The organism is Streptomyces sp. NPDC005195 (assembly GCF_040608315.1).
GTDB classification, from domain to species: Bacteria; Actinomycetota; Actinomycetes; order Streptomycetales; family Streptomycetaceae; genus Streptomyces; species Streptomyces kaempferi.
The window spans coordinates 114,631-170,667 of sequence record NZ_JBEXHZ010000008.1; the positions used below are offsets into that span (position 1 = coordinate 114,631).

Consider the following 56,037-nt stretch of genomic DNA (forward strand, 5'->3'; position numbering starts at 1 on the left):
CCGCGTCCGTCAGGGCGAAGCCGGTGTCCTAGCGCAGCAGCCCGCGCCGGGTGAGGGCGTCGGTGAGGGCGATGCCGAGGCGTCCGGCGAGATGGTCGTAGCAGGTGCGTCCGCGGGCCATCGCGGAACCCGCGCCGGCCTCCCGCAGGGAGCGGGGACGCCCGGCGGGCGGCACCGGGCGCGACCTGGGCGGCGAGGTCCTCCACCAGCTGTGCGACACGGCTGTCGGCCAGCCGTACGTACCGGTGGCGGCCCTGCCGCTCCTCGTGGAGCAGTCCGCCCGCGACCAGTCTGCCGAGGTGTTCGCTGGCCGTCGACGGCGCGACCCCGGCGTGCCGGGCCAGCTCACCGGCGGTCCAGGCGCGGCCGTCGAGCAGCGCGAGCAGGAAGACGGCGCGGGTCTCGTCGGCGATCATCCCGGCCAGCGCCGCGAGACCGGGCGCGACCGGATCGTTCCGTCTGGTCATACGCCCAGGATGCGGCAGGAATATTTCGGCGTCGGCCGAAGCATGGGGGAGGGCCACCCTGCGGGGCCGGTTCCGGTCACCCGCGGGGCCGGCTCCGGTCACTCCGTCCCGGTCACCCGCTGGAACTGCTGCACCAGCCCGTCGAGCAGCGCCGTGAGCCCCACCTCGAAGGCCCGCTCGTCGATCTTCTCCTGCTGTTCGGCGAGCAGATGGGCCTGCCCCAGGTGGGGGTAGTCGGCGGGGTCGTACGCGGTCTCGTCGTCGACGAAGCCGCCGGCGAACGAGCCGAGGGCGGAGCCCATGATGAAGTACCGCATCAGGGCGCCGATGGAGGTGGCCTGCGCGGGCGGCCAGCCGGCACCCACCATCGCGCCGAAGACCGCGTCGGCCAGGCGCAGACCGGCGGGCCGGCGGCCGGGGCCGCGCGCGAGGACCGGGACGATGTTCGGGTGGTCGCGCAGGGCGGTCCGGTAGGAGACGGCCCAGTCGTGCAGCGCCGTGCGCCAGTCCCGTCCGTCCTCGAACATGGAGAGATCGACCTGCGCGCTCACGGAGTCCGCGACCGCCTCCAGGATCTGGTCCTTGGTGCGGAAGTGGTTGTAGAGGGAGGGCCCGCTCACTCCCAGTTCGGCGGCGAGCCGGCGCGTGGAGAGGGTCGGAAGGCCCTCCGCGTCCACCAGGGCCCGTGCCGTCTCGACGATCCGGTCGGTGCTGAGGAGGGGCTTGCGCGGTCGGGCCATGGCGCACATAGTAGGGCTGCACACTTAAACTAGCAGTGCTAATTTACATTTTCGGATGTACGGCTTTCACGTGGGGTGTTCGTCATGAACCTGGAGCTCAGCGAGGAGCAGACCGCCGTCCGGCAGCTCGCCAAGGACTTCGTGGACCGTGAGATCGCCCCTCACGCGGTCGAGTGGGACCGGGCGGAGGAAGTCGACCGGTCCCTCGTCAAGAAGCTCGGCGAGGTCGGTTTCCTCGGCCTCACGGTCGACGAGGAGTACGGCGGCAGCGGCGGCGACCATCTCGCGTACTGCCTGGTGACGGAGGAGCTGGGGCGCGGGGACTCGTCCGTGCGCGGCATCGTCTCGGTCTCGCTCGGCCTGGTCGCCAAGACGATCGCGCACTGGGGGAGCGAGGAGCAGAAGCGGCAGTGGCTGCCGGGACTGACCTCCGGCACCCAGGTGGGCTGCTTCGGCCTCACCGAGCCCGGCACCGGCTCGGACGCCGGCCATCTGACGACCAGGGCCGTGCGTGACGGCGACGACTACGTCATCAACGGCACCAAGATGTTCATCACCAACGGGACGTGGGCCGATGTGGTGCTGCTGTTCGCCCGGTCGACCGACGCCCCCGGACACCGCGGTGTCTCCGCCTTCCTGGTGCCGACGGACACGCCGGGACTGACCCGTCACACCGTCCACGGCAAGCTCGGTCTGCGCGGCCAGGCCACCGCCGAACTCGTCCTCGAGGACGTCCGCGTCCCCGCGAGCGCCATGCTGGCGCCGGAGGGCAAGGGGTTCTCCGTGGCCATGGCCGCCCTGGCCAAGGGGCGGATGTCGGTGGCCGCCGGCTGTGTCGGCATCGCCCAGGCCGCGCTGGACGCCGCCGTGACGTACGCGACCCAGCGGGAGCAGTTCGGCAAGACCATCGCCCACCACCAGCTCGTCCAGGAGCTGATCAGCGACATCGCCGTGGACGTGGACGCGGCGCGCCTGCTGACCTGGCGGGTCGCCGACCTCGTCGACCGCGGGCTGCCGTTCGCCACCGAGTCCTCCAAGGCCAAGCTCTTCGCCTCGGAGGCCGCCGTGCGCGCCGCGAACAACGCGCTCCAGGTCTTCGGCGGCTATGGCTACATCGACGAGTACCCGGCGGGCAAACTGCTGCGCGACGCACGGGTGATGACCCTCTACGAGGGCACCAGCCAGATACAGAAGCTGGTCATCGGGCGCGCGCTGACCGGGGTTTCGGCCTTCTGAGTACGCGGGTGAGTACGGGAGCGGATGCGGCCGGGACCGAATCGGCCGAGTCTGGTCCGCATGACTGACACATCCGTCAAGCAGCAGTCCACCGCCGCCTTCTACGGCCAGGCGGTCGCCTCCTTCGCCGTCGCCATGGTCGCGACCGCCGTCGGCATCTTCAAGCTGGAGGCCGACACCTGGGTGCGTGCCTTCCTGGGCGTCGCCGTCCTCTATCTGGTGACCTCGTGCTTCACGCTGGCCAAGGTGATCAGGGACCGGCAGGAGGCGCAGCTCGCGCAGCGTTCGTACAGTCCGTTCGAAAAGCTCTGAGGGAGAGGCGGGCCGTCCTGAGCGGGCACGCTAAGCGCTCGCTCAGTATCAGAGGTATGGTGTTCGTCCTGTGAGTGGAAGGGGCGAACCAGCGATGAGCACGGCGCAGGAGACGGCCGACGGCGAGATGCAGCCGTGGGCCGAGGTCACCCCGGACGCGGCCCGGCGGCTGCTCGTCGCCGCTGTGGAGGCCTTCGCCGAGCGCGGGTACCACGCGACGACGACCCGGGACATCGCCGGGCGGGCCGGCATGAGCCCGGCCGCGCTATACATCCACTACAAGACCAAGGAAGAGCTGCTCCACCGGATCAGCCGGATCGGGCACGACAAGGCCCTCGCCATCGTGCGCGCCGCGGCGGACGGCGAGGGCGACGCCGCCGAGCGGCTCACCGACGCCGTGCGGTCCTTCGTACGGTGGCACGCCGGGCAGCACACCACCGCCCGGGTCGTGCAGTACGAACTCGACGCGCTCGGCCCCGAGGCCCGTGCCGAGATCATCGCGCTGCGCAGGCGGACCGACGCCGCCGTGCGCGGGATCATCGAGGACGGCGTCGCGGCCGGCGACTTCGACGTGCCGGACGTCCCGGGCACCACGCTCGCGGTGCTCTCGCTCTGCATCGACGTGGCCCGCTGGTTCAACGTCGACGGCCCCCGCACACCCGACGAGGTCGGCGGACTCTACGCCGACCTCGTGCTGCGCATGGTGGGTTCCAGGGAGTAGGGCCGGGAAGCGGGTCGGAGGCGCGGGTCGGAGGCGCGGTCCCGGTGTGGGCGGTGCGGCCTGCGCCGTTCAGACGTAGTAGCGCGACACCGACTCCGCGACGCACACCGGCTTGTCGCCGCCCTCACGCTCCACGACGAAGGCCATGGACAGCTGGACACCGCCGGGCACGTCGTCGACACCGGTGATCGTCGCGGTGGCGCGCAGCCGTGAGCCGACCGGTACGGGGGCGGGGAAACGGACCTTGTTCGTGCCGTAGTTGACGCCCATCCGCACGCCCTCGACGCTGATCAGCTGCGGGCCGAAGAGCGGGAGCAGGGACAGGGTGAGGTAGCCGTGCGCGATCGTCGCGCCGAAGGGGCCCGACGCGGACCGCTCGGGGTCGACGTGGATCCACTGGTGGTCACCGGTCGCCTCCGCGAAGAGGTCGATCCGCTTCTGCTCGATCTCGACCCAGTCGCTGTGTCCCAGCTGCTCGCCCACGGCGGCACGCAGTTCGTCGACCGTCGCGAACGTCCTCGGCTCTGCCATCTCGCTGACCTCCCATATCTCCATGTCTAAGCGACTGCTTAGCATGGTCGGGTGCGGGGCGCATGTCAACGGACCGGGCGGGTGACGGAGTCGGTAGGGTTGGAGGGGTGCCCCAGATCCCTGAGAAGATCCACGAGCTGACCGTCGGACAGTTGTCGGCCCGCAGCGGCGCCGCCGTCTCCGCCCTGCACTTCTACGAGTCCAAGGGACTGATCAGCAGTCGGCGGACCACCGGGAACCAGCGCCGCTACCACCGGGACGCGCTGCGCCGTGTCGCCTTCGTCCGGGCCGCCCAGCGGGTCGGCATCCCGCTGGCCACCATCCGGGAGGCGCTCGCCGAACTCCCCGAGGAGCGCACCCCGACACGCGCGGACTGGGCCCGGCTCTCGGAGGCGTGGCGTTCCGAACTCGACGAACGCATCAAGCAGTTGAGCAGACTGAGGGACCACCTGACCGACTGCATCGGATGTGGGTGTCTGTCCCTGGACAACTGCGTGCTCTCCAACCCGGACGACGTCTTCGGCGAGCGCCGGACCGGTTCCCGGCTCATGGTCGAGCAGGGTGCCACGCCACGGCCGGCGCCGGAGCGGCCCAGGGAGTCCGAGGACTGCCGCTGACCCCGGCGCTCCCCGGGCCGCGTCGGCGCCGTCCGGCTCACTCGTACTCCGTGCCGCCCCTGCGCGTCAGATACGCCGGACTGACCGCCTTCGCGATGGCCCGGCCGCCCGTCACCGGGCTGTGGCGCTCGGTCGCGGGCCGGATGACCACGCCTTCGCGCAGATGCAGTCCGCGCCCCGAGACGGTCTCCCGGCCCGAGGCGGCCTCCAGTACGCGCTCGACGGCGTACGGGCCCTCGTACAGCCGTGGCACCAGGGGAAGTTCGCCCTCCAGCAGCGCCGCCGCGTCCAGCCAGCGGACCTCGCCGTCGATCTCGGCGGACACGTCGAACACGGCGAAGCCGAGGGACTCGCGACGGCCGTCGGCGCCGTAGGCGAGGTCCTGCACGCCCGCCCCGTACACCTCGCCGAAGATGCCGACCCGGCGCGCGCCGAGCCGCTCGGCGAGCCGGGCCGCGGTCCGCCCGACCCCGTGGCCGTGTACGGCGCGCCAGTACAGATTGCGCGGATCCTCCTTGAGCGCCAGCGACTTGGCCCCGAAGCCCTTGGAGGAGACGTACGCGCGCCCCTCGTCCGCGAGGTGGGTCACCAGGCAGGCCGAGCCGTGCAGCTTCTCCGTCAGGACGACGGGCTCGCCCGGCGCGAAGATGTCCGGGTACCGCTGGATGTTCTCGATGTCGACCCAGGGCAGCAGTCCGGGCGCGGACTCGATCTCGCCGCTCATGGTGGGCGGGATCGGGGGCACCCATGTGACGATGCCGAGCGTCCCGGCGAAGTCGGTGCCGTCGGCGGCGGCGCGCTCCAGGTCGACGTCCGCCAGCGCCCTGGGGCGGCAGACGATCCCCTGCGACAGCTCTCCGCGCAGTCGTACGGCCCTGACCCGGTCCGACGAGCTGCCGGCGAGCCGTCCGGTCAGACCCAGCTCCTCGATCAGCCCCGGTGGGAGCACGGACTGCTCCGGGATGTAGAGCGCGGTCTCGCCTGTGCGGTAGGCGCCCTTGGCGACGACGGCCCGGTACAGGCCCACCTGCGCCAGTTCGAGCGCGTCGGCGTTCGGATGCTCGTGGACGGTCAGCACTTCGGCGGTGGCGCGCAGCGTCGACATCGGCCTCTCCTCGGGTTCCGCGGGTTTCTCAGGCGGGTTTCATCGTCCCCAACTGTCCGGACCGCAAAGGAGTGGAGCGAGCGGATTCACGGCTGTTACCGTCGGCTTCCGCGGCCCACGCCGGCCCACGGCGCCGCGCGGCCTGCCGGCTTGCCGCCCGCCCCGCCTTCCGGCCCGCGCTACGACGGACGCCGGGCGGCCCCGTACTGGACGAGTCCCTCGGCCACCAATCGCGCGTTGGACACCGCCCGCTCGCCGTCCGGCAGGACGAGGGTGTCCTCCAGCCCGATCCGGGTCGCCAGCCCCAGTCGGCCCGCGAGCCGCAGCACCGGCCAGGTGCCGCCCTCCTCGCCGTGCAGCAGGACGGGGACGCCGTGCGCGGTGCCGAGGCCGGCGAGGAGGTCCAGGGCCGACCGTTCGGCCGTCCGCGGGGAGGGGTCGGTGACCTCGGCCAGCACCCGCAGTACGCGCGGCCCGAGCGGTGACGCCGCGAAGCGGGCGGCGCCGTCGGTGCCGGACCAGATGCCCGCCTCCACGCCCACGCCGCGGTCGAGAAGTGCCGCCGCCAACTCCTCGGCGCCCGGCTCGTGCCAGTTGACCGAGGCGTGGTCGGGCAGCACCGTCCAGGACCGGACCCGCTCCACGCGGGCGGCGGGACCGGGCGCGGCCCACGCGCCGGTCGTCACACCGACCGGGACGTCGACCCGGGCCCGGATCGCGCCGAGGACCGCCGCGACCGCCTTCTCCGACAGGGTGTCCTGTCCGCAGGGGGTCTTGGGGTGAACGTGGACGTCCGAGGCCCCGGCCCCGACGGCCCCGGCCGCGGACTCGGCCAACGCCCCGGGCGACAACGGCACCGCGGCCCCGTCACCGGCTCCCCGCGCCCCATTCAGACAGACCTGCACCACACCCCCGATGCTGCCACCCGGACACATTGCCGCGGGGCGGCGCGCCGCCTCGGGGCCGCGGGGAACCGCGCGCCCGGCCATGAACGGCCCGCGGCGGCCATCGGACCCGCAGTCCTCGTAGCGGGGTCGATCGGCGGACGGCGGGGCAGCGCCCTGTCCTGAGGGGCGCGGGGAACTGCGCGCCCGGCCGCGAACCGCCCGCGGCGGACAACCGACCCGCAGCCCCCACACCGGGTCACTCACCCCGGCGCACCCAACCCGGTCACCCCGGCCCACCCGCACCCAACCGCTCCACCGGCTCCACCCGGCGGAGCGCCTACGCCGAGACGAGCAGCCGTCCGCGCCGCGCCACCGCCACCGCCGCGGGCGTCAGGACGGGCCGCGGCACGACGATCCCGCAGCCCCTGCAGACCGGACCCGACGACGGCTCGTGGGCCAGGTCGTACTTCCACGCGAGGCGCTTCCCGGTGCACACCGGGCAGACCGCCCCGGGCTCCCGCTCCAGCGCGGCGATCAGCCGGCGCAACACCTCGGCCATGGGCTCGCGGGGATGGATCCTGGGGTCGTCGCACCACGCGACACCGAAGCCGCCCCAGGTCAGCCGGTGCCAGTCGTCCACGCTGCCCGGCCGGCGCAGCCCGTCGTGCTTCTCCTTCTTGCGACGCTCGGCGAACCCGACCTCGTAGGCGAGCCAGACGGAGCGGGCCTCCTCCAGTTCCTCCAGTGCGGCCACGAGCCGCGCCGGGTCGGGAGACCGGTCCTCCGGGCCGAAACCGGCCCGGGAACACAGATGGTCCCAGGTCGCCCGATGCCCATAGGGGGCGAACCGCTCAAGGCACTTGCGCAGTGAATAGCGTCGCAGTGCCAGATCGCTCCTCGGATCTCGCACCTGTCTCGCCAAACTCCGGAAACCGGCCATCGCCCTGCACCTCCGTCACACCTGCACCTGTACTTCGGTCACTTCGGCGTCGTCGTAAGGACGTCGCCGAGTAGACGTATCGACACGCGATTCGGCTCCCTCGGATTTCCGACGAGGGCCACAAGTCACCGGCCGAACTCCCCCGGCCTACCCCCGTTCACTGTTCTCACCTGTGGAAACGGCTGCGAGCCGGGACGCCGGGGCACCGGAGGATTTCCGCGGCCCGGTGATCCCCGAGGGCGGCCGACCGGGGGTTCCCGTGCGGTCCCTCGCCCCTCAACCACCCTGTGATCGTTAAAAGTTGACGCATGTTCATCTTCCAACTCGGGGATACCGGCGGTAACGTCCGGCCCACCCCGTCGGGAGGAGCTGCCATGCCACGGTGCACCCCACGTACCACCCTCGACAGACCGAGAACTCCCCGCAGATTCCCCAAGTTCCTGAAGGCCGCGTCCATCTGCGTCCTGGTCGCCGGCCTGCTGTCCCCGCTGACCCAGGCCGCCGCCTCGGGCGGCACGGCCGAGATCGCCGCGAACGACTACTGCGGCGGTCAGTGTTCCGACATCCTGCCGCCCGGCGAGAACGGCAACGCGACCCTCGCCCAGATCCTTCTCAACCAGGTCTTCGGTACCCAGCCGGATCACGCGGAGGACCAGCTCGGCCCCTACAGCAACCTCGCCGCGGGCTACTCCACGCTCACCGACGACAAGATCAACACCTTCTTCAACGACGCGTCCTTCGGCGTCGCCTCCGACCAGGTCGCCTCGACCACCAAGCCGGGCGGCCGCACGGACGTGACGATCGTGCGCGACAAGAAGTCCGGTGTGCCCCACATCACAGGTACTACCCGCTATGGCACCGAGTACGGCGCCGGATTCGCGGCGGCCCAGGACCGGCTCTGGCTGATGGACGTCTTCCGGCACGTCGGCCGCGGCCAGCTGACCTCCTTCGCGGGCGGCGCCCCCTCCAACCAGGGCCTCGAGCAGGAGTTCTGGCGCAACGCGCCCTACACCGAGGCCGATCTGCAGGCGCAGATCGACAGCGCCACCGCCAACGCCGGTGCCCGCGGCGCCCAGGCCCTCACGGACGCCAACGCCTACCTCGACGGCATCAACGCCTACATCGACGCCTCGGACAGCGGCCGCTACTTCCCCGGCGAGTACGTCCTGACCGGCCACAAGGACGCCATCACCAACGCCGGCACGATCGACCACTTCAAACTCACCGACCTGGTCGCGCTGGCCTCGGTGATCGGCGCGCTGTTCGGTTCCGGAGGCGGCGGCGAGGTCAACAACGCGCTCTCGCTGCTCGCCGCCCAGTCCCAGTACGGCGTGACCGAGGGCACCAAGGTCTGGGAGTCCTTCCGCGAACGCAACGACCCCGAGGCCGCGCTCACCGTCCACAACGGCGAGAGCTTCCCGTACGCCACCAAGCCCGACACGGCGCAGGGCGAGGCGCTGCCCGACGCGGGCTCGGTGGCCCAGGAGCCGCTGGTCTACGACCGCACCGGCAGCGCCGGCACCGCCAAGGCCACCGGCGCCTCGGCCACGGCGGCCGCGACGAGCCTCACCTCCGCCAAGCGCGGGATGTCCAACGCCCTGGTGGTGAGCGGCAAGGCCACCGCCAGCGGCCACCCGATCGCCGTCTTCGGCCCGCAGACCGGCTACTTCGCGCCACAGCTCCTCATGCTCCAGGAGATCCAGGGCCCGGGCCTCAGCGCACGCGGCGCCTCCTTCGCGGGGCTGAGCATGTACGTGGAACTCGGCCGCGGCCAGGACTACTCGTGGAGCGCGACGACGTCCGGCCAGGACATCATCGACACCTACGCCGTCGAGCTGTGCCAGGACGACACCCACTACCTCTACCACGGCACCTGCACCGCCATGGACAAGGTCGAGCGGACCAACTCCTGGAAGCCGACGACGGCCGACGGCACCGCCGCGGGTTCGTACCGCATGCAGGTCTACCGGACCAAGTACGGCCCCGTGGAGTACCGCGCGACGGTCGGCGGCAAGAAGGTCGCCTACACCACCCTGCGCTCCTCCTACATGCACGAGGCCGACTCGATCATCGGCTTCCAGATGCTCAACGACCCGGACTACGTGAAGAGCGCGGCGACCTTCCAGAGCGCGGTGCAGCACATCAACTACACCTTCAACTGGTTCTACGCCGACTCCGCGCACACGGCGTACTACAACAGCGGCGACAACCCGGTGCGGGCCGCCGGGGTCGACGCCGAGTTCCCGGTCTGGGCGCAGGCCGCGTACGAGTGGCAGAACTGGGATCCGGCGACGAACACCGCCGCCTACACCCCGGCGTCCGCCCACCCCAACTCCACCGACCAGGACTACTACATCTCCTGGAACAACAAGCAGGCCAAGGACTACACCACGGCGCCCTGGGGCAACGGCTCCGTGCACCGCGGCAACCTCCTGGAGGACCGGGTGAGGAAACTGGTCGCCGCGGGCGGGGTGACCAGGTCCGCGCTGACCAGGGCGATGGCCGACGCGGCGCTGGCCGACCTGCGCGCCGAGGACGTACTGCCGAAACTGCTCCAGGTCGTCAGGAGCTCGCCGGTCACCGACACCACGGCCGCGGCGGCGGTGACCAAGCTGTCCGACTGGGTGACGGCCGGAGCCAGGCGCAAGGAGACCTCGGCCGGTTCGAAGACCTACGCCAACGCCGACGCGATCCGCATCCTGGACGCCTGGTGGCCGCTGATGGTCAAGGCCGAGTTCGCGCCGGGCCTCGGCACCGGCCTGTACACCGCCTTCACCGCCAACCTGCCCGTCGACGAGTCACCGTCCGCGGCGCACGGCCCGACCGGCGCGCACGCCGGCAGCTCCTTCCAGTACGGCTGGTGGAGCTATGTCGACAAGGACATCAGGGCGGTGCTGGGTCAGCCGGTGCAGGGCGCACTGGCGCAGAAGTACTGCGGCGGCGGCAGCCTGAGCACCTGCCGGGACATCCTGATCAGTACGCTCAAGACGGCCGCGGGCCTGACCGCCGCCCAGGTCTACCCCGGCGACGACCAGTGCTCGGCGGGTGACCAGTGGTGCGCCGACTCGATCGTCCAGCGGGCGCTGGGCGGCATCAAGCACGGCAGGATCACCTGGCAGAACCGGCCGACGTACCAGCAGGTCGTGGAGTACACGTCGCACCGCTGACCCCGGTCGCGCCGTCCACTCCCGCCCGGCGGCGGATCGGAGTCCCCGACCCGCCGCCGGGCACCGGCCGTATGCCACCGGTCAGCCGTAGAGGAGGTGCTCCTTCCGTGTCCGCCGGAAGGCCGCCAGTTCGTCCCGCCACGACGCCACGACCTCGTCGGCCGTCGCCCCCGCGTCGATCATCGTGCGCACGCCGGTGGAGCCGGTCAGCTTGTCGATCCAGTGGTCGGAGCGCCAGGCGAAGCCGCTCCAGACCTTCTTGGCGGTCACCAGGAGCGCGATGCCGGTCCGGACGGGGTCGAACGCGGCCCGGTCGTTCACATGGATCTGCACGCCGCCGATGGTCGTGCCCTCGAACTTGGAGAAGGTGGGGGCGAAATAGGCCTCCCTGAAGTGCACGCCGGGCAGCCCGAGGCCGCCGACCGCCCCGGCCCACCGGCCGTCCAGACCGTCCGCGCCGAGCAGTTCGAACGGCCGTGTGGTGCCGCGTCCCTCCGACAGGTTCGTCCCCTCGAAGAGACAGGTGCCCGAGTACACCAGGGCCGTGTCGGCCGTCGGCATGTTCGGACTCGGCGGCACCCAGGGGAGTCCGGAGGCGTCGTAGAAGTCCGACCGTTTCCAGCCCGACATCAGGACGGTCTCCAGCGCCACCGGCTTCGTCAGGTACTCCTTGTTGAACAGCCGTGCCAGCTCCGCCACCGTCATCCCGTGCGCCTGCGCGATCGGCTGCCGGCCGACGAAGCTCGCGAACTCCTTGTGGAGCACCGGCCCCAGGGCGGCCCGCCCGGTCACCGGATTCGGCCGGTCCAGCACCACGAAACGCCTGCCCGCGAGCCGGGCCGCCTCCATGCAGTCGTACAGCGTCCAGATGTACGTGTAGAAGCGCGCGCCCACGTCCTGGATGTCGAAGACCACGGTGTCCACGCCGGACGCGGTGAAGACGTCGGCGAGCGCCTGCCCGCTCTTGAGATACGTGTCGTAGACGGGCAGCCCGGTCGCCGGGTCGTCGTAGCGGCCCTCCGAGCCGCCCGCCTGTGCGGTGCCGCGGAAGCCGTGCTCCGGGCCGAAGACGGCGACGAGGTTCACCCGGGCGTCGGCGTGCATGACATCGACGATGTGGCGCACGTCCGTCGTGACGCCGGTGGGGTTCGTCACGATGCCCACCCTGTGGCCGTGCAGGAGCGAGTAGCCCTCGCTCCGGAGGCGGTCGAAGCCGGTGCGGAGGCGGTCACCGGTGGCGGCCGCGGGGACAGGGGCGGGGGTGGGGGCGGCGGGGGCTGTCGCCAGACCGGCTGCCGCCGTGGCCGTGAGAAGGGCTCGCCGGGAGAGGCGCATGGGGGGACCTCCGTGATCGCGGAAGGTGAGCACCGGCACGCTATGCGCAACCGCCCGACGCGCGGAAGCCGCCGGTGCCCGTTGCCTGGTCGGGCCCGCGCGGCGGCGCCGCACAATGTCACACTCCAAGGCGCCCCACGCGGTGCCGACGCCCCTTCCCTTGCAACATACCGACTGGTTAGTCTGACGTCGCAGCAGAGCCGACTGCGTGCAGAGCCGACTGCGTGCAGAGCCGACTGCTTGCAGAGCCGATTGGCGTCGCGTCGAAGGAGACCGATGGTGGAAGCCGTGCAGGATGCGGGAGTGGTCGTCACCGGTGCGGGAGGCGGCATCGGGGCCGCACTGGCCCGCCGCTTCGCCGCCGAGGGAGCCAGAGTCGTCGTCAACGACCTCGACGCCGCCAAGGCCCGGGCCGTGGCCGAGGAGATCGGCGGTATCGCGGTCCCCGGCGACGCGTCCACGATCGTGACCGAGGCCCGGGACGCTCTCGGCGGCACGATCGACGTCTACTGCGCCAACGCGGGCGTCGCCTCGGGCGGCACCGAGGCGGCCGGCGAGCAGGTCTGGGAGCTGGCCTGGGACGTCAACGTGATGGCCCACGTCCGCGCCGCCCAGGAACTGCTCCCGGCCTGGCTGGAGCGTGGCAGCGGCCGTTTCGTCTCCACCGTCTCCGCCGCCGGACTGCTCACCATGATCGGCGCCGCGCCCTACAGCGTCACCAAGCACGGCGCGTACGCCTTCGCCGAGTGGCTGTCGCTGACCTACCGCCACCGGGGTCTGAAGGTGCACGCGATCTGTCCGCAGGGAGTGCGCACCGACATGCTCGACGCCACCGGCAGCGCGGGCGACCTGGTGCTCCAGCCGACCGCCATCGAGCCGGAGGACGTCGCGAACGCCCTCTTCGCGGGGATCGAGGAGGACCGCTTCCTGATCCTGCCGCACCCCGAGGTGGCCGGTTACTACCAGGTGCGGGCCACGGAACCGGACCGCTGGCTGACGAACATGAATCACATCCAGCAGAAGTGGGAGGCGGGCCGGTGACCACCTACGCAGACCGCCCTTGGGTGGCCCTCCTCAGTGACGCGCAGAGCGCCCCGGTGAGCCCCGCCGACTCCCTGGTGCACGCCCTGCGCGTGGCCGTGGAGGACGTTCCGGACCGCACCGCGCTCGCCTACTTCGACGGCCGGCTGAGCTACCGCGAGGTGGACGAGCTGAGCGACTCGGTCGCCGGGCATCTCGCCGCCCGCGGCCTGGAGCCCGGCGACCGGGTCGCGATCCTGCTGCAGAACTCCCCGCACTTCGTGCTCGCGCTGCTCGGCGCCTGGAAGGCCGGCGCGACCGTCGTACCGGTCAACCCCATGTACAAGTCGGGCGAGGTCCGCCACGTCCTGCACGACGCGGACGTACGCGCCCTGATCTGCTCCGACCGCGCGTGGGAGTCGTATCTGCGCGAGACGGCGGCCGACTCGGCCGTGAGCATCGTCCTCACCGGCTGCGAACTGGACTTCCAGAGCCGTGGCGACGCGCGCGTGCTGACCTTCGAGCGACTTCCGCGGGCCGTGGACGCGGACGACCTCGGGACGGTCGCCGCGCAGGGCCACAAGGCCCCCGAAGGCCGCGCCGCGGGTCCCTCGGACATCGCCCTGATCAGCTACACCTCCGGCACCAGCGGCACCCCCAAGGGCGCCACCAACACGCACGGCAACATCATGTACAACGCCGAGCGGCAGCGGACGGGTCTCGCGCTCCCCGAGGCGCCGGTGTACTTCGCGATGGCGCCTCTGTTCCACATCACCGGCATGGTCTGCCAGCTCGCCGCCTGCCTCAACAGCGAGGGCACGCTGGTGCTCGCCTACCGCTTCGAGGCGGGGGTCGTGCTCGACGCGTTCGCCGAGCACCGGCCGCTGTACACCGTCGGCCCCTCGACCGCCTTCATGGCCCTGGCCGCCCATCCGTCCGTCACGCCGGACCACTTCTCGTCCTTCGTGAACATCTCCTCCGGCGGAGCGCCGCTGCCGCCGGCCCTGGTGGAGAAGTTCCGCGCCGGATTCGGCCCCTACATCCGCAACGGCTACGGGCTCACCGAGTGCACCGCGCCGTGCGCCTCCGTACCGCCGGGCCGGGAGGCACCCGTCGACCCGGTCTCGGGCACGCTGGCCGTCGGCCTGCCGGGTCCCGACAGCGTCGTACGCATCGTCGACGAGCAGGGCCGGGAGGTCCCGTTCGGGGAACAGGGCGAGATCCTCGTCAGGGGACCGCAGGTCGTGCCGGGTTACTGGAAGCGCCCCGAGGCCACCGCCGAGACCTTCCCGGACGGTGAGCTGCGTACCGGCGACATCGGATTCATGGACCCTGAGGGCTGGCTCTACGTCGTCGACCGCAAGAAGGACATGATCAACGCGTCCGGCTTCAAGGTCTGGCCCCGCGAGGTCGAGGACGTGCTGTACACCCATCCGGCGGTCCGCGAGGCGGCCGTGGTGGGCATCCCCGACGGCTACCGCGGCGAGACCGTCAAGGCCTACATCAGCCTGCGGCCGGGCGCCGAGGAGGACCCCGACGCGCTGGCCGCGTACTGCAAGGAGAGACTGGCGGCCTACAAGTATCCGCGGTACGTGGAGATCCTGCCCGACCTGCCGAAGACGGCCAGTGGGAAGATCCTCCGTCGGGAACTGCGTACGCGCTCGCAGGGCTCGGAGTAGACGACAATCTCCCTGGTGGACGCTCCTCGCCGAGCGGCGTCCGCCACCGGACCGCGCTTTCATCGAACCACGCACGGAAGGCAGGTGGCGGCAGTGCCCAGAACGACGGACGGTGACGGTACGCCCGTCCCGCAGCGACTCCTGGCCGCCGCCACCCGGCTCTTCGCCGAGCAGGGCTACGACCGGACCTCCGTGCAGGAGATCGTCGAGGCGGCAGGCGTCACCAAGGGCGCGCTCTACCACTACTTCGGCTCGAAGGACGACCTCCTGCACGAGGTGTACGCACGCGTGCTGCGCATCCAGCAGGAGCGGCTGGACGCGTTCGCGGACTCCGGCGCGCCGGTGGAGGAGCGGGTCCGGGGCGCGGCCGCCGACGTGGTCGTCACGACCATCGACAACCTCGACGACGCCTCGATCTTCTTCCGGTCGATGCACCACCTCAGCCCGGAGAAACTCAAGCAGGTGCGGTCCGAGCGGCGCCGCTACCACGAGCGCTTCCGCGCGCTGATCGAGGAGGGCCAGAAGAAGGGCGTCTTCTCCACGGCCACCCCGGCGGACCTGGTCGTCGACTACCACTTCGGATCGGTCCACCACCTGTCGACGTGGTACCGCCCGGACGGCCCGCTCACCCCCCAGGAGGTCGCCGACCATCTGGCCGACCTGCTGCTGCGCGCGCTGCGGCCGTAGCCCCCGTCCCTGGGGGCTCCGCCCCCGGACCCCCGTTTCGGCCTGGACGGCCTCGTCCTCGATCGCCGGACGGGCTGGAGACGCGCGCCCGCGCTACAAGGCCGATGGCCAGGGCCTGTATGTCAGCCCGTCCGGGGACCGGTGGGGGCGGCAGGGGCGAAGGCCCCCACCGCCCCCGGCGTCACACGTACTTCTTGATCTCCCGCCGCGCCAGCGACCGCTGGTGCACCTCGTCCGGCCCGTCGGCGAGCATCAGCGTCCGCGCACTCGCCCACAGCTCGGCGAGCGGGAAGTCCTGACTCACACCCCCCGCGCCGTGCAACTGCACCGCCTTGTCGAGGATGTCGACGACCGTACGCGGAGTGGCGATCTTGATGGCCTGGATCTCGGTGTGGGCGCCCCGGTTGCCGACCGTGTCCATCATCCACGCGGTCTTCAGCACCAGCAGCCGCAACTGCTCGACGGCGACCCGCGCGTCGGCGATCCAGTTCTGGACCACGCCCTGCTGTGCCAGCGGCTTGCCGAACGCCGTCCGGGCCACCGCCCGCCGGCACATCAGCTCGATCGCCCGCTCCGCCATGCCGATCAGCCGCATGCAGTGGTGGATGCGGCCGGGGCCGAGCCGCGCCTGGGCGATGGCGAAGCCGCCGCCTTCCTCGCCGACCAGGTTGGTGACGGGAACGCGGGCCCCGTGGAAGACGACCTCGGCGTGCCCGCCGTGGGAGTGGTCCTCGTAGCCGTACACCTGCATGGCGCGCCGGATTTCGACCCCCGGCGTGTCGCGCGGAACCAGGACCATGGACTGCTGGCGGCGGATGTCCGGCCCGTCCGGGTCCGTCTTGCCCATCACGATGAAGATCCGGCAGTCCGGGTTCATCGCCCCGGAGATGTACCACTTGCGGCCGGTGACGACGTACTCGTCGGAGCCGTCGGAGGACCGCTCGATGCGCGTGGTGATGTTGGTCGCGTCGGAGGAGGCCACCTCCGGCTCGGTCATCGCGAACGCCGAGCGGATCTCACCGGCGAGCAGCGGCTCCAGCCACTGCTTCTTCTGCCGCTCGTCGCCGAACTGCGCGAGCACCTCCATGTTGCCGGTGTCCGGCGCCGCGCAGTTCAGGGCGGTGGGCGCCAGGTGCGGGCTGCGGCCGGTGATCTCGGCGAGCGGCGCGTACTGGAGGTTGGTGAGCCCGGCACCGTGCTCGGCGTCGGGCAGGAAGAGGTTCCACAGCCCCTGCCTGCGTGCCTCGGCCTTCAACTCCCCGACCACGGCGGGCGTGTCCCACGGGGAGGCCAGCAGGGCGCGCTGCTCCTCCGCCACCGCCTCCGCCGGATACACGTACGCGTCCATGAAGGCGAGCAGCCTGTCCCGCAGTTCCTCGGTGCGCGCGTCGAATGCGAAGTCCATGGCGGATCAGCCTTCCTGAAGAGTGGTCAGACCGTGCTCGATGAAGAACGGCACCAGGTCGCCGATGCGGTCGAAACCCGCGCCGACCGTCTGGCCGAGCGTGTAGCGGTAGTGGATGCCCTCCAGGATCACGGCGAGCTTGAACCAGGCGAACGCCGTGTACCACGCGACGTCGGACGCGTCGCGCCCCGAGCGCGCGGCGTACCGTTCGACGATCTCGGCCGGGTCCGGGTGCCCGGCGGCCGAGGCGGTCGTACTGATGGGGGAGTCGGGCAGTTCCAGGGGCGCGCTGTACATCACCAGCAGGCCCAGGTCGGTCAGCGGATCGCCGAGCGTGGACATCTCCCAGTCCAGGATCGCCTTGATCCGGTCGTCCTCGCCGATCAGCACGTTGTCGAGCCGGTAGTCGCCGTGCACGACGGTGGGCGCGGGGGAGTGCGGCAGCGCGCGCCCCAGGGCCGCGTGCAACTCGTCGATCCCGGCCAGCTCACGGTTTCTGGAGGCGTCCAACTGCTTTCCCCAGCGCCGCAGTTGGCGGTCCAGGAAGCCTTCGGGTCGGCCGAAGTCGGCGAGGCCCACCTCGGCGGGATCCACGGAGTGCAGTTCGACGAGCGTGTCGACCAGCCCGAGCACCGCGTCCCGGGTGCGCCGTGGGCCGAGCGGGGCGAGCTGATCGGCGGTGCGGTACGGCGTGCCGTCCACGAACTCCATGACGTAGAAGGGCGCGCCCAGCACCTCCACGTCCTCGCACAGCAGCACCGGGCGCGGCACCGGGACGGCCGTCGGGTGCAGTGCGCTGATCACCCGGTGTTCGCGCTTCATGTCGTGCGCGGTGGCCAGTACATGGCCGAGCGGAGGCCGCCGTACGACCCATCGCGTGGTGCCGTCCGTGACCGCGTAGGTGAGGTTCGACCGTCCGCCCTCGATCAGCCGGCCGGTCAGCGGGCCGTGCGTCAGACCGGGCCGCTCGCCGTCGAGCAGGCCGCGCAGCCGGTCGAGGTCGAGACCTGGCGGGTGGTCGGGACTCATCGTTTCTCCTACACGCGAGGGAGCGGGTCGTGACCATGATGCCGACCAGTCGGTATGTCGTCCAGGGTGTACGCCAAACGTGATCGGCGTCTCCTCCGGGGGGCGGCGGAGACGCCGAACGGACGTCGAGGGGAGGCGCCGGGCGGGCATCGGGGAGGAGGCGCCGGGTGGGTGTCGGGGCGTTCGGCGGGAGGGCCCGGGGCCTCCGTCGTGTCCGCCGTCCCTAGTGGTCGTCCCAGTGGCCGTCGTGCTCGGCGTGCCGGTGCCCGTCGTGCAGATAGTCGAGGTGGTCGCCGTGCTCGACCGCCGGGTGCCCGCAGCCCTCGTCGTGCCGGTGGCTCCCGTGGTCGTCGTGGGCCGTGTGGCCGCTCGGCTCGCACTCGTCCCAGTGCCCGGAGTGCTCGCGGTGCAGGTGCCCGTCGTGCGCGTAGTCGACATGGTCCCCGTGCGGTACCGCGGTGTGCCCACAGGCCGGACCGTGGGTGTGCTGATGGGCCGAGTGCTCCGGATGGAGGGTGGTCATGGTGCTCACCTTCGTGCGTGGCGGGAAGCGACGGCTCAGGCTAGCGCCGAAAAGCATTATATTTCTGACTATCCGCCAGTATTCGGGCATGCGTGCCGTCCGGGGACACGGAGGGCTGGGCGTACGGGTGGAGGAGGTCGCGGCGCTGCCCGGTCCCCGGGCTCTCAGAACACCAGCGCCGCCGCGCAGAGGGCCAGCGCGACCGTGCACAGGGTCGCGGCCGTCGCGTGCCGCGGTGCGAGGGTGGGCGGGCCGGCGGTGCCGGACGCGGTCAGCACCTGGATGCGGCGGTGCGCGAGGACCAGGAACCCCAGCCACAGCGCGCCGCACAGGACGCCGGCCAGGACGCCGGTGGCCGACCGACCGCCGTGCAGCGCCGCTTTCGCCGCCAGCACCGCGGTGACGGTGCACGACAGGGTCGTACGTCGCCACGCGAGGCGGGTGCGTTCCGGCTGCAGCCCCGGGTCGCGCTCCGGGACGGGCGCGGTCATCCTTCCCAGCCGACGAGGACGACGACGACCATCGCGACCGCCACCACCGCGACGGCGATGCCCAGCAGTGCCGGGAAGCGCGACACGGGGAGGTCCTCCCCTCTCCGCATCGCCCGCTCGCACCGTACCCAGTGGTTGACGGCCCGCAGCGAGCAGAGCACGCCCGCCGCCAGCAGGGCCAGCGCGAGACCGGCCCGCCAGGCCCACCGCAGGTCCGGCAGGAACTGGTCCACGGCGAAGCCGCCGCCGATCAGCGCCAGCGCGGTGCGCAGCCAGGCCAGGAAGGTGCGCTCGTTGGCCAGCGAGAACCGGTAGTCGGGAGTGCCGCCCTCCCGTCTGACCTCCTCGGGCGCGAACCACAGCCGGACGTTCCGTACGAATTCGATCACGACCGGGACCCTACTCGGCTGCTCCGCGGTGCCGGCCGCCACCGTCGGGCCGGGCGCCGGCAAGGCTCAGCCCGTCGCCCGGTGTTCCCGCAGGCGCTCGTACGCCGCCAGCCCGTCCGGCACCCATGTCCACTCCGTCAGGCGCCGCTCCACCTCCTCCTCCGTGAGGAAGGCGTGCCAGGCGACCTCCTCCGTCTGGGGGTTCACGGGGAGGTCGCAGCGGACCTCGTGGACGGCGGACCACCAGGTCTGCCCCGCGCCGTTGTCGTAGAGGAACTTGAAGAGCGGTACGGGGCTCGGGAGCCCGGAGACGCCCAGTTCCTCCTCGGCCTCGCGCAGGGCCGCCGCGTCGTACGACTCGCCCGCGCCCACGACCCCGCCGACGAACATGTCGTACAGGGAGGGGAAGACGAGCTTGGTGGCGGTGCGGCGGTGGACGAACAGCCGTCCCTCCGCGTCCCGGGCCTGGATGAACACGCACCGGTGACGGAGTCCGCGCGCGTACGCCTCGCCGCGCGGGGACACTCCGACGACCACGTCGTTCTCGTCCACGATGTCGAGGATCTCGTCAGCGGCGCTCATGTCTCCATCCAACCAGCCGCCTTCTCCATCCGGCCGGCCACATCCGACCAGCCCCGTTCGGCCGGCCCCGGCCGCTCCGCCGGCCGCGTGCTCCCGGGGCGGCTCGTGCCGTGGGGCCGATCGGGTGACCGTGCCCCGCGGGGGCGGTGCCGCTCGACCGGGGAGGCCCCGACCGGGCGGGCCGCGCGGCTCACCGGGCCGCACGGGCCGTCGTGCTCGGCGGGGCGGGAGCCCCACCCGGCCCTCAGCGCCGTTGGAGGTCCAGCGCGGGCTCCGTCCTCTTCGCGCCGGCCGGCATCGCGGGGTGCATCCCGAGCAGCACGATGCCCGTCACGATCGCCGCGAGTCCCGCCGCCTCCCAGGTCAGCGCGCCCACGTCGGTCCGCAGTCGGTCCCCGAGGAACCCCACCCCGCAGAGGATCCCGGCGAGCGGCTGGGCGGCGGTGAGCGCGGGCAGCGACATCCGCAGCTCCGCCGTCTCGAAGGCGCTCTGCACCAGCACCAGCCCCGACACGCCGAGCACCAGCACCCCGTACGGCTGCCAGCTGACGAGCAGTCCGCCCCAGCCGCCCTGGCCGAACCGCTCCCCGCTCACCCGGGTGAGCGCGTCCTGCACCCCGTACAGCACCCCCGCGGCCAGGGCGAGCAGCACCGGAGCGGCGCCCAGCCGGGAGCGTCTGGCGTACGCGGTGAGGAGGAGCGCGAGCCCGATCATGATGCCGATGATCAGCCAGTGCCGCAGGGGATCGGACACCGCGTCACCGCCCCGGGGCCGGCCCGCCAGGATGAACGCGGCCACTCCGCCCGCGAGCAGGGCGAGCCCGGACCAGCCCTGACGGCCCAGCGGCTTCTTCGTCTGGTGGCGGGAGAGGCCGAGCGCGAACAGCAGGTTGGTCGCCAGGAGGGGTTCCACCTGGGAGACCTCGCCCTTGCCCAGGGCGATCGCGCCGAGGACCATGCCGCACACCATGAGCCCGATGCCGCCCAGCCAGCGCGGCACCCGGATGAGGTCCAGCAGCAGACGGGGCGACAGGAAGTCGTTCAGCGGGGCGCGGGACGCGGCGTTCTGCTGGAGCACGAAGCCGAAACCCAGGCAACAGGCCGCGCTCACCGAGAGAATCAGAACGAGAAGCGACACGCTGGGTACCTCGATACATCCGGGGTCGGATCGGGTCACGGGTGTGTATCCCGCCGACTGTAGTGCCACCCGCCGGGCGCCGCCCACGGAGTGCCCGCGACGGGACGGTTGACTCGGTCACTCCTCCTGCCGAAGGATCTGACCGATCAGTAACAACGGCGGGCCGGTCACCAGCTGTCCCGAACGGTCCCCGCCGATACGCTGATCGCCATTTTTCTGTCAACCAGCCGTGACGACGGCGACTTGTGACGAAGCCGACACGCGCCTCGTCATGCCGAGAGGACGGGCCCATGGCCTACGACGCAGATGTGATCGTGATCGGAGCGGGTCTCGCGGGGCTCGCGGCGACCGCGGAGCTCGTCGACGCGGGCCGCAAGGTGATCCTCCTCGATCAGGAGCCGGAGCAGTCGATCGGCGGCCAGGCGCACTGGTCCTTCGGCGGTCTCTTCTTCGTGAACTCGCCCGAGCAGCGCCGGATGCGCATCAAGGACAGTCATGCCCTCGCCCTCCAGGACTGGATGGGCACGGCGGGCTTCGACCGCGCCGAGGACCACTGGCCGCGCCGCTGGGCCGAGGCGTACGTGGACTTCGCGGCCGGCGAGAAGCGGTCCTGGCTGCACCGGCAGGGGGTGCGCTTCTTCCCGGTGGTGGGCTGGGCGGAGCGCGGTGGTTACGGCGCCAACGGGCACGGGAACTCCGTACCCCGTTTCCACATCACGTGGGGGACCGGGCCCGGACTGGTCGCCCCCTTCGAGCGGCGGGTGCGGGCCGGGGTCGAGCGCGGCCTCGTCCAGCTCAGGTTCCGCCACCGGGTCACCGGCCTGACCCGCAGCGCGGGCGCCGTCGACACCGTCACCGGCGAGATCCTGGAACCGTCCGGGATCGAGCGCGGCCAGGCCAGCGGGCGGACGGTGACCGGCGCGTTCGAACTGAAGGCGCAGGCCGTGATCGTCACCTCGGGAGGCATCGGCGGCGACCACGACCTGGTGCGCGCCAACTGGCCCGAGCGGCTGGGCACCCCGCCCGAGCGGATGATCTCCGGTGTGCCCGCGCACGTCGACGGCAGGATGCTCGGGATCGCCGAGGACACCGGCGCGCGCCTCATCAACCGCGACCGCATGTGGCACTACACCGAGGGGATCCAGAACTGGAACCCCATCTGGGAGAACCACGGCATCCGTATCCTCCCCGGCCCCTCCTCCCTCTGGCTGGACGCGCGGGGCAACCGGCTGCCGGTGCCGCTCTTCCCCGGCTTCGACACGCTCGGCACGCTCGAACACATCATGAAGACCGGCTACGACTACACGTGGTTCGTGCTCGACCAGAAGATCATCGGCAAGGAGTTCGCGCTCTCGGGCTCGGAACAGAATCCCGACCTGACGGGCAAGTCGGTCGGAGGCGTCATCGGGCGGGCGCGCGCCGACGTCCCCGGGCCGGTCAAGGCGTTCATGGACAACGGCGCCGACTTCGTCGTCGAGAGGGACCTCGGCGCGCTCGTGCGGGGCATGAACGCGCTCACCAAGGAGCCGCTGATCGACGAGGCCGCGCTGCGCCGCGAGATCGTCGCGCGCGACCGGGAGATCGCGAACCCGTTCACCAAGGACCTCCAGGTGACGGCGGTCCGCGGGGCCCGCAACTACCTCGGCGACAAGCTGATCCGTACGGCCGCACCGCATCGCATCCTCGACCCGAAGGCGGGCCCGCTCATCGCCGTACGCCTCCACATCCTCACCCGCAAGTCGCTCGGCGGCCTGGAGACGGACCTCTCGTCGCGGGTCCTGACCGAGGGCGGGGACCCGCTGGAGGGCGTGTACGCGGCGGGGGAGGTCGCCGGCTTCGGCGGCGGCGGAGTGCACGGCTACCGGTCCCTCGAAGGTACGTTCCTGGGCGGCTGCCTCTTCTCCGGCCGCACGGCCGGGCGCGCGGCGGCCGAGGCGGTGGGCTGAGTCCCCGTGGCGGCGAGACGTGCGGGCGCGAGTGGGCCGCCCGCACGGCTCGTCGCCACCGCATTTCCCGGTTCCGGCCACCAACTCGTGGTCGAGTCTGAGGAGTTGACACGTGTAGGACATCGGATGGGCCTTGACGTGAACCCTCAGCCAAGGGTTTGCTGTCCGCGATCGCCACCTGACCAGCCGCGTCTGTGAGGAAACCTCGCGGTGCCGCCACCCCCGCCACCCCCTCCTCCCCTCGGCCGCGGCCGCAAAGGCACGGCCCATGCCTTCGACGCCGCACTCGACGACGCCGAACTCGTCGTCGCGCGCTCCGCGCTGGCACAGGGCCGCTGGACCGCGGTCCGCTCGCTGCTCGCCGTCACCGGCGACGAGTGGGACCGTCGCGGACACCGCGTCACCGTCCTCGCGCAGGAGCCCACCACCCTCGCCTGGGCGCGCGACTGGCGACTGGCCGAACCCGAGTCCGCCGACGCCTCCGTGCTCCTCGCCTGCGCCACCGTCCAGCGCGCCCTGGACGGCAAGGACCGTCCCGAACGGGCCCGCGAGGCCTGTCACGCCGCCGCCGCGCTCGCCCCCGCCGACCCCACGCCCTGGCTCGGCCTGCTGACCCTGGAGCGCACGCTCGGCGCCGAGACCGACGTGGTCCGGCTCTTCGACGAGGTGCGCCACCGCCATCCGGAGCACCACCAGGCACACCACCTGATGGTCGCCCGCCTCGCCGAGCGGCGCGCCCAGGCAGGGCAGGACCCGCTCCACGAGGTCTACGACTTCGCCAACTGGGCGGCCGAGCAGGCCCCCGCCGACTCGCCGCTCGCGATCCTGCCCGTCGTCGCGCACGCCGAGCGCTACCGTGTGCTGGCCACCGCGGGCAGCGAATCCGCCGACCCGGCCGCGTCCGGGCACTGGGTCGGGCGCCGGGCCCGCCAGGTGATGAAGGCCGCCTTCGACTGGTGGCTGGAGTGGGAGCACGACGACCACCCCCGCCGTCTCCTCGACCTCAACTTCCTCGCCCACGCGAAGTCCTGCGAGGGCCGGGGCGCCGAGGCCGCCGCCCTGTTCCACCGCATCGGCCCGCACGCCACCCCGGTGCCCTGGTCGTTCCCGGACCGCGACCCGTACAAGGCCTTCCGTACCGCCCGCGCCGGCGCGCTCGGCACGGTGTGAACGACGACCGCTCCACAGAACCGGACCACCAAACATCCGAAAGGACGACCCCGCGATGACGACGGGCAGTTCGAGTACATCGAGCAGTGCGAACACGGGTAGACCCGCCGCTGCGGACGGCGGCATCAGTACCTTCAAGGGGCAGGACCGGGCCCTGAAGGCCAACCGGCTGGGCACCGGAGGGCTGCTCCTGTCCGTCCTCGCCGCGACGGCCCCCCTCATGGTGGTCGCGGGTGTCATGCCCACCACATTCGCGGTGATGGGTATCGTCGGACAGCCGCTGCTCTTCGTCATCCTCGGCGTGGTGCTGGTGCTCTTCAGCGTCGGGTACGCCGAGATGAGCCGCCACGTCCACAACGCGGGCGCCTTCTACGCCTACGTCGCCCGCGGGCTCGGCGGCACCGCGGGCGCGGGCGCCGCCGCGGTCGCGCTGCTCGCCTACAGCACGCTCCAGGTCGGCATCTACGGCATCTTCGGCTTCGAGGTGTCCGGGCTGTTCTCCAAGTACCTCGACGTCGACCTGGCCTGGTGGATACCCGCGCTGGTGGCCGTGCTGGTCGTCGGCGCGCTCGCCTGGCTGAAGGTCGACGTCAACGCGCGGGTGCTCGGCGTCCTGCTGGTCGTCGAGGTGGCGCTCGTCGTCATCTTCGACGTCGCGGCCGTCGCCGATCCCGGCAAGGAAGGGCTCTCGCTGCACGCCTTCAACCCCGACACCCTCACCGGAGCGGGGGTCGGCACCGCCCTGTGCTTCTGCATCGCCGCCTTCACCGGCTTCGAACAGGCACCGGTGTACGCGGAGGAGACGAGCCGCCCGCACATCCTCGTACCCCGGGTGATGTTCCTGGCGATCGGCTTCGTCGCCGTCTTCTTCGCGATCAGCTCCTGGGCGCTGACCGTCGCCACGGGACCCGCCGGGATCGTCGGTGCCTCCCGCAAGCAGAGTGCGGGACTGCTGTTCTTCCTCACCGATTCACGGCTCGGGGGGACCTTCACGGACGTCCTGCACGTCCTCTTCGTGACCGGGATGTTCGCGGCGCTGCTCAGCTTCCACAACGTCGTCGCGCGGTACGCCTTCGCCATGGGCCGCGAGGGGCTGCTGCCCAGGGCCTTCGGCCGGACCACCGGAGCCAGCGGCGCCCCCGGCACCGGCTCGCTCCTGCAGACCGCCGTCTCCGTGATCGTTCTGGTCGCCTTCGCCGTCACCGACGACAAGCCGACCGGCGATCCGACCGCGCCGGTGCTGCACCTGTTCACCTGGGGCGGCAACGTCGGCGCGCTCGGCGTCATCCTGCTCATGGCCGCGGCCTCGCTCTCCGTCATCGTCTTCTTCATCCGCCGGGGCGCGGCGCGGGCCCAGGCCTGGCGCCTGGTCACCGCGGCGGTCTCGGGCCTCGCCCTGCTCGTGATCGCGGGCTACACCGTCAAGGACTTCGACGTCCTGGTCGGCACCGGTCCGGGCTCCGCACTGAGCCGGCTGCTGCCCGCCCTCGTCGTGGCCGCGCTGGTCGTCGGCCTGGTCCAGGGCCTGATACTGCGGTCCCGGGCCCCCGAGGCACACGCGCGGATCGGACTCGGCAACGAGGCCTTCCAGCTGGACAAGGCGGCGGACTCCAGGTCCGGGGCCGTGGCCGACTCCGGGACCGGGCCCGCGGTCTGAGGAGTCTCCCGGAGGTGCGGGAGACGGGGAGCCGCCGTGGGCCGAGCACGCCCACGGCGCCCCCCGGACACCCGTCCGGTGTCTGAGAAAGCTGAGAAAGTGATGACGGAATTCTGACGGACACCCGCTGCCGCTGGCCTGAAAGGGGTCGCGAGTGCTCGTATAGGTGGGTGAACCCTGAACCTTCCCGAGAGCGGGGACCGGAGCGGCAGCGGGGGCGTACCTCGCAGGCCCCGCCGGCGCGCTCGCCCGAGCCGCCGGCGGAACGGGAACCGGAGCGGCCCGACGAGCCCGGCACGCCCATCGGCCGCCGGCTCCTGCTCGGCACCCTCGGACTCGGCGCGCTCGGCGTGCTGGCCGCGCCCCCGCTCCAGCGCGGCCTCGAGTCGGTCTTCGCGGGCGACCCCACGGGCCTGACCGGTCTGCTCCCCAACGGTGGCGGCTTCCGCTACTACTCCGTGACCTCCTCCGTCCCGCGGAAGGGCCCCGCGGACTACCGCCTCACCATCGACGGCCTGGTCGACCGCCCCCGCAGCTACACCCTCGCCGACCTCGAGGCACTGCCGCAGACCCGACTCGTGCACGACGTGCAGTGCGTCACGGGCTGGCGGGTGCCCGGCACGCCCTTCGGAGGGGTGCGCCTCTCGCACATCCTCGACGCGGCGGGCGTGAGCCCCAAGGCCCGCGCGATTCGGTTCACCTGCTTCGACGGGGCGTACACGGAGAGTCTCACCCTGCGGCAGGCGCGGCGCCCCGACGTCCTGGTGGCCCACCGGATGCAGGACAAGGCCCTCGGCCACGACCACGGCGGCCCCGTCCGCCTCTACGTAGCCCCCATGTACTTCTACAAGTCCGCCAAGTGGCTCTCCGGCATCACCGTCACCGAGGACGTGCGTCCCGGGTACTGGGAGGACCGGGGCTACGACGTGGACGCATGGGTCGGCCGCTCGAACGGACGCGACGATGCACCCACGAGTTGACGACACCCCCGCCGTCTCGGCGCCCTCCGCGCACGTACGGCGCTTCAGCCGGGCGGAACGCTGGGTGCACCGCGTGACGGCCCTGCTGATGGGCGTGTGCGTGGCGACGGCGGCCTGCCTGTACCTCCCGTTCTTCGCCGAGCTGGTGGGCCGCCGTGAACTCGTCGTCAGGGTCCACGAGTTCGCAGGCCTGCTGCTCCCGGTGCCGGTCCTGGCGGGCCTGGTCTCCCGTGCCTTCCGCGCGGACCTGGGCCGGCTGAACCGCTGGGGCCCGCACGACCGCCGGTGGATGCGCGCGGCACTGCGGCGGGACCGGTTCCCCTCCTCCCGGCCCGCGGCCAAGTTCAACGCGGGCCAGAAGACCTACGCGGCCTGGATCGCGGGCGCGAGTCTGGTCATGCTCGCCACCGGGCTGCTCATGTGGTTCACGCACCTCACCCCGTTGATGTGGCGGACCTCGGCGACGTTCGTCCACGACTGGCTGGCCCTGACGATCGGCATCGTCCTCGGGGGCCACATCGGGATGGCCCTCGGCGACCCGGAGGCCCGGCGGGGGATGCGCACCGGCACGGTGAGCCGGGACTGGGCGGAGCGTGAACACCCGCTGTGGCGGCCCGACGACAGGCTCTAGTGCTGCACCGCACAAGTACCGCCGATGCTATCGGGCGGTGAGGTGTTTGTTGATGGCGTCGATGTCGAGGCGGTCATGCGTGGTGCGGGTGCCCCACGGTTGCCAGCACCATGAGCGACGCGGGGTTGCCGAGGCCGGGGTGTTCCCGGTTTGTGTATCAGCAGGGTCGTTGCCCACCTGACCCAGCCGCCCGCCGGCCTCACTGCTGACCCGGCCCGGCCGGTGGAGGGTCAGTGACCGGCGCCAGCCTTGACCGCTTTGGTGGCGAAGTAGCCGGAGAGCCAGCCGGCGGTGGCCTCCGAGTGGTGCGGCGCCTCGGCGAAGCCGGTGATGGCGAAGCCCGCCGCGATCTGCCCGCCGAGCTGCTCGGTGAGCGTGTGGCTGTACTCCACCGGCGCGTCGAGGCCCCACAGCCGTTCCCGCTCGGCGGGCTCCAGGTGGGTGAGGTCGCTGTAGGGCAGGCGGTGGCGCACCACCAGCTCGCCGCGCGCCTCCAAGGACTCGGCGTCGAAGAGGTAGACGTCCGGGTTGAGAAAGCCGGACAGCAGCGTCCCGCCGGGGCGCAGCACGCGGTGGCACTCGCGCCAGACCGGCGCCAGCTCCGGGATGAACAGGTTGGAGACCGGGTGGACGACAAGGTCGAACGAGGCGTCCGGGAACGGACTCAGGTCGCGCGCGTCGCCGAGCACGGTGCGTAGGTCGAGCCCCTCCCGCGCCGCGACCATCTCGTCCTGCGCCAGCTGGCGGGGCGAGTTATCGAAGACGGTCACCCGCGCGCCCGCCGCGGCCAGCACCGGACCTTGCTGCCCGCCGCCGGATGCGAGGCAGAGCACGTCGCGACCGGCGATCTCCGGCGGGAACCAGGTCGGGTCGACCGGCTCGTACCCGATCAGGACGATGGACCACTGGCCGGCCCGCGCCTTCGCGATCACCTCGGGGCCGACCGGGCGTGACCACTCGTTACCCTCCTCCACCTCGCGGTCCCAGGCGAGGCGGTTGTGCGCGACGGGGTCGACGGGAGTCTGGCTCATACGCCGTACCCTAGTTGCCTGTCGCCGGCAGTGGGAGCGACCGTATCCAGCGGGGCCTTCCGCTCGTCGCGGTGACCGGGTTCGCTGTCGCGTAGCCCGTAGTCGCCGGCCGGGGTGGTGAAGAGGTGCATGTGCTAGTTCTCCCAACCCATCGCGGTCTGGATCGCCGGGTACAGACGGGCGAGTTTGAGGTCGGCCGGGACCTGCAGCCGTCGCCAGATCGGCGGAGGGATGTCGGCCAGGGTGACCTTGATCTGCAGGACGGAGTCAGCGGGCATGGCGCTCTTCCTTCGCGGCGGCGGGCTCGTCCCCGGTCTCGCGGGGTCGACCGTCGTAGTTCCAACGGAACGGACAAGCCGTCTCGTTGTGGACGATGGCGAAGTCGCTGACCTTCTCAAGCAGGTCGGTGCGGGAGGAGAAGTCGCCGTGACGCAGGACGGCGCGGGCCGGCAGGGAGAAGAAGATCTCCACCTGGTTCAGCCAGGAGGCGTGCTTGGGGGTGTAGTGCGGCACGATCCGCGGATGCCGCTTCAGCCAGGCCCGGGTGGCCTTGGAAGTGTGCGAGGAGCCGTTGTCCAGGATCAGATGGATCGTCAGCCCGGTTGGAATGCACCGCTGAAGCCGGGCCAGGAACCGGATGAAGTGCGCGGAGTCGTTGCGCTTCAGCTCCTCCATGACCACCTGACCGGTGTACACGTCCAGCGCGACGGTGACCGAGACGATGCCGTGGCGGATGTACTCGAACTCCCGCCGCCGCACCCGCCCCGGGCCCGCCGGCCGGGCTGCTTGCGCGAGCGGGCGGCCATCGCGGTCTTCTCGTCCACTGACAGCACCATTGAGCCCGGCGGGCAGTTGCGGTAGAGGGCGCATACCTCGGCCGCCTTGGCGAAGAACTGCGGGGTGCCCGGTCAACGAGCCGATGGCCATCGGCGGAACTTCCGCGGCGCAGCACTAGGGGCGACAGGGGGGGACCTACCGGGCCGGCTCCCCGAAGTCCAGGAGCACCTTGCACGAGCGGCTGCGGTCGGCCGCCAGGGCGAACGCCGACGCGGCGTCCGCCACCGGCACGACCGCGCTGATCAGCGCGTCGAAGCGGGGTTCGGCGGCGAGCAGGGCCGGCGCCTCGTCGAACTCCGCGTCGAAACGGAACGCGCCCCGCAGCTCGACCTCGCGGCTCACCAGCAGGTTCCCCGCGAACGCGCTGCTCCCGGGCGGCAGCATGCCGAGCTGGACCACGACCCCGCCGCGCCGTACGAGGCGCAGGCAGGTGTCCAGCCCCGCGGCCACGCCGGACGCCTCGACGGCCACATCGGTCTCCGAGGGCCACCCGGGATCGGCCGGTTCGTCGGCCCGTACGAGGGTGTCGGCCCCGGCCCGGGACGCGTACTCCAGAGCCCGCGGCAGCGGATCGGTGACGGTCACCTGTGCCGCGCCCGCGGCCTTCGCGGCGGCCACCACGAGGCAGCCGATCGGCCCGGCCCCCGTGACCAGCACATGCCGGCCGCGCACGTCTCCGGCCCGGCGCACGGCGTGCAGGGCCACCGACAGCGGTTCGGCGAGCGCGGCCCGCCGCGGCGCGAGCCCCGCGGGCAGCGCCCGCAACTGCGCGGCGGGTACCGCCAGCAGGGCCGAGAACCCGCCCTGGACGTGCGGCGTACGCGCCGCGCTGCCCAGGTAGCGGGTCTCCCGGCACACGTTCGCCCGCCCGCCGGCGCACTCGGGGCATGTGCCGCACGCCGTGGCCGGGTGCACGGCGACGGCCGTACCCGGTGCCGGGCCCGAGGCCCCGGCACCGTACGACACCACCGTCCCGACGACCTCGTGGCCCAGCACCATCGGCTCCCGCAGGCGGAAGTCCCCGACGCCGCCGTGCCGCCAGTAGTGCAGGTCGGACCCGCAGATCCCGCCGTACCGGACGGCTACCAGCGCCTGCCCCGGTCCGGCGGACGGCACGGGCAGTTCCTCGACCCGCAGATCTCCCTGCCCGTGGATCACACAACCGAGCATCGCCGTATCCCTCTCAGAATCCCTCGGACGCAGAGTCCCTCTCGGACCTCTCAGAGCACACTCGTCATGCCGCCGTCGACGTACAGCACCTGCCCGCCGACGAAGTCCGCCGCCGGCGAGGCGAGGAAGAGCACTCCGCCGACCAGGTCCTCGGTACGGCCCCACCGCCCGGCCGGGGTGCGCCGCCGCACCCAGTCGCTGAACTCCTCGTCCTCGACGAGGGGCCGGGTCAGTTCGGTCTCGATGTATCCGGGACCCAGTCCGTTCACCTGTACCCCGTGCGGCCCCCAGTCCGCGCACATGCCCTTGGTGAGCATCTTCAGCGCGCCCTTGGTGGCCGCGTAGGGGGCGATGCCCGGACGCGCGACCTCGCTCTGCAGCGAGCAGATGTTGATGATCTTGCCGTGGCCGCGTCCGGTCATCCGGCGCGCGGCCTCCCGGCCGACCAGGAACGCGCTCGTGAGGTTGGTGTCCAGGATCCGGTGCCAGTCCGCGTCCGTGAACTCCAGCAACGGGGCCCGCAGTTGCATGCCCGCGTTGTTGACCAGGATGTCGAGCGGGCCCACCCGCTGTTCGACGTCCGCGATGCCGGCGGCCACCGAGGGGCCGTCGGTGACGTCGAACACGCCGTGCGTACGTCGCCGGGCAGTCCGGCGGCGGCCCGGGTGAGGCGGTCGGCGTCGCGTCCGTTGAGGACGACCGTGCAGTCCGCTTCCAGGAGCCCGCGGGCGAGCGCCAGTCCGATGCCCCGGCTGGAGCCGGTGACCAGGGCCGTACGGCCGCTGATGTCGAACAGAGGGTGACCCATCCCCGTACCCCTAGATCACGAGTGACAGCAGGAGGACGAGTCCGCCGGCCACCACGGAGATGATCGTCTCCATCACCGACCAGGTCTTGACCGTCTGGCCGACGCTCAGGCCGAAGTACTCCTTGACCAGCCAGAAACCGGCGTCGTTGACATGGCTGAAGAAGAGCGAGCCCGCGCCGATGGCCAGCACCAGGAGTGAGGTGTGCGCGGTCGACATGTCGGCGGCGAGAGGGGCGACCAGGCCGGCCGCCGAGATGGTGGCGACGGTCGCCGAACCGGTCGCGAGCCGGATGGCCACCGCGATCAGCCAGGCGAGCAGCAGCGCGGGGATCGACCAGTCCTTGGAGATGTCCAGGATCATCTGGCCCACACCGGCGTCGATCAGGGTCTGCTTGAAGCCGCCGCCCGCGCCCACGATCAGCAGGATGCCCGCGATCGGCGCGAGGGACTTCTCCACCGTGGTGGACAGGCGGTCCTTGGTGAAACCTGCCGCGCGGCCCAGCGTGAACATGCCCACGATGACGGCCGCCAGCAGCGCGATCAGCGGCGAGCCGACGACGTCGAAGACGCGCTGCACCTGGTGCGCCGGGTCGTCCACGACGATGTCGACCAGCGCCTTGGAGAGCATCAGCACGACCGGCAGCAGCATCGTGGCGAGGGTGGCGCCGAAGCCGGGACGCTTCTCCAGCTCCTCGGAGGCGCGGGCGGGGATCATGCGGTCCGGGGCCGGTACGTCCACCCAGCGGGCCGCGTAGCGGGAGAAGACCGGGCCCGCGATGATCACCGTCGGGATGGCGACCAGGACACCGAGCGCGAGCGTGACGCCGAGGTTGGCCTTGACCGCGTCGATCGCGACCAGCGGGCCGGGGTGCGGCGGGATCAGGCCGTGCATCACGGACAGGCCGGCCAGCGCCGGGATGCCGATGCGCATCAGGGAGTAGTTGCCGCGCTTGGCGACCATCAGGACGACCGGGATCAGCAGCACGATCCCGACCTCGAAGAACAGCGGCAGTCCGATCACGGAGGCGATCAGCACCATCGCCCACGGCAGGGCGCGACCGCCCGCCTTGGCGAGGATCGTGTCGACGATCTGGTCGGCGCCGCCGGAGTCGGCGAGCAGTTTGCCGAGTATCGCGCCCAGGGCGATCAGGACGCCCACACCGGCGACGGTGGAGCCGAGGCCGGTGGTGAAGCTGACGATCACCTTGTCGAGCGGCGCCCCGGCGACCGCGCCGAGCGCGAGCGAGCCGATGGTCAGGGCCAGAAAGGCGTGCAGCTTGAACTGGGTGATCAGCAGGACGATGACGGCGATGCCCGCCAGCACGGCGACCCCCAGCTGGGCATGGCCCGCGGAGGTGATCGGCTCGACGGCGTCCGCTGCCAGCATCTCGACGCTGAGTCTGGTCACGGTTTTCCCTTGCTCTGAGAAAGGTCTTCGGACAGGTGGGCGGGGTTACCGCGGGGGCCGGGCCAGGGACCGGAGCGCGGCCACCGCCCGTTCGGTGATCTCCTCGGGGCCGCCGGCGACGTCCACGCGGACGCCCGCCTCGTCGGCTTCCAGCGGCTGGAGGGTCGCGAACTGCGAGTCCAGCAGCGCCGTCGGCATGAAGTGCCCCTGACGGTGCGACATCCGGTCCTCGATGAGCGCGCGGTCACCGGTCAGATGCACGAAGACGATCCCGGGTGCCGCGGCCCGCAGCCGGTCGCGGTAGGCGCGCTTGAGCGCCGAACTGCTGACGACCCCGCCGAGCCCGTCGCGCTCGTGCGCCCAGCGGCCGATGGCGTCCAGCCACGGCCACCGGTCCTCGTCGCTCAGGGGTGTCCCGGCCGTCATCTTGGCGATGTTGGCCTGGGGATGGAAGTCGTCGCCCTCGGCGTACGGAACGTCGAGCCGGGCCGCGAGCAGGGGACCGATGGTGGTCTTGCCGGTACCCGCGACGCCCATGACCACGACGACATGGGGGGTGCGCACTTGCTGCATCGTGCTCTCACTGTCCTCGTCGACATCTGATGTCGACGACACTGAAACCTATTAGGTACGACTAATTCAAGACCCTGTGACATATAAGTCTGACTTTTTGTTCGTGAGCCCGGCCTCGTACCCTGACCCCATGAGCACACGGGGCCGGGGGCTGCACGGACGGGTACTGGATGCCCTCGGACCGGCCATCACGGCGGGCGAGTACCCCCCGGGGAGCGTCCTGCGCACGGACGAGCTGGCCCAGCGCTTCGAGGTGTCACGGTCGGTGATGCGCGAGGCGGTCAGGGTGCTGGAGTCCATGCACCTGGTGGAGTCCCGCCGCCGGGTCGGTGTGACCGTCCGTCCCAAGGCCGAGTGGAACGTCTACGATCCGCAGGTCATCCGGTGGCGGCTGGCCGGCGCCGACCGCCCCCACCAACTGCGCTCGCTCACCGTGCTGCGCTCCGCCCTCGAACCCGTCGCGGCGGGACTGGCCGCCCGGCACGCCACCGCCGGGCAGTGCGCCGAACTCACCGAGTGCGCCCTCGGCATGGTCGCCACCTCACGAGGTCAGCAGCTGGAGGCGTACCTCGTCCACGACGTCGCCTTCCACCGGGTCATCCTCAACGCGTCGGGCAACGAGATGTTCGCCCGCCTCGGCGACGTCGTCGCCGAGGTGCTGGCGGGCCGCACCCACCACGAGATCATGTTCGAGGACCCCGACCCCGCCGCCGTCACCCTGCACGTGCGGGTCGCGGAGGCGGTCCGCGAGGGCGACGCCGTCCGCGCGGAGAAGCTCACCCGCGAGATCACCGTCGGCGCCCTCCAGGAACTCGACATCCTGGCACCGTGACCGCCGCTCGGCCGTGCCCTGCCGGGACTACTCGGCGAAGTCGCCGTCCACGTACACCCAGGCGCCGTCGACCCGCTCGAAACGGCTCCGCTCGTGCAGCGAGCCGCCCCGGAAGGACGCCCGGAACGTCACGGTCCCCGTGGAGTGGAAGGCCGACCCCTGACCCGTCCCGAGGATCTCCAGACCCGTCCACCGCGTCCCGGGATCGAACTCCACCCGGGGCGGCCGCGTCCGCGGATGCCAGGTCCGCAGCAGATACCCCTCGTCCCGCTGGACGAACGCGCTGTACCGCGACCGCATCAACGCCTCGGCGGTCGGCGCGGCCGCCTCACCACGGTGGAAGCGTCCACAGCACTTCTCGTACGGCTCGGGCAGCCCGCACGGACAGGTACGACTGGTCATGACCGCCATTGTCCCCCAGCCCGCGTCCGCCCCCGCGCGTCGGACCGGCGGGGATCACGGGACGGCCCTCAGGCCGACTCGGCGTTCGTCGGCGGGTACGAGGGCCGCGCTGGGATCGGTGCCGCCAGAACGGGCAGGGGCGGCAGCTTCGACGTCTGCAGCCACGCCGTGAAGAGGTCGTCCAGCGGTTCCGCCGCGTAGCGGGCGGCGTGCGCGATGAACACCGCCGTACTGACCGCGCCACCCCGGTGCAGGGCGGCCCACCCGCGCAGCATGCGGAAGAAGGCCGTGTCGCCCATCGCGCAGCGCAGGGCGTGCAGCGTGAGCCCGCCGCGCTCGTACAGCCGGTCGTCGAACATCAGCTTGCGGCCGGGGTCGGACAACACCAGGTCCTGCGGCCGCACGGCCAGCTTCCGGTGCGCCACCGCGGCCAGCTGCTGCGCGGTACGGCCGCCCGACCGCTCCGACCACAGCCACTCCGCGTACTTCGCGAACCCCTCGTTCAGCCAGATGTGCCGCCAGTCCGCGATGGAGACACTGTTGCCGAACCACTGGTGCGCCAGCTCGTGCGCGATCAGCCGCTCCGAACCGCGCGCCCCGTCCACGTGGTTCGCGCCGAACAGCGACAGCCCCTGCGCCTCCACCGGGACGTCGAGCTCCTCCTCGGTCACCACCACGGCGTACTCGCCGAACGGATACGGCCCGAAGAGCTCCTCGAACAGCTCCATCATCGCGGGCTGCCGCGCGAAGTCGCGGGAGAACTCGGCGAGCAGGTCCGCGGGCAGATGCCCGGTCTGCGGCACACCCCCGAGCCCCGGGTCGCCCAGCAGCACCGTCTGGTACTTCCCGATCGACAGCCCGACCAGATAGCTGGACGTCGGCGCCGCCTGCTCGTACACCCAGGTGGTCGTCGACGCCTTCGTCGTACGGGTCAGCAGCCTGCCGCCCGCCGCCACCACGTACGCCGACGGTGTCGTGACCGAGATCTGGTACGAGGCCTTGTCGGCCGGCCGGTCGTTGCACGGATACCAGGACGGCGCCCCCACCGGCTGGCTGGCCACCAGGGCCCCGTCCTCCAGCTCCTCCCAGCCGAGCCCGCCCCAGGGGCTGTTCACCGGCTTGGGGTTGCCCGCCCAGTGCACCTCCACGGTGAAGGCGGCCCCGGCCCGTATCGGCTTCGCCGGACGGACCCGCAGCCTGCCGCCCCGGTGCGAGTAGTGCGGTGCCTTGCCGTCGACCCGGATCCGGCCGATCCGGAAGTCGGCCAGGTTGAGCTGGAACTCCGCGAGCGCGGCCCGGCCGGCTATCGCGTTGATCCGCGCGGTGCCGGAGAGCCGGTTCGGGCCGGGGCGGTAGTCCAGCGCCAGTTCGTACCGATGCACCCGGTAACGGGGATCGCCGTTGGCCGGGAAGTACGGGTCCGATCCCACTGTCTGCTGAACGGTCACTGCTGCGTCTGCTCCCTGCGCTGTGCTCGTACGACGTGCCGGTGCACCGTCCCCGGACGCCGTACGGGCCGCGCCTAGGAACGCCATGCCTCGATCGGGTTGCCCAGCCAGCGGGTGTCGTCGGGAACGGATTCCGCCGCCATGACGAGCGACGCGGGTCCCAGTGTGCTGCGCGCCCCGACTGTGCTGCCGGGAAGGACGATTCCGCCCGGGCCCAGGGTGGCGCCCTCACGGAGGACCACATTATCCGTCCGCAAGATCCGGTCGTGGAAGAGGTGGGTCTGCAGTACACAGCCGCGGTTGACCGTGGAGGCGTCCCCCAGGGTCACGAGATCCGTCTCGGGCAGCCAGTAGCTCTCGATCCAGGTGCCCTTGCCGATCCGGGCGCCCAGGCCGCGCAGCCACGCCGTCATCAACGGCGTACCGGGCACGGATCCGGCCAGCCACGGCACGGCCACCACCTCGACGAACGTGTCCGCCAGCTCGTTGCGCCACACGAACCCGCTCCACAGCGGGTGCTCGCCGGCCCGGTGACGGCCCACCAGCAGCCACTTCGCGGCGATGGACAGGACCGCGGCGGCGGCGCCCGCGACCAGCAGCACCACTCCGCTCAGCGCCCAGGCCCATGCCCCCAGCGCGCTGAGCGCGGCGAGGGTGAGCACGGCCAGCGCGGCCGAGCAGAACACCGGCACGATCCTGCACAGCTCCACCAGACCGCGGGCCCACAGCAGCCGCGCGGGCGGCTCGTAGGTACGGCTCTGGTCGCCGTCCTGCGTCGCGCGCGGCAGCTTCACCGGCGGCAGTCCCAGGTAGGAGCTGCCCTTCTTGGCCTTCTTCGGGGTCGCGGAGAGCACGCCGACCAGACCGCCGTCCGGCACGCTGCGGCCCGGCGCGGTCATCCCGGAGTTGCCGAGGAACGCGCGGCGCCCGATCTCGGCCCGTCCGATGCGCATCCAGCCGCCGCCCAGTTCGTACGGAGCGGTGAGGGTGTCGTCCGCGAGGAAGGCGCCCTCGCCGACCGTGGTCAGGCTCGGCAGCGCCAGCACGGTGGAGACCTCGGCGCCCCGGCCGATCTTCATCCCGAGCAGCCGCAGCCACACCGGTGTGATCAGTCCGGCGTACAGCGGGAACAGCGTCTCCCGGGACCGGTCCATCAGCTGGGTGACCGTCCAGGTCTGCCAGCCGACCCTGCTGTGCGTCGGATACGTGCCCTCGCGCAGCCCGAGGCTGAGCAGCCGTACGCCGACCAGGATCAGCAGCGCGTACGTGAGCCCGAAGGCGAGTGTGGCCGGCACCAGCGCCACCGCGGCGCCCCGCAGGGCCTCGCCGAGACCGGCGTCCGGTGTCACGAACCGGCTCGCCACGAGGAGCGCGGCCAGCCCGCCGAGCAGCGGCAGCGCGGTCAGCGCGAAACCCGTCGCGCCGTACATCGCGCGCCAGTACGTGCCCCGGCGCGGGCGCTCCTTGGGCCAGGCGCGCTTCGCCTTCCCGAGCTTCACGGCGGGCGCTCCGGCCCAGCGCTGCCCGGTGGGGACCTGTCCGACGACGGCCGAGCCGGGAGCCACCTCGGCCCGCTTGCCGACGCGTGCCCCCGGGAAGAGGATGCTGCGGGTGCCGACGACGGCGTGCGCGCCCACCTTCACCGAGCCGATCTCCAGGCGGTCACCGTCCAGCCAGTGCCCCGACAGGTCCACCTCGGACTCGACGGCGGCACCCCGGCCCAGCTTGAGCAGGCCGGTCACCGGCGGCAGGGAGTGCAGATCCACGTCCGGACCGACCTTGGCGCCGAGGGCGCGGGCGTACCGCTCCAGCCAGGAACCCGTCAGCGAGGTCGCGCCGCTGAACTCGGCCAGCCGCTCGGCCGTCCACAGCCGCAGGTGCACACGGCCGCCGCGCGGATGGCGGCCGGGCTTGACGCCGCGCATCAGCAGCCGGGCCCCGCCCGCCGCGAGGGCGAGCCGCCCCGGCGGGCTGAACAGGACGAGGGCCCCGGCGCCGACGAGCCACCACGAGGTGCTCGGCGCCCAGGGATAGGGGCCGAACCAGTGCAGCACGTTCCCGAGTGCGGCCAGCGCCACGGTCCAGCGCAGCCCGAGCAGTGCGAAGAGCGGGACGAGCACGAGCAGCTGGACGACCTTGGCCCGCAGCGGAACGGGCGCGATGACGCGCTCGGCGCCGTCGTCCTGCGCGGACTTCTCCAGGTGCCGGGCCAGCTTGCGCAGCACGGGCTGCTGGTAGATGTCGAGCACGGCGGCGCTGGGGTGGCGGGTGCGCAGCCGGGTGGTGAGCTGGGCGGCGGCGAGACTGCTGCCGCCGATCGCGAAGAAGTCGTCCGAGGCGCTGCCCACGGGGATACCGAGGACCTCGCTCCACTGCTCGGCGAGCCAGGCCTCGGTGCCGTAGAGCTGTTCCTTCGTCCCGCCGGTCTGCAGGCCCTCCAGCGGCCAGGGCAGCGCGGCGCGGTCGACCTTGCCGGACGTCCGGGTCGGCAGGTCCCCGACCGGGGCGAGCAGTGGGACGAGGGCGGCCGGCAGCGCGGCGCGCAGCTTCTCGACGGCGCTCGCCTGGTCCCAGCCGTCCTGGGTGACGACATAGCCGACGAGGAGCTGGTTGCCGCCGCGCGCGGTGCGGACGGCGGCCGCGGCTCCGGCGACGCCGGGCAGCGCCTGCAGGGCCGCGTCCACCTCACCCAGCTCGATCCGGCGGCCGCCGAGCTTGATCTGCTCGTCGGCCCGCCCGAGGAAGACCAGTCCTTCGGGTTCGGCCTTGACCAGGTCACCGCTCCGGTAGGCCCGCTGCCAGCCGAGCGACTTCAGCGGCGCGTACTTCTCCGCGTCCTTCTCGGCGTCGAGATACCGGGCGAGACCGACCCCGCCGATCACGAGCTGGCCGCTGTCGCCCATCGCGACCGGCTCGCCGGCCTCGTCGACGACGGCGAGCTCCCAGCCGTTCAGGGGCAGGCCGATCCGGATGGGCTCCGCACCGGTCATGAGGGAGGCGCAGGCGACGACGGTGGCCTCGGTGGGTCCGTAGGTGTTCCACACCTCACGGCCCTCGGTCACCAGACGCTGCACCAGCTCGGGCGGGCAGGCCTCACCGCCGAAGATCAGCAGCCGGACCTCGTTGAGGGTCTCCGGCTCCCAGAGGGCGGCCAGGGTGGGCACGGTGGAGACGACGGTGATCTCCTGCTCGACCAGCCAGGGCCCCAGGTCGGCGCCGCTGCGGACCTGGGAGCGCGGCACCGGTACCAGGCAGGCCCCGTACCGCCAGGCCAGCCACATCTCCTCGCAGGAGGCGTCGAAGGCGACGGAGAGGCCCGCCATGACCCGGTCGCCGGGTCCGATCGGGTCCTCGGCGAGGAAGAGGTCCGCCTCGGCGTCGACGAAGGCGGCGGCGCTGCGGTGACTGACGGCCACGCCCTTGGGGCGGCCGGTGGAGCCCGAGGTGAAGATGATCCACGCGTCGTGATCGACTCCGGGCCGCGCGGCGGGAACCTCGCAGACGCCGTTGACGGTCAGCCGGTGCCCGGCCCCCACGACCGCCCGCACCCCGGCTTCGCCGAAGACCAGCTCGGCCCGCTCGTCGGGGTCCTCGGCGTCCACCGGCACATAGGCCGCGCCGGCCGCCAGGACGGCGAGGACGGCGACGTAGAGGTCGTTGGTGCCCGAGGGGACGCGGACGCCGACGCGGTCGCCGAGGCCCACCCCGGCGTCGCTCAGCCGGGTGCGCAGGGTCTCGACCTCGACGGACAGGGCGCGGTAGGTGAGGCTGCGGTGGCCGTCGTCGAGGGCGGGCTCGTCGGGGTACGCCCGGACGGAGGCGTCGAGGATGTCGATCAGGGTGCGGGGAGAGGCGGCGGAGGAGGCGGAGAAGCGCGCGGGGTCGCCGAACTCCGCGCGCACCTCCTCGTCGAACAGTGCGAAAGCGGGGCCTTGCTCGAGGGCTGCCATCAGGTCCTCACGAGTTGTTCCCGGAGCGTCCGGGGCGCTGGTGGGCCCGCAGGTATGCCTGGGGATATTCCGGTCCAGCTCCAAACAAGCGTGGAATTTTAGTACGACGCTAGCCCCGTGCCTGGTCATCAGCCATGCGAAGGGGCCGCCCGAGGCATCGGAACCGATCATTCCGCTGTGCGGACGAGGCTCTGACGTGGGATTATGTCAGCTTGACGAGATCTGCCCCACATCCGTCCGTGACGCCGTGGACACAACGAGCGAGGGCCACGACCTGATGGTCGCGGCCCTCGCTCATCACTGTGTGTCCGAGGGGGGACTTGAACCCCCACGCCCGATAAAGGGCACTAGCACCTCAAGCTAGCGCGTCTGCCATTCCGCCACCCGGACAAGGTGTCTGTCGCGCGGGGTTTCCCTCGCGGCGACAGAGGAAACATTACCAGGCTTTCGAGGGCCTCCGATCACGCCCCGTCGCCGCGTGAACGGCGCGTGACGGGCCGGGTCCGGCCTTGGGCCGGGCGGGGGGTGGGGGAGAGGATGAGGGGGACCACCAGCAGTGACAGTGGGAGGAAGCAGCGTGAGCGAGTCCAACACGACCAGGAGCGTCTCCGGCGAGGACGAGGTCGTGGACCTCTGTCGCGACCTCATCCGGATCGACACCAGCAACTACGGCGACCACTCCGGGCCGGGTGAGCGCAAGGCCGCGGAGTACGTGGCCGAGAAGCTCGCCGAGGTCGGACTCGAACCGCAGATCTTCGAGTCCCACCAGGGCCGCGCCTCCACGGTGGCCCGTATCGAGGGCGAGGACCCCTCGCGCCCGGCGCTGCTCATCCACGGGCACACGGACGTCGTGCCGGCCAACGCGGCGGACTGGACCCACCACCCGTTCTCCGGCGAGATCGCGGACGGGATGGTCTGGGGCCGCGGCGCGGTCGACATGAAGGACATGGACGCCATGACGCTGGCGGTCGTACGGGACCGGCTGCGCACCGGCCGCAAGCCGCCCCGTGACATCGTCCTCGCCTTCCTGGCGGACGAGGAGGCCGGCGGCACCTGGGGCGCCCGGCACCTGGTCGACAAGCACCCGGACCTCTTCGAGGGCGTCACGGAGGCGATCGGCGAGGTCGGCGGGTTCTCCTTCACGGTCAACGAGAAGCTGCGGCTGTATCTCGTCGAGACCGCGCAGAAGGGCATGCACTGGATGAAGCTGACCGTGGACGGCACCGCCGGGCACGGTTCGATGATCCACCGGGACAACGCCATCACCGAGCTGTCCGAGGCCGTCGGCCGGCTGGGCCGGCACACGTTCCCGGTGCGGGTGACCAAGACCCTGCGGCACTTCCTCGACGAGCTCGGCGACGCGCTCGGCACCGAGCTCGACCCGGAGAACATGGACGAGACGCTGGCCAGGCTCGGCGGCATCGCCAAGCTCATCGGCGCCTCGCTGCAGAACACCGCCAACCCGACCCAGCTGGGCGCCGGTTACAAGGTCAACGTGATCCCCGGGCAGGCGACCGCCCACATCGACGGGCGCTATCTGCCGGGGTACGAGGAGGAGTTCCTCGCCGATCTGGACCGGATCCTCGGCCCGCGGGTCAGGCGTGAGGACGTCCACGCGGACAAGGCCCTGGAGACCACCTTCGACGGAGCGCTGGTCGACGCCATGCAGACCGCGCTGTCCGCCGAGGACCCGATCGCCCGCGCCGTCCCGTACATGCTCTCGGCCGGCACCGACGCGAAGTCCTTCGCCGACCTCGGGATCCGCTGCTTCGGCTTCGCCCCGCTGAAACTGCCGCCGGAACTGGACTTCGCGGGCATGTTCCACGGGGTCGACGAGCGGGTGCCGGTGGACGCGCTGCGGTTCGGCGTGCGGGTTCTCGACCGGTTCATCGAGGCGTCCTGACGTGTTGACGCCCGCAATCGACCGTGCGTACGGAGGCCGCCCGGGACGAGTGAATCCGACGATAAGCTCGTAGCTCCATTACTCCTTCCTCGTTACAGGTGATGCGGTCCGAAGCTGGGATCGCATTGCCAACAAGGAGGAATAATGATCAAGAAGGTCGTCGCCGCTGCGGCTGCCACTGGTGGTCTGGTTCTCGCGGGTGCGGGCCTGGCCGTCGCCGACTCGGGTGCTCAGGGTGCCGCCGTGCACTCCCCGGGCGTCGTTTCCGGCAACGTCATTCAGGTGCCCGTTCACATCCCGGTGAACGTCTGCGGCAACACGGTCTCCGTGATCGGGCTGCTGAACCCCGCCTTCGGCAACACCTGCATCAACCACTGACGTTGTGCCCCACCCCTTGGGGTCCGGCTCCGCCGGGGTCCGACTCCACGAGGGGCTGAGCGGTCGGCCCCGGAGCGCGCGCCATGCGCTCCGGGGCCGACCGGCTTCGGCGCACGCGCCAGTAGGGGTGCGCGCGCTTTCCGGATGGTCCAAGCCGAGGGCTAAGGCAGGGAAAACAGCTATGCGACAGGTCACCCGCAAGGGCCTGATGACCGTGGCGGCCGCGACCGGCGTGATCGCCGCGACCGGGGGCTACGCGCACGCCGACTCGGGTGCGAGCGGCTTCACTTCCAACTCACCCGGCGTGCTGTCGGGCAACACGGTGCAGGCGCCGGTGCACGTGCCGGTCAATGCCTGCGGAAACACCGTGAACGTCGTCGGGTTGCTGAACCCGGCGATGGGCAACACGTGTGTCAACCAGGGCGGCGGTGCGTCGTCCTCCGGAGGTCACGGAGGCGGCTACGGCGGCGGTCACGGGGGTGGTTACGGCGGCGGTCACGGTGGTGGCGCGCACGCCGGCGGCCACGCCGTCGGCTCCCCGGGGGTCGGCTCCGGCAACCACATCCAGGTACCGGTCGACGTGCCGGTCAACGCCTGCGGCAACAGCGTGAACGTGATCGGAATCGGAAACGGGGCGCTGGGCAACGCGTGCGGGAACGGTACCGGCGGACACGGAGGCGGCCACCAGACACCTCCGGGGCACCCCGGCCACCCGGGATATCCGGGTCAGCCTGGGCACCCCGGCCACCCCGGCCAGCCTGGGCAGCCTGGGCACCCCGGCCAGCCTGGACATCCCGGCCACCCGGGGCACCCCGGACATCCCGGTGAACCTGGGCACCCTTGTCCTCCCGGCCACCACCACCCCGGGTACCCGGGTGAGCCTGGTCACCCTGGTCACCCTGGTCACCCCGGACATCCGGGCCACCCCGGTCAGCCTGGGCACCCGGGACATCCGGGTGAGCCTGGTCACCCGGGGCACCCCGGTCACCCCGGTGAGCCGGGGAATCCGGGTCAGCCTGGAACTCCTGGTACCCCGGGTCAGCCCGGAACTCCCGGGACCCCGGGTCAGCCCGTGACGCCGGCGCACCCCGCTCACCCGGGGACGCAGTCCGTCTCCCAGCCGCACAGCGCCGCACAGCTCGCCCACACCGGCAGTGAGCTGCCGCTCGGCGCGGTGATCCCGGCGGGCGCGGGCGCCCTCCTGGCAGGTGCGGTGCTCTACCGCCGGGCGCGCGCGAGCGCGTAACCGGCACGACGGGCAGGCCGGGGGACAGGGACGCGCACGGCCGCGCGGGCACTGGCAGATGTGCCGTCGCGGTACCCGCGTGTCCCCCGGTGGCGCCGGAACGGAGCGGGCCCCGCACTGGGCGGGGCCCGCTCCGTTTCAGTCGCTTCCACTCACCACGTGGCACGCACCTGGCGGATGATCCGCCGGCGCAACCGCACCCTGCGGCTGCCGTCGCGATGCAGGCTGAGGCGGTCCAACTCCCAGTGTCCGTACTCCGCATGGTCCGTCAGCAGACGTGTGGCCTCCTTGCGGGAAACCCCGCGCGGTACGTACACGTCGACAAATTCGTATTCCGGCATCGCATCTATTGTGCGGGCAGAGCCCGTGTACGGATAGCGTCTGCACTATGTCTGATGCTGTGCAGCCCACCGCTGCCGAGGTACGCGCCGCCGCCGAGGCTGTCAAGACCGCACTCGACCGCCACCTGGCCGCGGTCGAGCGCAGGTCGGGCGACGACGACCCGGCCGTCTACGAGGCGTTCAACGAGCTGGCCGCCGCGGCCGAGGAGTACGACGAGCTGCTCTACGACCGCTACGACGAGGTCACCCCCTTCGAGATCCCCGCGGGCGACGACACACTGCCGCCGTACACGGGCCCCGAGGAGCCGAACGCCCTCAGCGTCCTGATCCGTCGGGACTACGCGGTGGTGGAGCCCCAGCGACTTCTGGCACAGGCCCAGCGGGTGGAGGCGGTGGAGGAGGACGGCGCCACCGCTGCCGCGGGCTTCGACGCGGCGTCCGGCACGGTCCACGGGGCGCTCGGTGTCCTGTTCGGCGAGTTCGAACCGGACGAGATCGCCTCCCGGCACAAGGAGTTCGGTCTGGAGGAGGGCGACTCCACGCTCTGGGTCACGGCCGCGGACGCCCCGGCCGACCCCGGCGAGTGGCTGGAGACCCCCTTCGAGGCGATCGACCCCCAGCGCGTCGTCTGCCGTTTCGACGTCAGCGCGGTCTTCGACGACGAGTCGGACGACGACGAAGAGGACGACCTCGACACGGACTCCGAACTGGACGAGGACGGAGATCTGGAGCCCCAGGACGCCGATCGCTGAGCCCGGCGCGAGGAGGTGGCGGTCACCGGAGTCCGGTGACCGCCACCTCTTTTGTGAGGCCGTCCGTGAGGCGTCTTGCCTGTGAGGCCCGCTTGCGAGGCGCCCCCCCGTGAGGAGGCCCGTCTGCGAGGCTCGCCCGGAGACCTGCCCGTGAGGCTCAGCTCGCGGTCGGGACCTGTGCCTTGAGCAGGGCCGGCAGGCGCGTGGTGCGGGACTTCTGCGGGACCTCGGCCACGGCCCGCTGCAGCGCCTGCTCCACCCCGTGGACCACGGACAGATGGCGCTCGGCGCGGCCGAAGGCGGTGTAGACCCACGGTCTGGTCAGGGCGGCCGCGGCGTCGCCCGGGAGCACCACGACCGCGGCGGGCCAGCGCAGGCCGACCGCCTGGTGCGCGGTGAGCGCCCACCCGAGCCGAACGGACTGCTCCACCCGCTCCTTCGGTACGACGACGGGGGCACCCGAGCAGTCCAGGTGCAGTCCGTCGGCGTCGGCCTTCACCACATGACCCGGCATCGTCCGGCCCGGCGCGGGGGAGTAGGCGATCCGGTCACCCGGGTCGAAGCCCCCGAAGCGGCCGGGGCCCGGATTCAGCCGTTCCTTGAGCGCGGTGTTGAGCGCGCGCGTGCCCACCGCGCCGCCGTGCCCCGGAGTGATCACCTGCGTCTGCTCGGCCGGGATGCCGATCGCGCGCGGCACCGAGTCCGCGACCAGCTGCACGGTGCGGAGCACCGCCTCACCGGCGTCGCGCACCGGGACGATCACGACCTCCTTGCCGGGCGCCTCCACCTGGTTCAGCTCGCCGATCCCGACTCCGGAGACCAGCTCCCCGACGGGTCCCGGGTCCGGCGTCCGCGAGGCGATCTGCGGGCACACGCGGGCGGCGAGCAGGTCCGCGAAGACCCTGCCGGGCCCCGCGGACCACAGCACCCCCGGGTCTCCGCTCAGCACCAGCCGTGCGCCGTCCGGCAGCGACTCGGCGAGCACGGCCGCCGTCTCCACGTCGAGCTGGGGCGCGTCGAGGACGACGAGGAGGTCGAGGTCCAGGGCGCCGTCCGCGTCCCGGCCAGGGCCCTCTGCGCCGGACAGCAGATCCGCGACGGTGACGACGGCGGTGTCCATAACGCCCTCGGGTCCGTCCGGCAGGTCGTGCCCGGCCGGCCCGGAGGGGCGGAGGTCACGGCCGCCGGCGGTGTGGGTGGCGGCCCAGGCGCGCAGGCCGAGACCGCGCGCGGCGTGCAGCAGGGCCGCCGCCTCGGCCCGGGAGGCGTCGCCGCCGGTGTGCAGGACCAGGCCGTGGCCGGCGACCGTGCGGATCAGTTCGGCGGCGGAGCGGCCGGCGGAGGCGGCGGCCTGCTCCCAGCCGGCCGCCGCCCCCTCGTCCTTCGGCACGGAGTTCATCACCCGGGCCAGTCCGTCGGCGAGACTCTCCTCGGCCAGTGCGTACCGTTCCAGGCCCACGAGGACACGCACCGGGCGCTCCTCGCCTTCTTCGGCGCTCTCCTCGGCGTCGTCCCGCGCGGGGGCCGCCACGGGGGCCGCCGTCTCCAGCGCGTCCTGGAAGACCAGCGCCTCGCCCTCGGCGAGGGCGCTCTGCACGGCCTCGTCGGGGTCCGGGACGGCGCGCTGGGCGAGCGCGGTGGTGAGCGCCGGAGCGTCGAGGGCGGTGTGCCCGGCGAGCGCCGCCTGTTCGAGGAGCCACACGATGAGGGCGCGGCCGCGCCGCTCGTCGTCCGGACCGCATTCCGCGCCGAGCAGCGCACGGGCGAACCCGTCGGCCTGCTCCGGCCGTACCCCGGCGACCCGCAGCAACTGCCAGGGGTCCTCGCGCAGCTGTCCGTCCGCGCCCTCGCCCAGGGCGGCGACGACCTGCGGTGCGAGCCCGTCGGGAGCGCCGCCGCCGGTCAGGACGGCGCGAACGGCCTCGACGGTCCGCGGGGCGGGAGCAGGCGCGGACGCGGCCGGGGCGGACACCGGTCGCGGGTGTCGCGCGGGCTCCGGCGCGGTGCCGCGCGGGGCCTGCTCGGGCTCGCGGAAGGAGGTGGCCACGGGCTTCTCGCCGCTCTCCACGGCCCGTACCGCCGCCAGCAGCTCGGCGGCCGTCCCGCTGAGCCCGGCACCGGCGGCGATCGGCCCCCGCTTCTCGGCCTTCCGCCGCTCGATCCGCTCCCGCTCCAGCCGCTGAGCCGCCAACTCGGCCTCGGCCTCGGACAGTTGGGCGGCCTTCTCGGTCCCGGCTCCGGGGCCCCCGGTCCCCTCGGTCAGTACCTCGGCACTCCCGGGCTCGCCCTCGACGTCCCCTTCCGCGTCCCCGTCCGCGCTGGTGGAGGACGCCTCACCGGTCCCGGTCGCCTCACCGGCCCCAGGGGCGTCGCCCTCCGCCGCGGCGCCCAGGGCCCCCGGCTCCGCTTCCTCCGTGGTCTCGGGCTCCGTGCTCACAGCGTGCTCCAGTCGTGATCGGGATAGTGGTGCACCGGTGCCGACACATCGTCGAGCGCCCGGCGGATCTCGTCAGGAAGACTAAGGGCCTCCACTGACAAAGCGCCCATGAGCTGCTGCGCGTTGCGCGCGCCGACGACCGGGGCGGCGACTCCGGGCCGGTCGCGGATCCAGGCGAGCGCGACGTGGAGCGGCGTGACCGCGAGGCCGTCCGCGGCGGTCGTCACCGCGTCCACGATGCTGCTCGCCGTGTCGTCCAGGTACGGCGCGACGAAGGGCGCGAGATGCTCCGAGCCGCCCCGGGAGTCGGACGGCGTACCGCCCCGGTACTTCCCGGTGAGCACGCCCCGGCCGAGCGGGGAGGAGGGCAGCAGCCCGACGCCGAGGTCGAGGGCCGCGGGCAGCACCTCCCGTTCGACGCCGCGCTGGAGCAGGGAGTACTCCATCTGCGTACTGGCCAGCCGGGTCCGTGTCCCGGGCGCGGCGAGCTGCCAGGTCGCCGCCTTGGCCAGCTGCCAGCCGCAGAAGTTCGACACGCCCGCGTACCGGGCGCGTCCGCTGCTGACCGCGAGGTCGAGTGCCTGGAGGGTCTCGTCCAGCGGGGTGCCGGGGTCGAAGGCGTGCACGTGCCACAGGTCCACGTAGTCGGTGCCCAGACGCTGGAGCGAGGCGTCGAGTGCCGACAGGAGGTGTCCGCGCGAGCCGTCGAACCGCCGGTCCGGGTCGGGGACGCTGCCCGCCTTGGTGGAGATGACCAGGTCGCGGCGCGGCACCAGCCCTTCTATGAGTTGTCCGAGCACGTACTCGGCCTCTCCGTCGCCGTACACGTCCGCGGTGTCGACGAGGTTCCCGCCCGCTTCCCAGAACACCTTCAACAGCTCCGCGGCGTCATGCTCGTCGGTGTCCCGGCCCCAGGTGAGGGTGCCGAGTCCGATCCGGGACACGCGAAGGCCGGTACGGCCGAGATGCCTCTGCTCCATGGACGCCGAGATTACTGGCCAGAACTCACCTCGTGGTGGCCCTGTGGACAACCTGGATGATCAGAGCCGGAACCGGTTCCTGCCAGGATGCCCGTCCGCGCGCTAGGGTCTCCGGCACAAGGGACGTTACTGATCGGTAAGGGGATCGGCCATGCAGCTCGGGATCAACCTCGGCTACTGGGGTGCCGGAATGGACGCGGACAATCTGGCCGTCGCCCAGGAGGCGGACCGGCTCGGGTACGCCGTCTGCTGGGCCGCCGAGGCCTATGGCTCCGACGCGGCGACCGTGCTCAGCTGGGTCGCCGCACAGACCGAGCGCATCGACGTCGGCTCGGCCATCTTCCAGATCCCGGCCCGCCAGCCGGCGATGACCGCGATGACCGCCGCCACCCTCGACTCGCTCTCCGGCGGCCGCTTCCGCCTCGGCCTCGGCGTGTCCGGGCCGCAGGTCTCGGAGGGCTGGTACGGCGTCAAGTTCGACAAGCCGCTGGCCCGGACCCGCGAGTACGTGGAGATCGTACGGAAGGCGATGACCCGGGAGCGGCTCTCGTACGAGGGGGAGCACTGGACGCTGCCGCTGCCGGGCGGCCCGGGCAAGCCGATCAAGCTGACGGTGCACCCCGAGCGCGAGCACATCCCGCTGTACGTCGCCGCGATCGGCCCGAAGAACCTGGAGCAGACCGGTGAGATCGCCGACGGCGCGCTGCTGATCTTCCCCTCGGCCGAGCACCTGGAGGACACCGCGATCACGTACCTGCGCGCGGGCCGGGAGAAGGCCGGCCTGACGATGGAGGGCTTCGACGTCTGCCCGACGCTGCCGCTCTCCGTCGGCGCCGACAAGGACGTGACGGCGCTCGCCGACATGTTCCGCCCCTACACCGCGCTGTACGTCGGCGGGATGGGCAGCCGCAAGCAGAACTTCTACAACCAGCTCGCCCAGCGCATGGGGTACGAGAAGGAGGCCGCCGAGATCCAGGACAAGTACCTGTCCGGCGACAAGGAGGGCGCCGCGGCCGCCGTCCCGCACGCGCTGATCGACCAGACCACGCTGCTCGGTTCCGTCGACCGCATCGCCGACCGCATGCGGGCGTACGCGGCGGCCGGCGTCACCACGCTCACGCTGGCGCCCGCGGGCTTCACGCTGGACGATCGCCTCGCCTCGCTGCGCGCCGGCACCGACGCCCTGGAGCGGGCCGGTCTGGCGTAACGCGACGGAGCGATTCGACGAACGCCGACAAATTTCGAGAAACCGCGACAAGCACTCGACAAGCCTCGGCACCCTCGAAAATCTTCGAGAGATGTCTACAAGTATCGGCGAACGTCGAAGAGCCTCGATGCATCTCGGTACCTGTCGGATACCCGACGTGCTCCGACAGAGGAGTTCTGCGGCCGTGGTGGGGGCTCGGGGGTCTTCCCCGCCACGGCCGTCACTGTGAACAACGCGCGGGAGCCCGCTCGGTTACGCGTCCTGGCCTCCCTGTCCCTCCTTCGTTCGGCGGATTTGTCCGACACATCGGTTGCCGGGTCTCCGGCATCCGATTTGACTCGTTTTCTGCGGAACCTGCGGAGAGGTGCGAGTCATGCTTTCGGCCAAGAGTCTGTTCCAGGAGATCCTCGACAACGACGAGTCGTTCCGGCTCTTCTGCTCCATCGCCGCCGGCGGGGAATCGCAGGGCGGCTGGGAGAACGGGCGCATCGCCGCGCTCGTCCCCCCGGACGAACGCGGGCTCGCGCCGAAGATCGCCCGGCACGGCGCCGACGAGGACAAGCACGGGCGGATCTTCAACGCCCTGATGAAGAAGCGGGGCCTCACCCCGGTCGCGGTCCCGGCCGACACGGACTACACGATGCTCCTCGAACGCCGGGGCATCGGCCTCGCCCACGAGAAGCTCAGGAGCGAGCAGCGGCTCAGCGTGCGGGACATCGTCACGTATCTCGCCCACAGCAGGGTCACCGAGCAGCGCGCGTCCGAGCAGATGGACCTGTTGCGCAGGCACTTCGCGGACCATCCCGATCTCGGCCGCGCCGTCCGGATGATCGCCGACGACGAGGACGGCCATCTCGCCTACTGCCACGAGGAACTGCTGCGCTTCGCCTCGGCCGGCCACGGCCACGCCATCCGGCGGACGCTGCGCGCCTGCGCCCTCGCCGAGATCCGCGTCTACCGGGACGTCAGTCTCGCGGTGACGGCCCACATGGGGCGCATCCTCGACTGGCCCCGGGCCAAGGCGGTGACGCTCACCGCGGGCATCCACGCCGTCTACGCCTACGAGCGGGCGGGCGGCTGGCGCCGCATGGTCTCCCTGCGGATGCCCGAACGGCGTGACGCGCTGGGCGGTCCCCCGGCCGCGGCGCACGAGCTCGCGTGATCCGCGGCCGGGACACCCCGGCCGGTCCTCGCGGCAGACGGCACGCGAGTCTCGGGCGCCCTGGCCTCGGGCGAACCCGCCGCTACAGCCAGCCCCGCCGCTTGAAGAGCCGGTACAGCAGGATCTCCAGCGTGACCATCCCCAGCACCACCGCCGGGTACGACCACAGCCAGTGCAGCTCCGGCATGTGGTCGAAGTTCATGCCGTAGATCCCGGCGATCAGCGTGGGGACCGCGGCCATCGCCGCCCACGCGGAGATCTTCCGCATGTCGTCGTTCTGCCGCACGCTCATCTGCGCGAGATGCGCCGACAGGATGTCCGACACCAGCCGGTCCAGACCCTCCACCGACTCGTTCACCCGCGTCAGATGGTCGTTCACGTCCCGGAAGAAGGGCTGCGCCGCGGCGTTCACGAACGGCACCGCGGTACCGGTCGCGCCGGTTCCCGCGAGCCGGGTCAGCGGGACGGTCAGCGGGCCCGTCGCCCGGCGGAACTCCATGACCTGGCGCTTGAAGGCGTAGATCCTGGACGCGGTGTGCCGCGAGCCCCCCACGGACGGCGAGAAGACCTCCGCCTCCAGTTCCTCCAGGTCGGCCCCCAGTTCGGTCGCCACCTCCAGGTAGTGGTCCACCGTCGCGTCGGCGATCGAGTAGAGCACCGTCGTCGGCCCGCGCCGCAGCGACTCGGGGTCCGCCTCCAGACGGCGCCGTACGGCCGCGAGCGGTGAACTCTCGCCGTGCCGGACGGTCACCACGAACGAATCCCCGACGAAGACCATGACCTCGCCGGCGGTGACGACGTCACTCTCCGGTTCGTAGCAGACCGGCTTGAGGACCATGAACAGCGAGTCGTCGTAGACCTCCAGCTTGGGCCGCTGGTGCGCCTTCAGCGCGTCCTCCACCGCCAGCGGATGCAGCCCGAACTCGCTGCTGACGAGGTCGAACTCCTGTCTCGTCGGTTCGTTCAGACCGATCCAGACGAACGCGTCGCCCTCGGCACGCGCCGTGTCCAGGGCGTCCGAGAGGTCCTCGGGGCCCTCGGTCCGGCGTCCGGCGCGGTAGATGGCCCAGTCGACGATCACGGAGCGTATTCTCCCGCCGCCCCGGCCGGGGCGCACGCCGGCCCCGGCTGTCCACAGGCCAGGACGGGTCCGGGCCTCACCCGTTTACGCTGGTTCGCATGCCCACCCTGATCCTCGTCCGGCACGGACGCTCGACCGCCAACACCGCGGGTCTGCTCGCCGGCTGGACCCCCGGTGTCGCCCTCGACGAGCGCGGGGCCCAGCAGGCCGCGGCGCTGCCCGGGCGGCTCGCCGCGCTGCCGCTCTCCGAAGTCGTCACCAGCCCCCTGCAGCGCTGCCAGGAGACCGTGCAGCCGTTGCTCGACGCCCGGCCCGAGCTGCGCGCGCACACCGAGGAGCGCATCGGCGAGGCGCACTACGGCGACTGGTCCGGCCGCAAGCTCGCCGAGCTGAGGGACGAGCCGCTGATGGAGGTCGTCCAGGCGCATCCCTCCGCGGCGGCCTTCCCCGGCGGCGAGTCGATGCGGGCCATGCAGACCCGCGCCGCCGAGGCGGTACGCGAGTGGAACGCGCGCGTGGAGCGCGACCACGGCAGCGACGCCGTCTACCTCATGTGTTCGCACGGCGACATCATCAAGTCGCTCGTCGCCGACGCACTCGGACTTCACCTGGACCTCTTCCAGCGGATCTCTGTCGAACCGTGTTCCATCACCGCGATCCGCTACACACGACTGCGTCCGTTCCTGGTCCGCCTCGGGGACACCGGCGATCTCGCCTCCCTGGCGCCGCACGAGGAGCCCCCGAGCGGCGACGCCCCGGTCGGGGGCGGCGCGGGCGCACCGTGATCGTCGGCCGCAGTAGGGTGAAGCGGTCGAAGCAGCGCATCAGTTGTCAGCAAGTCGTCAGCAACCGATGCGGGCCGACGCAGTCAGCCGGTCCGCATGCCGAATCCAATGGAGACAGGACGTGTCCCGTCAGGTGTTCCTCTACGACCCCCCGGACCGTTTCGTGGCCGGTACGGTCGGGTTGCCCGGGCGCCGTACCTTCTTCCTGCAGGCCTCCTCGGGCCCCCGGGTGACCAGCGTGGCGCTGGAGAAGACCCAGGTCGCCGCACTCGCCGAACGCATGGACGAACTCCTCGACGAGGTCGTACGGCGCACCGGCGGCATCGCCCCGGTCCCGGCCGTCGCCGCGGCCGAGGTGTCCGACACCGCCCCCCTCGACACGCCGGTCGAGGAGGAGTTCCGGGTCGGCACCATGGCACTGGCCTGGGACGGTGACGAGCAGCGCATGATCGTCGAGGCGCAGGCCCTCGTGGAGCTCGACGCCGACTCCGACGAGGACCTGGCCGAGGCCGAGGAACGGCTCCTCCAGGACGAGGAGAACGGTCCGCCGATGCTCCGCGTCCGGCTCACCGGCGCGCAAGCCCGGTCCTTCGCCAAGCGCGCCCTCGACGTCGTCAACGCGGGCCGGCCGCCCTGCCCGCTGTGCAGCCTCCCGCTCGACCCGGAAGGACACGTATGTCCGCGCCAGAACGGATACCGCCGCGGAGCGTGACCACGGCCGAGCTGCTCGCCCAGGGCGAGCTGAAGGTGCGCGGACAGATCCGCGAGGCCTCGAACGCGGTGCTGTACTGCTCCGTCTCGTACGAGGGCCGTGACGCGTTCTGCGTCTACAAACCGGTCGCCGGGGAGCGCCCCCTCTGGGACTTCCCGGACGGCACCCTGGCGCAGCGCGAGGTCGCCGCGTACGAGGTCTCCGAGGCGACCGGGTGGGGGCTGGTGCCGACCACCGTGCTGCGCGACGGCCCTTATGGCGAGGGCATGTGCCAGCTGTGGGTCGAGGCGTCCCCCGAGGACGACGGGGCGGGTCTGCTCGCCCTGGTGGACGACGAGAAGCCCGCGGAGGGCTGGAAGGCCATCGGCTTCGCCGAGGTGGGCGAGGGGCGCACGGCGCTGCTCGTGCACGCCGACGACACGCGCCTGCGCCGGCTCGCCGTCCTCGACGCCGTGATCAACAACGCCGACCGCAAGGGCGGCCATCTGCTGCCCACCGGTGAGGGGCGGCTGTACGGCATCGACCACGGGGTCACCTTCAACGCGGACAACAAGCTGCGCACGCTGCTGTGGGGCTGGGCCGGGGAGGCGCTGACCCCGGAAGCGGTCGACGTCCTCGCCTCGCTGCGGAACGGCCTGGCGTCCGGCGCGCCGCTCGCCACCCGGCTGGCCGAACTCATCACCACCGCCGAGATCGACGCCACGCGCGATCGAGTCGAGGCGATGCTCGCCTCGGGAAAACATCCGGAACCGAGCGGGGAGTGGCCGGCGATTCCCTGGCCACCGGTCTGAGGCGACCTCCGGCCCTGGGGCCGCCGATGTGAGGAACCCGACGCCGAGGATGCCGCCGGGTGGGTGCGCCCGCCCGGTACGCGCCGCGGAGCCGCTCTCCTGGAGCCAGTGGCGCCCATAGGTGCGACGCCGCACCTCCCCTTGCGTACTATGTCCGAGTTTGCGCAGGCGTGCGGCCAAGTCGACCGCGCCCGGCCCGGCCCCCGTCGCTCCCGCGGCCGCCGGAAAGAGCGCCGATGCACAGTGAGAAGCCCCGCACAAGAGGGCCTTCCGAGCCATCAGGCCTGGTCCGGTTCGTATACGGAAGTTCCCTCCGGTTAGGCTCATGACATGCATGCCTGGCCCGCTTCTGAGGTCCCCGCCCTGCCCGGCGAGGGCCGCGACCTCCGGATCCACGACACCGCGACCGGCGGTCTTGTCACCCTCGACCCCGGTCCCGTCGCCCGTATCTACGTCTGCGGCATCACGCCGTACGACGCGACCCACATGGGTCACGCGGCGACCTACAACGCGTTCGACCTCGTTCAGCGCGTGTGGCTCGACACCAAGCGGCAGGTTCACTACGTCCAGAACGTGACCGACGTCGACGACCCGCTCCTGGAGCGGGCGGAGCGCGACGGCGTCGACTGGGTGGGACTCGCCGAGCAGGAGACCGCCCTCTTCCGTGAGGACATGACCGCCCTGCGGATGCTTCCGCCGCGGCACTACATAGGCGCCGTCGAGGCCATACCCGGCATCGTGCCGCTCGTCGAGCGACTGCGGGACGCCGGGGCCGCGTACGAGCTCGAGGGGGATGTGTATTTCTCCGTCGAGTCCGACCCCCACTTCGGCAACGTGTCCGGCCTGGACGCCGCCGCGATGCGTCTGCTCTCCGCCGAGCGGGGTGGCGACCCGGACCGTCCGGGCAAGAAGAACCCGCTCGACCCGATGCTCTGGATGACCGCGAGGGAGGGTGAGCCCAGCTGGGACGGGGGCTCGCTCGGGCGCGGCCGTCCCGGCTGGCACATCGAGTGCGTGGCCATCGCCCTGGACCACCTGGGGATGGGCTTCGACGTCCAGGGCGGGGGCTCCGACCTGGCCTTCCCGCACCACGAGATGGGCGCCTCGCACGCCCAGGTGCTCACCGGCGAGTTCCCGATGGCCAAGGCGTACGTCCACGCCGGGATGGTCGGACTGCACGGCGAGAAGATGTCGAAGTCGAAGGGCAATCTCGTCTTCGTGTCCGGCCTCCGGCGCGACGGGGTCGACCCGGCCGCCATCCGGCTCGCGCTCCTCGCCCACCACTACCGCACCGACTGGGAGTGGACGGACGCGGTCCTCGCGGACGCGGTCGCCCGCCTGGGCAACTGGCGCGCCGCCGTGTCCCGGCCCGACGGCCCGTCCGCCGAGGCGGTCGTCGAGGAGATCCGCGACGCCCTGGCGAACGACCTGGACGCGCCGGCCGCGCTCGCCGCGGTCGACCGCTGGGCGGCGCTCCAGCACGAGCGGGGCGGCACGGACGAGGGCGCCCCCGGTGTGGTCTCGCGCGCCGTGGACGCCCTGCTGGGTGTTGCCCTGTAGCCCGTCGGCTCCGCATGTGAAATGCGCCGGACGGTGGTATGCCGTCCGGCGCCCTGATGTCCGCCCAGACCGCGCAGGGCTGCGGGGCGCGCGTCATGGGGTGTGCGGGCAGGGGAAGTTGGCGTCGTACGGCGTGACCGCCACTGCGCGACCCGGACCGGACCCGGACCCGCATGCCATGCGGGGCGTCGCACCCCTTCTTGACGCGGTGCAGGACGCGCGGCGGGGCGGCGCGCCGTGTGCGCACCGCCCCGCCCGTCCGAACCGCCCGCTCAGTCCTCCGACGGGTCCTCGTCCTCGGCGCTGCTGCCGCTGCCGGTCTCGGTGTCCGTCTCGATGTCCGGTTTCGGGGACCTGGGCGGCTTCGGGCGCGAGCCCGGGTTGTCCCGCAGATAGGACGCGCTGTCGCTGCCGTCGGCCGTGGCGTGGCCGCCGGGAGCGGGGCCCGCCGGACCCCCGCCGTCCCGTCGTCGCAGATACCGCTCGAACTCGCGGGCGATGGCCTCGCCCGACGCCTCCGGCAGCTCGGCGGTGTCCCGGGCCTCCTCCAGTGTCTGCACGTACTCGGCGACCTCGCTGTCCTCGGCGGCCAGCTGGTCGACACCCAGCTGCCAGGCCCGCGCGTCCTCAGGCAGCTCGCCCAGCGGAATCCGCAGGTCGATCAGGTCCTCCAGACGGTTGAGGAGGGCCAGCGTCGCCTTCGGGTTCGGCGGCTGCGAGACGTAGTGCGGCACGGCCGCCCACAGCGACACCGCCGGTACGCCCGCGTGCGTGCACGCCTCCTGGAGGATGCCGACGATGCCCGTGGGCCCCTCGTACTTGGTCTCCTCCAGGTCCATCGTGCGGGCCAGGTCGGAA

Annotated in this window: 51 protein-coding genes, 1 tRNA gene and 2 pseudogenes (2 of these 54 cut by a window edge); 24 read left to right on the forward strand and 30 right to left on the reverse strand. The window is 72.0% G+C overall.

The annotated features are described in order from the left end of the window. Both ABZV34_RS12210 and ABZV34_RS12215 read right to left on the reverse strand, forming a co-directional pair. Window positions 1–467, reverse strand: a pseudogene (locus ABZV34_RS12210) (winged helix-turn-helix domain-containing protein) (it extends 251 nt beyond the left edge of the window). A 98-nt stretch (window positions 468–565) separates the two neighbouring features. Then, entirely contained in the window at window positions 566–1,216 is a 651-nt protein-coding gene (locus ABZV34_RS12215) for a TetR/AcrR family transcriptional regulator (protein WP_356273913.1), read from the reverse strand. 75 nt (window positions 1,217–1,291) lie between these two features. Between ABZV34_RS12215 and ABZV34_RS12220 the strand changes: the two genes are divergently transcribed. From ABZV34_RS12220 to ABZV34_RS12230, 3 genes are all read left to right on the forward strand, one after another. Beyond that, a complete protein-coding gene (locus ABZV34_RS12220; protein ID WP_356273916.1) occupies window positions 1,292–2,443 on the forward strand; it encodes an acyl-CoA dehydrogenase family protein in 1,152 nt (383 codons plus the stop codon). A gap of 60 nt (window positions 2,444–2,503) precedes the next feature. Then, a complete protein-coding gene (locus ABZV34_RS12225; protein WP_356273919.1) occupies window positions 2,504–2,755 on the forward strand; it encodes a YiaA/YiaB family inner membrane protein in 252 nt (83 codons plus the stop codon). 94 nt (window positions 2,756–2,849) lie between these two features. Next, entirely contained in the window at window positions 2,850–3,476 is a 627-nt protein-coding gene (locus tag ABZV34_RS12230; RefSeq protein ID WP_356273922.1) for a TetR/AcrR family transcriptional regulator, read from the forward strand. A gap of 69 nt (window positions 3,477–3,545) precedes the next feature. On the opposite strand, the gene ABZV34_RS12235 is transcribed toward ABZV34_RS12230, so the two are convergent. Then, on the reverse strand, window positions 3,546–4,007 hold the full coding sequence (locus ABZV34_RS12235) for a MaoC family dehydratase (protein WP_356274187.1): 462 nt from the start codon (window positions 4,005–4,007) through the stop codon (window positions 3,546–3,548). A gap of 107 nt (window positions 4,008–4,114) precedes the next feature. On the opposite strand from ABZV34_RS12235, the gene soxR reads away from it, so the two are divergent. Then, window positions 4,115–4,624: a redox-sensitive transcriptional activator SoxR gene (gene soxR / locus ABZV34_RS12240; RefSeq protein WP_356273925.1), complete on the forward strand. Its 510-nt coding sequence runs from the start codon at window positions 4,115–4,117 to the stop codon at window positions 4,622–4,624. Window positions 4,625–4,661: 37 nt separating this feature from the next. On the opposite strand, the gene ABZV34_RS12245 is transcribed toward soxR, so the two are convergent. The 3 genes from ABZV34_RS12245 to ABZV34_RS12255 form a co-directional block, all read right to left on the reverse strand. Beyond that, on the reverse strand, window positions 4,662–5,729 hold the full coding sequence (locus tag ABZV34_RS12245; RefSeq protein WP_356273928.1) for an RNA ligase (ATP): 1,068 nt from the start codon (window positions 5,727–5,729) through the stop codon (window positions 4,662–4,664). 179 nt (window positions 5,730–5,908) lie between these two features. Continuing rightward, window positions 5,909–6,637 carry a 3-keto-5-aminohexanoate cleavage protein gene (locus ABZV34_RS12250; RefSeq protein WP_356273931.1) on the reverse strand — a complete coding sequence of 243 codons (729 nt, stop codon included), beginning with the start codon at window positions 6,635–6,637 and terminating at the stop codon, window positions 5,909–5,911. A 316-nt stretch (window positions 6,638–6,953) separates the two neighbouring features. Then, a complete protein-coding gene (locus ABZV34_RS12255) occupies window positions 6,954–7,556 on the reverse strand; it encodes a hypothetical protein (protein WP_356273934.1) in 603 nt (200 codons plus the stop codon). Window positions 7,557–7,930: 374 nt separating this feature from the next. Here ABZV34_RS12255 and ABZV34_RS12260 point away from each other — a divergent pair, with 374 nt between their 5' ends. Next, entirely contained in the window at window positions 7,931–10,723 is a 2,793-nt protein-coding gene (locus ABZV34_RS12260) for a penicillin acylase family protein (RefSeq protein ID WP_356273937.1), read from the forward strand. Between the two features lie 81 nt (window positions 10,724–10,804). Here the strand turns inward: ABZV34_RS12260 and ABZV34_RS12265 are convergent, their stop codons facing one another. Beyond that, a complete protein-coding gene (locus ABZV34_RS12265; protein ID WP_356273940.1) occupies window positions 10,805–12,058 on the reverse strand; it encodes a DUF1343 domain-containing protein in 1,254 nt (417 codons plus the stop codon). 276 nt (window positions 12,059–12,334) lie between these two features. Here ABZV34_RS12265 and ABZV34_RS12270 point away from each other — a divergent pair, with 276 nt between their 5' ends. From ABZV34_RS12270 to ABZV34_RS12280, 3 genes are all read left to right on the forward strand, one after another. Continuing rightward, complete coding sequence (locus tag ABZV34_RS12270; RefSeq protein WP_356273943.1) at window positions 12,335–13,099, forward strand: SDR family oxidoreductase; 765 nt, start codon at window positions 12,335–12,337, stop codon at window positions 13,097–13,099. Then, window positions 13,096–14,757 (forward strand): AMP-binding protein, encoded by a 1,662-nt coding sequence (locus tag ABZV34_RS12275; protein WP_356273946.1) that lies wholly within the window; start codon window positions 13,096–13,098, stop codon window positions 14,755–14,757. Before ABZV34_RS12270 ends, ABZV34_RS12275 begins: the two co-directional genes overlap by 4 nt. A 93-nt stretch (window positions 14,758–14,850) precedes the next feature. Next, the gene (locus ABZV34_RS12280; protein WP_356273949.1) at window positions 14,851–15,444 is read left to right on the forward strand and encodes a TetR/AcrR family transcriptional regulator; all 594 of its coding nucleotides are present in this window, start codon (window positions 14,851–14,853) and stop codon (window positions 15,442–15,444) included. 181 nt (window positions 15,445–15,625) lie between these two features. Here ABZV34_RS12280 and ABZV34_RS12285 read toward each other — a convergent pair whose 3' ends face one another. The 7 genes from ABZV34_RS12285 to ABZV34_RS12315 form a co-directional block, all read right to left on the reverse strand. Beyond that, on the reverse strand, window positions 15,626–16,849 hold the full coding sequence (locus tag ABZV34_RS12285) for an acyl-CoA dehydrogenase family protein (protein ID WP_356273951.1): 1,224 nt from the start codon (window positions 16,847–16,849) through the stop codon (window positions 15,626–15,628). Between the two features lie 6 nt (window positions 16,850–16,855). After that, a complete protein-coding gene (locus tag ABZV34_RS12290) occupies window positions 16,856–17,878 on the reverse strand; it encodes a phosphotransferase family protein (protein WP_356273954.1) in 1,023 nt (340 codons plus the stop codon). A 223-nt stretch (window positions 17,879–18,101) separates the two neighbouring features. Beyond that, window positions 18,102–18,401, reverse strand: a complete 300-nt coding sequence (locus ABZV34_RS12295) for a hypothetical protein (protein WP_356273957.1) — start codon at window positions 18,399–18,401, stop codon at window positions 18,102–18,104. 164 nt (window positions 18,402–18,565) lie between these two features. Continuing rightward, on the reverse strand, window positions 18,566–18,892 hold the full coding sequence (locus ABZV34_RS12300; protein ID WP_356273960.1) for a DUF202 domain-containing protein: 327 nt from the start codon (window positions 18,890–18,892) through the stop codon (window positions 18,566–18,568). Continuing rightward, on the reverse strand, window positions 18,889–19,281 hold the full coding sequence (locus ABZV34_RS12305; RefSeq protein WP_356273963.1) for a DUF202 domain-containing protein: 393 nt from the start codon (window positions 19,279–19,281) through the stop codon (window positions 18,889–18,891). The genes ABZV34_RS12300 and ABZV34_RS12305 overlap by 4 nt, the downstream gene beginning before the upstream one ends. Window positions 19,282–19,347: 66 nt before the next feature. Beyond that, window positions 19,348–19,863, reverse strand: coding sequence for an NUDIX domain-containing protein (locus ABZV34_RS12310; RefSeq protein ID WP_356273966.1), 516 nt, complete (start codon window positions 19,861–19,863; stop codon window positions 19,348–19,350). A 244-nt stretch (window positions 19,864–20,107) separates the two neighbouring features. Then, window positions 20,108–21,001 carry a DMT family transporter gene (locus tag ABZV34_RS12315; protein ID WP_356273969.1) on the reverse strand — a complete coding sequence of 298 codons (894 nt, stop codon included), beginning with the start codon at window positions 20,999–21,001 and terminating at the stop codon, window positions 20,108–20,110. Between the two features lie 290 nt (window positions 21,002–21,291). Between ABZV34_RS12315 and ABZV34_RS12320 the strand changes: the two genes are divergently transcribed. From ABZV34_RS12320 to ABZV34_RS12340, 5 genes are all read left to right on the forward strand, one after another. After that, window positions 21,292–22,947, forward strand: a complete 1,656-nt coding sequence (locus ABZV34_RS12320) for an FAD-binding dehydrogenase (protein WP_356273972.1) — start codon at window positions 21,292–21,294, stop codon at window positions 22,945–22,947. A 210-nt stretch (window positions 22,948–23,157) separates the two neighbouring features. After that, window positions 23,158–24,117, forward strand: coding sequence for a hypothetical protein (locus ABZV34_RS12325; protein WP_356273975.1), 960 nt, complete (start codon window positions 23,158–23,160; stop codon window positions 24,115–24,117). A 55-nt stretch (window positions 24,118–24,172) separates the two neighbouring features. Further along, window positions 24,173–25,774: an APC family permease gene (locus ABZV34_RS12330; RefSeq protein WP_356273978.1), complete on the forward strand. Its 1,602-nt coding sequence runs from the start codon at window positions 24,173–24,175 to the stop codon at window positions 25,772–25,774. 302 nt (window positions 25,775–26,076) lie between these two features. Continuing rightward, window positions 26,077–26,754, forward strand: coding sequence for a molybdopterin-dependent oxidoreductase (locus tag ABZV34_RS12335; protein ID WP_356274190.1), 678 nt, complete (start codon window positions 26,077–26,079; stop codon window positions 26,752–26,754). Beyond that, entirely contained in the window at window positions 26,738–27,385 is a 648-nt protein-coding gene (locus ABZV34_RS12340; protein WP_356273981.1) for a cytochrome b/b6 domain-containing protein, read from the forward strand. The genes ABZV34_RS12335 and ABZV34_RS12340 overlap by 17 nt, the downstream gene beginning before the upstream one ends. Before the next feature lie 230 nt (window positions 27,386–27,615). Here ABZV34_RS12340 and ABZV34_RS12345 read toward each other — a convergent pair whose 3' ends face one another. The 7 genes and pseudogenes from ABZV34_RS12345 to ABZV34_RS12375 all read right to left on the reverse strand — a co-directional run bounded on the left by ABZV34_RS12345 (window position 27,616) and on the right by ABZV34_RS12375 (window position 33,212). Then, window positions 27,616–28,416 (reverse strand): class I SAM-dependent methyltransferase, encoded by an 801-nt coding sequence (locus ABZV34_RS12345; protein ID WP_356273984.1) that lies wholly within the window; start codon window positions 28,414–28,416, stop codon window positions 27,616–27,618. Between the two features lie 134 nt (window positions 28,417–28,550). Continuing rightward, window positions 28,551–28,694: a hypothetical protein gene (locus tag ABZV34_RS12350; protein ID WP_356273987.1), complete on the reverse strand. Its 144-nt coding sequence runs from the start codon at window positions 28,692–28,694 to the stop codon at window positions 28,551–28,553. Then, complete coding sequence (locus ABZV34_RS12355; RefSeq protein ID WP_356273990.1) at window positions 28,684–29,286, reverse strand: IS630 family transposase; 603 nt, start codon at window positions 29,284–29,286, stop codon at window positions 28,684–28,686. The genes ABZV34_RS12350 and ABZV34_RS12355 overlap by 11 nt, the downstream gene beginning before the upstream one ends. Window positions 29,287–29,388: 102 nt before the next feature. After that, complete coding sequence (locus ABZV34_RS12360) at window positions 29,389–30,423, reverse strand: L-idonate 5-dehydrogenase (protein ID WP_356273993.1); 1,035 nt, start codon at window positions 30,421–30,423, stop codon at window positions 29,389–29,391. A gap of 50 nt (window positions 30,424–30,473) precedes the next feature. Then, window positions 30,474–31,231, reverse strand: a pseudogene (locus tag ABZV34_RS12365) (SDR family oxidoreductase). 10 nt (window positions 31,232–31,241) lie between these two features. After that, a complete protein-coding gene (locus ABZV34_RS12370; RefSeq protein WP_356273996.1) occupies window positions 31,242–32,639 on the reverse strand; it encodes a gluconate:H+ symporter in 1,398 nt (465 codons plus the stop codon). 45 nt (window positions 32,640–32,684) lie between these two features. Next, the gene (locus ABZV34_RS12375) at window positions 32,685–33,212 is read right to left on the reverse strand and encodes a gluconokinase (protein WP_356274193.1); all 528 of its coding nucleotides are present in this window, start codon (window positions 33,210–33,212) and stop codon (window positions 32,685–32,687) included. 130 nt (window positions 33,213–33,342) lie between these two features. On the opposite strand from ABZV34_RS12375, the gene ABZV34_RS12380 reads away from it, so the two are divergent. Beyond that, the gene (locus ABZV34_RS12380; RefSeq protein WP_356273999.1) at window positions 33,343–34,044 is read left to right on the forward strand and encodes a FadR/GntR family transcriptional regulator; all 702 of its coding nucleotides are present in this window, start codon (window positions 33,343–33,345) and stop codon (window positions 34,042–34,044) included. A gap of 27 nt (window positions 34,045–34,071) precedes the next feature. Here the strand turns inward: ABZV34_RS12380 and ABZV34_RS12385 are convergent, their stop codons facing one another. The 4 genes from ABZV34_RS12385 to ABZV34_RS12400 form a co-directional block, all read right to left on the reverse strand. Then, entirely contained in the window at window positions 34,072–34,446 is a 375-nt protein-coding gene (locus ABZV34_RS12385; protein ID WP_356274001.1) for a YchJ family metal-binding protein, read from the reverse strand. Window positions 34,447–34,514: 68 nt separating this feature from the next. Then, entirely contained in the window at window positions 34,515–35,894 is a 1,380-nt protein-coding gene (locus tag ABZV34_RS12390) for a M1 family metallopeptidase (protein ID WP_356274004.1), read from the reverse strand. A gap of 74 nt (window positions 35,895–35,968) precedes the next feature. Next, on the reverse strand, window positions 35,969–39,844 hold the full coding sequence (locus ABZV34_RS12395) for a Pls/PosA family non-ribosomal peptide synthetase (protein ID WP_356274007.1): 3,876 nt from the start codon (window positions 39,842–39,844) through the stop codon (window positions 35,969–35,971). 305 nt (window positions 39,845–40,149) lie between these two features. Continuing rightward, window positions 40,150–40,234, reverse strand: a tRNA-Leu gene (locus ABZV34_RS12400). Window positions 40,235–40,421: 187 nt separating this feature from the next. Here ABZV34_RS12400 and ABZV34_RS12405 point away from each other — a divergent pair. The 3 genes from ABZV34_RS12405 to ABZV34_RS12415 all read left to right on the forward strand — a co-directional run bounded on the left by ABZV34_RS12405 (window position 40,422) and on the right by ABZV34_RS12415 (window position 43,371). Beyond that, window positions 40,422–41,747: a M20/M25/M40 family metallo-hydrolase gene (locus ABZV34_RS12405; RefSeq protein ID WP_356274010.1), complete on the forward strand. Its 1,326-nt coding sequence runs from the start codon at window positions 40,422–40,424 to the stop codon at window positions 41,745–41,747. 144 nt (window positions 41,748–41,891) lie between these two features. Beyond that, window positions 41,892–42,125, forward strand: a complete 234-nt coding sequence (chpH, locus tag ABZV34_RS12410) for a chaplin ChpH (RefSeq protein ID WP_153291494.1) — start codon at window positions 41,892–41,894, stop codon at window positions 42,123–42,125. Window positions 42,126–42,306: 181 nt separating this feature from the next. Beyond that, window positions 42,307–43,371, forward strand: a complete 1,065-nt coding sequence (locus ABZV34_RS12415; protein WP_356274013.1) for a chaplin — start codon at window positions 42,307–42,309, stop codon at window positions 43,369–43,371. Between the two features lie 152 nt (window positions 43,372–43,523). Here ABZV34_RS12415 and ABZV34_RS12420 read toward each other — a convergent pair whose 3' ends face one another. Beyond that, window positions 43,524–43,712: a DUF5703 family protein gene (locus ABZV34_RS12420; RefSeq protein WP_005319466.1), complete on the reverse strand. Its 189-nt coding sequence runs from the start codon at window positions 43,710–43,712 to the stop codon at window positions 43,524–43,526. Between the two features lie 47 nt (window positions 43,713–43,759). On the opposite strand from ABZV34_RS12420, the gene ABZV34_RS12425 reads away from it, so the two are divergent. Next, on the forward strand, window positions 43,760–44,464 hold the full coding sequence (locus tag ABZV34_RS12425; protein ID WP_356274016.1) for a hypothetical protein: 705 nt from the start codon (window positions 43,760–43,762) through the stop codon (window positions 44,462–44,464). Window positions 44,465–44,621: 157 nt separating this feature from the next. Here ABZV34_RS12425 and ABZV34_RS12430 read toward each other — a convergent pair whose 3' ends face one another. Together ABZV34_RS12430 and ABZV34_RS12435 are read right to left on the reverse strand one after the other, a co-directional pair. After that, window positions 44,622–46,901: a helix-hairpin-helix domain-containing protein gene (locus ABZV34_RS12430; protein WP_356274019.1), complete on the reverse strand. Its 2,280-nt coding sequence runs from the start codon at window positions 46,899–46,901 to the stop codon at window positions 44,622–44,624. Beyond that, on the reverse strand, window positions 46,898–47,881 hold the full coding sequence (locus ABZV34_RS12435; protein WP_356274022.1) for an aldo/keto reductase: 984 nt from the start codon (window positions 47,879–47,881) through the stop codon (window positions 46,898–46,900). The genes ABZV34_RS12430 and ABZV34_RS12435 overlap by 4 nt, the downstream gene beginning before the upstream one ends. Before the next feature lie 151 nt (window positions 47,882–48,032). Here ABZV34_RS12435 and ABZV34_RS12440 point away from each other — a divergent pair, with 151 nt between their 5' ends. Both ABZV34_RS12440 and ABZV34_RS12445 read left to right on the forward strand, forming a co-directional pair. Continuing rightward, window positions 48,033–49,088 (forward strand): LLM class F420-dependent oxidoreductase, encoded by a 1,056-nt coding sequence (locus ABZV34_RS12440; protein WP_356274025.1) that lies wholly within the window; start codon window positions 48,033–48,035, stop codon window positions 49,086–49,088. Between the two features lie 373 nt (window positions 49,089–49,461). Beyond that, complete coding sequence (locus ABZV34_RS12445) at window positions 49,462–50,250, forward strand: ferritin-like domain-containing protein (RefSeq protein ID WP_356274028.1); 789 nt, start codon at window positions 49,462–49,464, stop codon at window positions 50,248–50,250. 82 nt (window positions 50,251–50,332) lie between these two features. Here the strand turns inward: ABZV34_RS12445 and corA are convergent, their stop codons facing one another. Then, on the reverse strand, window positions 50,333–51,331 hold the full coding sequence (gene corA, locus ABZV34_RS12450; protein ID WP_356274031.1) for a magnesium/cobalt transporter CorA: 999 nt from the start codon (window positions 51,329–51,331) through the stop codon (window positions 50,333–50,335). A 98-nt stretch (window positions 51,332–51,429) separates the two neighbouring features. Between corA and ABZV34_RS12455 the strand changes: the two genes are divergently transcribed. The 4 genes from ABZV34_RS12455 to mshC all read left to right on the forward strand — a co-directional run bounded on the left by ABZV34_RS12455 (window position 51,430) and on the right by mshC (window position 55,179). Beyond that, entirely contained in the window at window positions 51,430–52,116 is a 687-nt protein-coding gene (locus ABZV34_RS12455) for a histidine phosphatase family protein (RefSeq protein ID WP_356274034.1), read from the forward strand. 121 nt (window positions 52,117–52,237) lie between these two features. After that, window positions 52,238–52,828, forward strand: coding sequence for a DUF3090 domain-containing protein (locus ABZV34_RS12460; RefSeq protein ID WP_356274037.1), 591 nt, complete (start codon window positions 52,238–52,240; stop codon window positions 52,826–52,828). Beyond that, window positions 52,792–53,619, forward strand: a complete 828-nt coding sequence (locus tag ABZV34_RS12465; protein WP_356274040.1) for an SCO1664 family protein — start codon at window positions 52,792–52,794, stop codon at window positions 53,617–53,619. The genes ABZV34_RS12460 and ABZV34_RS12465 overlap by 37 nt, the downstream gene beginning before the upstream one ends. 330 nt (window positions 53,620–53,949) lie before the next feature. Next, complete coding sequence (gene mshC, locus ABZV34_RS12470) at window positions 53,950–55,179, forward strand: cysteine--1-D-myo-inosityl 2-amino-2-deoxy-alpha-D-glucopyranoside ligase (RefSeq protein WP_356274043.1); 1,230 nt, start codon at window positions 53,950–53,952, stop codon at window positions 55,177–55,179. 272 nt (window positions 55,180–55,451) lie between these two features. On the opposite strand, the gene ABZV34_RS12475 is transcribed toward mshC, so the two are convergent. Next, window positions 55,452–56,037, reverse strand: partial view of a PAC2 family protein gene (locus tag ABZV34_RS12475; RefSeq protein ID WP_356274046.1) — the 3' portion only. Its footprint extends 440 nt past the window's final position; only the last 586 of its 1,026 coding nucleotides appear in the window; its start codon lies beyond the right edge, outside the window; it ends in the stop codon at window positions 55,452–55,454.

Excerpts from the sequence above, each read along its gene's own strand:
- ABZV34_RS12255 (WP_356273934.1), bottom strand. The coding sequence starts at position 7,556 with ATGGCCGGTTTCCGGAGTTTGGCGAGACAGGTGCGAGATCCGAGGAGC.
- ABZV34_RS12320 (WP_356273972.1), top strand. The coding sequence starts at position 21,292 with ATGGCCTACGACGCAGATGTGATCGTGATCGGAGCGGGTCTCGCGGGG.
- mshC (WP_356274043.1), top strand. The coding sequence starts at position 53,950 with ATGCATGCCTGGCCCGCTTCTGAGGTCCCCGCCCTGCCCGGCGAGGGC.
- ABZV34_RS12245 (WP_356273928.1), bottom strand. The coding sequence starts at position 5,729 with ATGTCGACGCTGCGCGCCACCGCCGAAGTGCTGACCGTCCACGAGCAT.
- ABZV34_RS12220 (WP_356273916.1), top strand. The coding sequence starts at position 1,292 with ATGAACCTGGAGCTCAGCGAGGAGCAGACCGCCGTCCGGCAGCTCGCC.
- ABZV34_RS12300 (WP_356273960.1), bottom strand. The coding sequence starts at position 18,892 with ATGACCGCGCCCGTCCCGGAGCGCGACCCGGGGCTGCAGCCGGAACGC.
- ABZV34_RS12415 (WP_356274013.1), top strand. The coding sequence starts at position 42,307 with ATGCGACAGGTCACCCGCAAGGGCCTGATGACCGTGGCGGCCGCGACC.
- ABZV34_RS12385 (WP_356274001.1), bottom strand. The coding sequence starts at position 34,446 with ATGACCAGTCGTACCTGTCCGTGCGGGCTGCCCGAGCCGTACGAGAAG.
- ABZV34_RS12330 (WP_356273978.1), top strand. The coding sequence starts at position 24,173 with ATGACGACGGGCAGTTCGAGTACATCGAGCAGTGCGAACACGGGTAGA.
- chpH (WP_153291494.1), top strand. The coding sequence starts at position 41,892 with ATGATCAAGAAGGTCGTCGCCGCTGCGGCTGCCACTGGTGGTCTGGTT.
- ABZV34_RS12340 (WP_356273981.1), top strand. The coding sequence starts at position 26,738 with ATGCACCCACGAGTTGACGACACCCCCGCCGTCTCGGCGCCCTCCGCG.
- ABZV34_RS12435 (WP_356274022.1), bottom strand. The coding sequence starts at position 47,881 with ATGGAGCAGAGGCATCTCGGCCGTACCGGCCTTCGCGTGTCCCGGATC.
- ABZV34_RS12285 (WP_356273951.1), bottom strand. The coding sequence starts at position 16,849 with ATGGACTTCGCATTCGACGCGCGCACCGAGGAACTGCGGGACAGGCTG.
- ABZV34_RS12345 (WP_356273984.1), bottom strand. The coding sequence starts at position 28,416 with ATGAGCCAGACTCCCGTCGACCCCGTCGCGCACAACCGCCTCGCCTGG.
- ABZV34_RS12455 (WP_356274034.1), top strand. The coding sequence starts at position 51,430 with ATGCCCACCCTGATCCTCGTCCGGCACGGACGCTCGACCGCCAACACC.
- ABZV34_RS12350 (WP_356273987.1), bottom strand. The coding sequence starts at position 28,694 with ATGCCCGCTGACTCCGTCCTGCAGATCAAGGTCACCCTGGCCGACATC.
- ABZV34_RS12270 (WP_356273943.1), top strand. The coding sequence starts at position 12,335 with ATGGTGGAAGCCGTGCAGGATGCGGGAGTGGTCGTCACCGGTGCGGGA.
- ABZV34_RS12310 (WP_356273966.1), bottom strand. The coding sequence starts at position 19,863 with ATGAGCGCCGCTGACGAGATCCTCGACATCGTGGACGAGAACGACGTG.
- ABZV34_RS12225 (WP_356273919.1), top strand. The coding sequence starts at position 2,504 with ATGACTGACACATCCGTCAAGCAGCAGTCCACCGCCGCCTTCTACGGC.
- ABZV34_RS12355 (WP_356273990.1), bottom strand. The coding sequence starts at position 29,286 with ATGCGCCCTCTACCGCAACTGCCCGCCGGGCTCAATGGTGCTGTCAGT.
- ABZV34_RS12440 (WP_356274025.1), top strand. The coding sequence starts at position 48,033 with ATGCAGCTCGGGATCAACCTCGGCTACTGGGGTGCCGGAATGGACGCG.
- ABZV34_RS12290 (WP_356273954.1), bottom strand. The coding sequence starts at position 17,878 with ATGAGTCCCGACCACCCGCCAGGTCTCGACCTCGACCGGCTGCGCGGC.
- ABZV34_RS12230 (WP_356273922.1), top strand. The coding sequence starts at position 2,850 with ATGAGCACGGCGCAGGAGACGGCCGACGGCGAGATGCAGCCGTGGGCC.
- ABZV34_RS12360 (WP_356273993.1), bottom strand. The coding sequence starts at position 30,423 with ATGCTCGGTTGTGTGATCCACGGGCAGGGAGATCTGCGGGTCGAGGAA.
- ABZV34_RS12445 (WP_356274028.1), top strand. The coding sequence starts at position 49,462 with ATGCTTTCGGCCAAGAGTCTGTTCCAGGAGATCCTCGACAACGACGAG.
- ABZV34_RS12235 (WP_356274187.1), bottom strand. The coding sequence starts at position 4,007 with ATGGCAGAGCCGAGGACGTTCGCGACGGTCGACGAACTGCGTGCCGCC.
- ABZV34_RS12295 (WP_356273957.1), bottom strand. The coding sequence starts at position 18,401 with ATGACCACCCTCCATCCGGAGCACTCGGCCCATCAGCACACCCACGGT.
- ABZV34_RS12420 (WP_005319466.1), bottom strand. The coding sequence starts at position 43,712 with ATGCCGGAATACGAATTTGTCGACGTGTACGTACCGCGCGGGGTTTCC.
- ABZV34_RS12425 (WP_356274016.1), top strand. The coding sequence starts at position 43,760 with ATGTCTGATGCTGTGCAGCCCACCGCTGCCGAGGTACGCGCCGCCGCC.
- ABZV34_RS12380 (WP_356273999.1), top strand. The coding sequence starts at position 33,343 with ATGAGCACACGGGGCCGGGGGCTGCACGGACGGGTACTGGATGCCCTC.
- ABZV34_RS12465 (WP_356274040.1), top strand. The coding sequence starts at position 52,792 with ATGTCCGCGCCAGAACGGATACCGCCGCGGAGCGTGACCACGGCCGAG.
- ABZV34_RS12395 (WP_356274007.1), bottom strand. The coding sequence starts at position 39,844 with ATGGCAGCCCTCGAGCAAGGCCCCGCTTTCGCACTGTTCGACGAGGAG.
- ABZV34_RS12375 (WP_356274193.1), bottom strand. The coding sequence starts at position 33,212 with ATGCAGCAAGTGCGCACCCCCCATGTCGTCGTGGTCATGGGCGTCGCG.
- ABZV34_RS12215 (WP_356273913.1), bottom strand. The coding sequence starts at position 1,216 with ATGTGCGCCATGGCCCGACCGCGCAAGCCCCTCCTCAGCACCGACCGG.
- ABZV34_RS12260 (WP_356273937.1), top strand. The coding sequence starts at position 7,931 with ATGCCACGGTGCACCCCACGTACCACCCTCGACAGACCGAGAACTCCC.
- ABZV34_RS12265 (WP_356273940.1), bottom strand. The coding sequence starts at position 12,058 with ATGCGCCTCTCCCGGCGAGCCCTTCTCACGGCCACGGCGGCAGCCGGT.